The sequence below is a fragment of the Mycobacterium sp. NTMscope_Eco_3 genome (assembly GCF_976985685.1).
In genome coordinates, this window is sequence record NZ_CDRJYZ010000001.1 from 1834745 (window position 1) to 1891828 (window position 57084).

The 57084-nt window shown below is 69.5% G+C and carries 53 protein-coding genes and 1 pseudogene (2 of these 54 only partly in view); 31 read left to right on the forward strand and 23 right to left on the reverse strand.

Features of this window, described 5'->3' with window-relative positions; all coding sequences use genetic code 11:
- The 4 genes in view from glnA (AC0KTM_RS08500) to AC0KTM_RS08515 are tightly spaced (at most 50 nt apart) and all read left to right on the forward strand, a layout consistent with a single transcriptional unit that may run on beyond the window.
- A protein-coding gene (gene glnA / locus AC0KTM_RS08500; protein ID WP_225330047.1) for a type I glutamate--ammonia ligase crosses the window boundary here: on the forward strand, positions 1-659 show its 3' end. The gene continues 682 nt to the left of window position 1, outside the view; the window shows 659 of its 1341 coding nt (coding positions 683-1341); its start codon lies beyond the left edge, outside the window; it ends in the stop codon at positions 657-659.
- Between the two features lie 50 nt (positions 660-709).
- Positions 710-3694 (forward strand): bifunctional [glutamine synthetase] adenylyltransferase/[glutamine synthetase]-adenylyl-L-tyrosine phosphorylase, encoded by a 2985-nt coding sequence (locus tag AC0KTM_RS08505; RefSeq protein ID WP_472415434.1) that lies wholly within the window; start codon positions 710-712, stop codon positions 3692-3694.
- Complete coding sequence (locus tag AC0KTM_RS08510; RefSeq protein WP_225330045.1) at positions 3691-4335, forward strand: PaaI family thioesterase; 645 nt, start codon at positions 3691-3693, stop codon at positions 4333-4335. The genes AC0KTM_RS08505 and AC0KTM_RS08510 overlap by 4 nt, the downstream gene beginning before the upstream one ends.
- On the forward strand, positions 4332-5192 hold the full coding sequence (locus AC0KTM_RS08515) for a TIGR03619 family F420-dependent LLM class oxidoreductase (protein ID WP_238957858.1): 861 nt from the start codon (positions 4332-4334) through the stop codon (positions 5190-5192). Before AC0KTM_RS08510 ends, AC0KTM_RS08515 begins: the two co-directional genes overlap by 4 nt.
- A gap of 14 nt (positions 5193-5206) precedes the next feature.
- Here AC0KTM_RS08515 and AC0KTM_RS08520 read toward each other — a convergent pair whose 3' ends face one another.
- Positions 5207-5650 carry a MarR family winged helix-turn-helix transcriptional regulator gene (locus tag AC0KTM_RS08520; RefSeq protein WP_238958038.1) on the reverse strand — a complete coding sequence of 148 codons (444 nt, stop codon included), beginning with the start codon at positions 5648-5650 and terminating at the stop codon, positions 5207-5209.
- Between the two features lie 344 nt (positions 5651-5994).
- Between AC0KTM_RS08520 and AC0KTM_RS08525 the strand changes: the two genes are divergently transcribed.
- Positions 5995-6627, forward strand: coding sequence for an NAD(P)-dependent oxidoreductase (locus AC0KTM_RS08525; RefSeq protein ID WP_238957859.1), 633 nt, complete (start codon positions 5995-5997; stop codon positions 6625-6627).
- Between the two features lie 108 nt (positions 6628-6735).
- Here AC0KTM_RS08525 and glnA (AC0KTM_RS08530) read toward each other — a convergent pair whose 3' ends face one another.
- Positions 6736-8172 carry a type I glutamate--ammonia ligase gene (glnA, locus tag AC0KTM_RS08530; RefSeq protein ID WP_008256020.1) on the reverse strand — a complete coding sequence of 479 codons (1437 nt, stop codon included), beginning with the start codon at positions 8170-8172 and terminating at the stop codon, positions 6736-6738.
- A gap of 243 nt (positions 8173-8415) precedes the next feature.
- Between glnA (AC0KTM_RS08530) and AC0KTM_RS08535 the strand changes: the two genes are divergently transcribed.
- A complete protein-coding gene (locus AC0KTM_RS08535) occupies positions 8416-8838 on the forward strand; it encodes an RDD family protein (RefSeq protein ID WP_238957861.1) in 423 nt (140 codons plus the stop codon).
- A gap of 12 nt (positions 8839-8850) precedes the next feature.
- Here the strand turns inward: AC0KTM_RS08535 and AC0KTM_RS08540 are convergent, their stop codons facing one another.
- The 5 genes from AC0KTM_RS08540 to sucB are packed head-to-tail and all read right to left on the reverse strand — an operon-like array spanning position 8851 to position 14058.
- Complete coding sequence (locus AC0KTM_RS08540) at positions 8851-9603, reverse strand: DUF4191 domain-containing protein (protein WP_225330041.1); 753 nt, start codon at positions 9601-9603, stop codon at positions 8851-8853.
- A gap of 38 nt (positions 9604-9641) precedes the next feature.
- Positions 9642-10583, reverse strand: a complete 942-nt coding sequence (lipA, locus tag AC0KTM_RS08545) for a lipoyl synthase (protein ID WP_225330040.1) — start codon at positions 10581-10583, stop codon at positions 9642-9644.
- Positions 10580-11281, reverse strand: coding sequence for a lipoyl(octanoyl) transferase LipB (lipB, locus tag AC0KTM_RS08550; RefSeq protein WP_472415435.1), 702 nt, complete (start codon positions 11279-11281; stop codon positions 10580-10582). Before lipB ends, lipA begins: the two co-directional genes overlap by 4 nt.
- A 49-nt stretch (positions 11282-11330) precedes the next feature.
- Positions 11331-12248, reverse strand: a complete 918-nt coding sequence (locus AC0KTM_RS08555; RefSeq protein WP_472415436.1) for a TIGR01777 family oxidoreductase — start codon at positions 12246-12248, stop codon at positions 11331-11333.
- A gap of 13 nt (positions 12249-12261) precedes the next feature.
- On the reverse strand, positions 12262-14058 hold the full coding sequence (gene sucB, locus AC0KTM_RS08560; protein WP_472415437.1) for a 2-oxoglutarate dehydrogenase, E2 component, dihydrolipoamide succinyltransferase: 1797 nt from the start codon (positions 14056-14058) through the stop codon (positions 12262-12264).
- 196 nt (positions 14059-14254) lie between these two features.
- Between sucB and AC0KTM_RS08565 the strand changes: the two genes are divergently transcribed.
- Entirely contained in the window at positions 14255-16033 is a 1779-nt protein-coding gene (locus tag AC0KTM_RS08565; RefSeq protein ID WP_472415438.1) for an SDR family oxidoreductase, read from the forward strand.
- 5 nt (positions 16034-16038) lie between these two features.
- Here the strand turns inward: AC0KTM_RS08565 and AC0KTM_RS08570 are convergent, their stop codons facing one another.
- Positions 16039-16380, reverse strand: a complete 342-nt coding sequence (locus tag AC0KTM_RS08570; protein WP_472415439.1) for an aminopeptidase — start codon at positions 16378-16380, stop codon at positions 16039-16041.
- Positions 16381-16524: 144 nt separating this feature from the next.
- Here AC0KTM_RS08570 and AC0KTM_RS08575 point away from each other — a divergent pair, with 144 nt between their 5' ends.
- Both AC0KTM_RS08575 and AC0KTM_RS08580 read left to right on the forward strand, forming a co-directional pair.
- Complete coding sequence (locus AC0KTM_RS08575) at positions 16525-16974, forward strand: SRPBCC family protein (RefSeq protein ID WP_225330034.1); 450 nt, start codon at positions 16525-16527, stop codon at positions 16972-16974.
- Positions 16971-18566, forward strand: coding sequence for a phytoene desaturase family protein (locus tag AC0KTM_RS08580; RefSeq protein ID WP_472415440.1), 1596 nt, complete (start codon positions 16971-16973; stop codon positions 18564-18566). The genes AC0KTM_RS08575 and AC0KTM_RS08580 overlap by 4 nt, the downstream gene beginning before the upstream one ends.
- Positions 18567-18579: 13 nt before the next feature.
- Here the strand turns inward: AC0KTM_RS08580 and AC0KTM_RS08585 are convergent, their stop codons facing one another.
- Positions 18580-20139, reverse strand: coding sequence for a leucyl aminopeptidase (locus AC0KTM_RS08585; RefSeq protein ID WP_472415441.1), 1560 nt, complete (start codon positions 20137-20139; stop codon positions 18580-18582).
- Between the two features lie 50 nt (positions 20140-20189).
- Between AC0KTM_RS08585 and gcvT the strand changes: the two genes are divergently transcribed.
- Positions 20190-21293, forward strand: a complete 1104-nt coding sequence (gene gcvT / locus AC0KTM_RS08590) for a glycine cleavage system aminomethyltransferase GcvT (RefSeq protein WP_472415442.1) — start codon at positions 20190-20192, stop codon at positions 21291-21293.
- 55 nt (positions 21294-21348) lie between these two features.
- Positions 21349-22455, forward strand: a complete 1107-nt coding sequence (locus AC0KTM_RS08595; RefSeq protein ID WP_472415443.1) for a branched-chain amino acid aminotransferase — start codon at positions 21349-21351, stop codon at positions 22453-22455.
- Positions 22456-22529: 74 nt separating this feature from the next.
- On the opposite strand, the gene AC0KTM_RS08600 is transcribed toward AC0KTM_RS08595, so the two are convergent.
- From AC0KTM_RS08600 to AC0KTM_RS08615, 4 genes are read right to left on the reverse strand one after another with little or no spacing between them, the layout of a single operon-like run.
- Positions 22530-23291 (reverse strand): adenosylcobinamide-GDP ribazoletransferase, encoded by a 762-nt coding sequence (locus AC0KTM_RS08600; RefSeq protein ID WP_472415444.1) that lies wholly within the window; start codon positions 23289-23291, stop codon positions 22530-22532.
- A complete protein-coding gene (gene cobT / locus AC0KTM_RS08605; protein WP_472417426.1) occupies positions 23288-24352 on the reverse strand; it encodes a nicotinate-nucleotide--dimethylbenzimidazole phosphoribosyltransferase in 1065 nt (354 codons plus the stop codon). The genes AC0KTM_RS08600 and cobT overlap by 4 nt, the downstream gene beginning before the upstream one ends.
- Entirely contained in the window at positions 24349-24885 is a 537-nt protein-coding gene (locus AC0KTM_RS08610) for a bifunctional adenosylcobinamide kinase/adenosylcobinamide-phosphate guanylyltransferase (RefSeq protein ID WP_472415445.1), read from the reverse strand. Before AC0KTM_RS08610 ends, cobT begins: the two co-directional genes overlap by 4 nt.
- Positions 24886-24912: 27 nt before the next feature.
- A complete protein-coding gene (locus tag AC0KTM_RS08615; protein WP_225330286.1) occupies positions 24913-25536 on the reverse strand; it encodes a DUF3043 domain-containing protein in 624 nt (207 codons plus the stop codon).
- 251 nt (positions 25537-25787) lie between these two features.
- On the opposite strand from AC0KTM_RS08615, the gene AC0KTM_RS08620 reads away from it, so the two are divergent.
- Together AC0KTM_RS08620 and AC0KTM_RS08625 are read left to right on the forward strand one after the other, a co-directional pair.
- A complete protein-coding gene (locus AC0KTM_RS08620; protein ID WP_225330287.1) occupies positions 25788-26864 on the forward strand; it encodes a glycerate kinase family protein in 1077 nt (358 codons plus the stop codon).
- A gap of 96 nt (positions 26865-26960) precedes the next feature.
- Positions 26961-27317 carry a HesB/IscA family protein gene (locus AC0KTM_RS08625; protein WP_225330273.1) on the forward strand — a complete coding sequence of 119 codons (357 nt, stop codon included), beginning with the start codon at positions 26961-26963 and terminating at the stop codon, positions 27315-27317.
- Positions 27318-27396: 79 nt separating this feature from the next.
- Here AC0KTM_RS08625 and AC0KTM_RS08630 read toward each other — a convergent pair whose 3' ends face one another.
- Positions 27397-28089 carry an Rv0361 family membrane protein gene (locus AC0KTM_RS08630; RefSeq protein ID WP_238957872.1) on the reverse strand — a complete coding sequence of 231 codons (693 nt, stop codon included), beginning with the start codon at positions 28087-28089 and terminating at the stop codon, positions 27397-27399.
- A gap of 183 nt (positions 28090-28272) precedes the next feature.
- Between AC0KTM_RS08630 and AC0KTM_RS08635 the strand changes: the two genes are divergently transcribed.
- Positions 28273-29247 (forward strand): carbohydrate kinase family protein, encoded by a 975-nt coding sequence (locus tag AC0KTM_RS08635; protein WP_225330275.1) that lies wholly within the window; start codon positions 28273-28275, stop codon positions 29245-29247.
- Positions 29248-29388: 141 nt separating this feature from the next.
- Here AC0KTM_RS08635 and asnB read toward each other — a convergent pair whose 3' ends face one another.
- Entirely contained in the window at positions 29389-31356 is a 1968-nt protein-coding gene (gene asnB / locus AC0KTM_RS08640; RefSeq protein ID WP_225330276.1) for an asparagine synthase (glutamine-hydrolyzing), read from the reverse strand.
- A 145-nt stretch (positions 31357-31501) separates the two neighbouring features.
- Here asnB and ctaC point away from each other — a divergent pair, with 145 nt between their 5' ends.
- The 4 genes from ctaC to AC0KTM_RS08660 all read left to right on the forward strand — a co-directional run bounded on the left by ctaC (position 31502) and on the right by AC0KTM_RS08660 (position 34792).
- Positions 31502-32596 carry an aa3-type cytochrome oxidase subunit II gene (gene ctaC / locus AC0KTM_RS08645; RefSeq protein WP_225330277.1) on the forward strand — a complete coding sequence of 365 codons (1095 nt, stop codon included), beginning with the start codon at positions 31502-31504 and terminating at the stop codon, positions 32594-32596.
- A gap of 13 nt (positions 32597-32609) precedes the next feature.
- Complete coding sequence (locus AC0KTM_RS08650; protein ID WP_067172677.1) at positions 32610-33029, forward strand: cytochrome c oxidase subunit 4; 420 nt, start codon at positions 32610-32612, stop codon at positions 33027-33029.
- Between the two features lie 189 nt (positions 33030-33218).
- A complete protein-coding gene (locus AC0KTM_RS08655; RefSeq protein WP_225330278.1) occupies positions 33219-34148 on the forward strand; it encodes an MmpS family transport accessory protein in 930 nt (309 codons plus the stop codon).
- Entirely contained in the window at positions 34148-34792 is a 645-nt protein-coding gene (locus tag AC0KTM_RS08660; RefSeq protein WP_225330279.1) for a DUF2561 family protein, read from the forward strand. Before AC0KTM_RS08655 ends, AC0KTM_RS08660 begins: the two co-directional genes overlap by 1 nt.
- A gap of 290 nt (positions 34793-35082) precedes the next feature.
- Here AC0KTM_RS08660 and qcrB read toward each other — a convergent pair whose 3' ends face one another.
- The 4 genes from qcrB to ctaE are packed head-to-tail and all read right to left on the reverse strand — an operon-like array spanning position 35083 to position 39492.
- Entirely contained in the window at positions 35083-36771 is a 1689-nt protein-coding gene (gene qcrB, locus AC0KTM_RS08665) for a cytochrome bc1 complex cytochrome b subunit (RefSeq protein WP_238957874.1), read from the reverse strand.
- Positions 36768-37991 carry a cytochrome bc1 complex Rieske iron-sulfur subunit gene (gene qcrA / locus AC0KTM_RS08670; RefSeq protein ID WP_472415446.1) on the reverse strand — a complete coding sequence of 408 codons (1224 nt, stop codon included), beginning with the start codon at positions 37989-37991 and terminating at the stop codon, positions 36768-36770. The genes qcrB and qcrA overlap by 4 nt, the downstream gene beginning before the upstream one ends.
- A complete protein-coding gene (gene qcrC, locus AC0KTM_RS08675) occupies positions 37988-38851 on the reverse strand; it encodes a cytochrome bc1 complex diheme cytochrome c subunit (protein WP_225330282.1) in 864 nt (287 codons plus the stop codon). Before qcrC ends, qcrA begins: the two co-directional genes overlap by 4 nt.
- Before the next feature lie 29 nt (positions 38852-38880).
- Positions 38881-39492 carry an aa3-type cytochrome oxidase subunit III gene (gene ctaE / locus AC0KTM_RS08680; RefSeq protein ID WP_225330283.1) on the reverse strand — a complete coding sequence of 204 codons (612 nt, stop codon included), beginning with the start codon at positions 39490-39492 and terminating at the stop codon, positions 38881-38883.
- Between the two features lie 140 nt (positions 39493-39632).
- On the opposite strand from ctaE, the gene trpD reads away from it, so the two are divergent.
- Positions 39633-40715 carry an anthranilate phosphoribosyltransferase gene (gene trpD, locus AC0KTM_RS08685; RefSeq protein WP_472415447.1) on the forward strand — a complete coding sequence of 361 codons (1083 nt, stop codon included), beginning with the start codon at positions 39633-39635 and terminating at the stop codon, positions 40713-40715.
- On the opposite strand, the pseudogene AC0KTM_RS08690 reads toward trpD, so the two are convergent.
- A pseudogene (locus AC0KTM_RS08690) lies at positions 40653-42533 on the reverse strand (DEDD exonuclease domain-containing protein); the annotation flags it as partial. The gene trpD and the pseudogene AC0KTM_RS08690 overlap by 63 nt on opposite strands.
- A gap of 109 nt (positions 42534-42642) precedes the next feature.
- On the opposite strand from AC0KTM_RS08690, the gene AC0KTM_RS08695 reads away from it, so the two are divergent.
- The 4 genes from AC0KTM_RS08695 to pimB all read left to right on the forward strand — a co-directional run bounded on the left by AC0KTM_RS08695 (position 42643) and on the right by pimB (position 46288).
- Positions 42643-42897, forward strand: a complete 255-nt coding sequence (locus AC0KTM_RS08695) for a hypothetical protein (RefSeq protein ID WP_225330657.1) — start codon at positions 42643-42645, stop codon at positions 42895-42897.
- 180 nt (positions 42898-43077) lie between these two features.
- The gene (gene ripC / locus AC0KTM_RS08700) at positions 43078-44220 is read left to right on the forward strand and encodes a peptidoglycan hydrolase RipC (RefSeq protein WP_472415448.1); all 1143 of its coding nucleotides are present in this window, start codon (positions 43078-43080) and stop codon (positions 44218-44220) included.
- Positions 44221-44278: 58 nt separating this feature from the next.
- On the forward strand, positions 44279-45094 hold the full coding sequence (locus tag AC0KTM_RS08705) for a hypothetical protein (protein WP_472417428.1): 816 nt from the start codon (positions 44279-44281) through the stop codon (positions 45092-45094).
- A 63-nt stretch (positions 45095-45157) separates the two neighbouring features.
- Positions 45158-46288 (forward strand): GDP-mannose-dependent alpha-(1-6)-phosphatidylinositol monomannoside mannosyltransferase, encoded by a 1131-nt coding sequence (gene pimB / locus AC0KTM_RS08710; RefSeq protein ID WP_472415449.1) that lies wholly within the window; start codon positions 45158-45160, stop codon positions 46286-46288.
- Between the two features lie 8 nt (positions 46289-46296).
- Here the strand turns inward: pimB and AC0KTM_RS08715 are convergent, their stop codons facing one another.
- On the reverse strand, positions 46297-48099 hold the full coding sequence (locus AC0KTM_RS08715) for an AMP-dependent synthetase/ligase (RefSeq protein ID WP_238957879.1): 1803 nt from the start codon (positions 48097-48099) through the stop codon (positions 46297-46299).
- A gap of 177 nt (positions 48100-48276) precedes the next feature.
- Between AC0KTM_RS08715 and AC0KTM_RS08720 the strand changes: the two genes are divergently transcribed.
- The 5 genes from AC0KTM_RS08720 to AC0KTM_RS08740 all read left to right on the forward strand — a co-directional run bounded on the left by AC0KTM_RS08720 (position 48277) and on the right by AC0KTM_RS08740 (position 51677).
- The gene (locus AC0KTM_RS08720; RefSeq protein WP_225329799.1) at positions 48277-48666 is read left to right on the forward strand and encodes a polyketide cyclase / dehydrase and lipid transport; all 390 of its coding nucleotides are present in this window, start codon (positions 48277-48279) and stop codon (positions 48664-48666) included.
- A gap of 116 nt (positions 48667-48782) precedes the next feature.
- Entirely contained in the window at positions 48783-49220 is a 438-nt protein-coding gene (locus AC0KTM_RS08725; RefSeq protein WP_225329775.1) for an SRPBCC family protein, read from the forward strand.
- The gene (locus AC0KTM_RS08730) at positions 49213-50472 is read left to right on the forward strand and encodes an ArsA family ATPase (protein ID WP_238958041.1); all 1260 of its coding nucleotides are present in this window, start codon (positions 49213-49215) and stop codon (positions 50470-50472) included. The genes AC0KTM_RS08725 and AC0KTM_RS08730 overlap by 8 nt, the downstream gene beginning before the upstream one ends.
- Entirely contained in the window at positions 50469-50861 is a 393-nt protein-coding gene (locus tag AC0KTM_RS08735; protein ID WP_225329776.1) for a hypothetical protein, read from the forward strand. Before AC0KTM_RS08730 ends, AC0KTM_RS08735 begins: the two co-directional genes overlap by 4 nt.
- Before the next feature lie 87 nt (positions 50862-50948).
- Positions 50949-51677, forward strand: a complete 729-nt coding sequence (locus tag AC0KTM_RS08740; RefSeq protein ID WP_238957880.1) for a lysophospholipid acyltransferase family protein — start codon at positions 50949-50951, stop codon at positions 51675-51677.
- On the opposite strand, the gene AC0KTM_RS08745 is transcribed toward AC0KTM_RS08740, so the two are convergent.
- The gene (locus AC0KTM_RS08745; protein WP_238957881.1) at positions 51674-52966 is read right to left on the reverse strand and encodes a glycosyltransferase 87 family protein; all 1293 of its coding nucleotides are present in this window, start codon (positions 52964-52966) and stop codon (positions 51674-51676) included. The genes AC0KTM_RS08740 and AC0KTM_RS08745 overlap by 4 nt on opposite strands.
- A 93-nt stretch (positions 52967-53059) precedes the next feature.
- Between AC0KTM_RS08745 and AC0KTM_RS08750 the strand changes: the two genes are divergently transcribed.
- The 3 genes from AC0KTM_RS08750 to AC0KTM_RS08760 all read left to right on the forward strand — a co-directional run bounded on the left by AC0KTM_RS08750 (position 53060) and on the right by AC0KTM_RS08760 (position 55904).
- A complete protein-coding gene (locus tag AC0KTM_RS08750; protein WP_238957882.1) occupies positions 53060-53944 on the forward strand; it encodes a hypothetical protein in 885 nt (294 codons plus the stop codon).
- Positions 53945-53953: 9 nt separating this feature from the next.
- Complete coding sequence (locus tag AC0KTM_RS08755) at positions 53954-54436, forward strand: polyadenylate-specific 3'-exoribonuclease AS (RefSeq protein ID WP_225329780.1); 483 nt, start codon at positions 53954-53956, stop codon at positions 54434-54436.
- Between the two features lie 79 nt (positions 54437-54515).
- Entirely contained in the window at positions 54516-55904 is a 1389-nt protein-coding gene (locus tag AC0KTM_RS08760; protein WP_225329781.1) for a class II 3-deoxy-7-phosphoheptulonate synthase, read from the forward strand.
- Between the two features lie 12 nt (positions 55905-55916).
- Here the strand turns inward: AC0KTM_RS08760 and AC0KTM_RS08765 are convergent, their stop codons facing one another.
- Positions 55917-57084 carry the 3' portion of a protein kinase domain-containing protein gene (locus tag AC0KTM_RS08765; RefSeq protein ID WP_225329782.1) on the reverse strand. The gene runs 134 nt beyond the window's last position, so only the last 1168 of its 1302 coding nucleotides appear in the window; the start codon falls outside the window, past its right edge — the gene reads right to left on this strand; its stop codon occupies positions 55917-55919.

The window sequence follows — 57084 nt, forward strand, 5'->3', positions numbered from 1 at the left end:
GCGCGTCTTTCATGCCCAAGCCGTTCGGGCAGCACCCCGGCTCCGCGATGCACACCCACATGAGCCTGTTCGAGGGCGACGTCAACGCGTTCCACAGCCCGGACGACCCGCTGCAGCTCTCCGATGTGGGCAAGTCCTTCATCGCCGGGATCCTCGAGCACGCCTCGGAGATCAGCGCCGTCACCAACCAATGGGTCAACTCCTACAAGCGTCTGGTGGGGGGCGGCGAGGCGCCGACCGCCGCGTCCTGGGGCGCGGCCAACCGCTCCGCGCTGGTGCGGGTGCCCATGTACACCCCGCACAAGACGTCGTCGCGGCGCGTCGAGGTCCGCAGCCCCGACTCGGCCTGCAACCCGTACCTGACGTTCGCCGTGCTGCTGGCCGCCGGGCTGCGCGGGGTGGAGAAGGGTTACGTGCTGGGGCCGCAGGCCGAGGACAACGTGTGGGACCTGACCCCCGCGGAGCGCCAGGCGATGGGATACCGCGAGCTGCCCACCAGCCTGGACAGCGCGCTTCGCGCCATGGAGTCCTCCGAGCTGGTCGCGGAAACGTTGGGGGAGCATGTGTTTGACTTCTTCCTGCGCAACAAGCGCACCGAGTGGGCGAACTACCGCAGCCACGTCACCCCGTACGAACTGAATACCTACCTGTCGCTGTAGCGGTTTCATGCGCCGCCCGTGCCTGAAGATCGGCCGGTTGCGATACGGTCGTGGTCGTGACCAAACCCGCGACGCAGCGCCCCAGGCTGCCCAGCGTCGGCCGGCTCGGGTTGGTCGATCCGCAAGCGGCCGAACGCATAGCGCAGCTGGGCTGGCATGACCATGACGACCAGGCCCACGTCGACCTGCTCTGGTCGCTGTCGCGCGCCGCGGACCCCGACGCCGCCCTGCTCGCCCTGGTTCGGTTGGCCGAGAACCCCGACGCCGGGTGGAGCGAGCTCAACGCCACCCTGCTCGCCGAACGCCCCCTGCGCGGCCGGCTGTTCGGTGTGCTCGGCGCGTCGCTGGCCCTCGGGGATCACCTGATCGCCCAGCCGCAGTCCTGGAAACTCTTGCGCGGCAACGTCACACTGCCCACCCACGACCAGCTGTCCGCGAATTTCACCGCGTGCGTCGAGGAGGCGCTGGCCGACCCCGGTTCGGCGATGGTGCGGCTGCGCACCCTGTACCGCGATCAGCTGCTGGTGTTGGCCGGGCTCGACCTGGCCGCCACGGTCGAGGACGAACCGGTGGTGCCGTTCACCGTGGTGGCCGCCCACCTGTCGGACCTGGCCGACGCCGCGCTGGCCGCCGCGTTGCGGGTGGCCGAGAGCACCGTGTGCGGCGACAAGTCGCCGCCGCGGCTGGCGGTCATCGCGATGGGCAAATGCGGTGCCCGCGAACTGAACTACGTCAGCGACGTCGACGTCATCTTCGTCGCCGAGCACGCCGACGCCCTCACCACCCGGGTGGCCGGCGAGATGATGCGGCTGGCCTCCGAGGCGTTCTTTCAGGTCGACGCCGGGCTGCGACCGGAGGGCCGCAGCGGCGAGCTGGTCCGCACCGTCGAGTCGCACATCGCCTATTACCAGCGGTGGGCGAAAACCTGGGAGTTCCAGGCGCTGCTGAAGGCGCGCGCGGCGGTGGGCGACGCGGAGCTGGGGCAGCGGTACCTGGCCGCGCTGATGCCGATGGTCTGGGTCGCCTGCGAGCGTGAGGACTTCGTGGTCGAAGTGCAGGCGATGCGGCGCCGCGTCGAGCAGCTGGTGCCCGCCGACGTGCGCGGCCGCGAGATCAAGCTCGGCAGCGGCGGGTTGCGCGACGTCGAATTCGCCGTGCAGCTCCTGCAGTTGGTGCACGGGCGCAGCGACGAGTCGCTGCACGTGGCGTCGACGGTGGACGCGCTGGCCGCGCTGGGCCACGGCGGCTACATCGGACGCGAGGACGCGGCGAACCTCACCGCCTCCTACGAGTTCCTCCGGCTGCTCGAGCACCGGCTGCAGCTGCAGCGGCTCAAGCGCACCCACCTGCTGCCCGAGCCCGACGACGAGGAGGCGGTGCGCTGGCTGGCGCGGGCCGCCCATATCCGGCCCGACGGCCGCCACGACGCGGCGGGGGTGCTGCGCGAGGAGCTGCGGCACCAGAACCTGCGGGTGTCGCAGCTGCACGCCAAGCTGTTCTACCAACCGCTGCTGGAATCGATCGGCCCGGCCGGCCTGGAGATCGCGCACGGCATGACCTCCGAGGCCGCCGAGCGCCAGCTGGCCGCCCTGGGATACGAGGGCCCGCAGTCCGCGCTTAAGCACATGTCGGCGCTGGTCAACCTCAGCGGCCGGCGGGGCCGGGTGCAGTCGGTGCTGCTGCCCAGGCTGCTGAACTGGATGTCGTACACGCCCGACCCCGACGGCGGGCTGCTGGCCTACCGGCGACTGTCCGAGGCGCTGTCCGGGGAGAGCTGGTATCTGGCCACGCTGCGCGATCAGCCCGCCGTCGCGCGGCGGCTCATGCACGTGCTGGGCACCTCGGCGTACGTGCCGGACCTGTTGATGCGCGCGCCCCGGGTCATCCAGGACTACGGCGACGGGGCGACCGGGCCGCGACTCCTGGAGACCGACCCGGCCTCGGTGGCCCGCGCGCTGGTCGCCTCGGCCTGCCGCTACTCCGACCCGGTGCGGGCGATCGCCGGCGCGCGCACCCTGCGGCGTCGCGAGCTGGCCCGGGTGGCGTCGGCGGACCTGCTCGGCATGCTCGAGGTCGTCGACGTGTGCAAGGCGCTGACGTCGGTGTGGGTGGCGGTGCTGCAGGCCGCGCTGGACGCGATGATCCGGACCAACCTTCCCGAAAACGGCAAGGCGCCGGCGGCCATCGCCGTCATCGGCATGGGCAGGCTGGGCGGCGCCGAACTGGGCTACGGGTCCGACGCCGACGTGATGTTCGTGTGCGAATCCGCGCCCGGTGTCGAGGATTCCGTGGCCGTGCGCTGGGCGACCACGGTCGCCGAACAGGTCCGGACCCTGCTGGGGACCCCCAGCGTCGACCCGCCGCTGGAGGTCGACGCCAACCTGCGGCCCGAGGGCCGCAACGGCCCGCTGGTGCGCACCCTGGCCTCCTACGCCGCCTACTACGGGCAGTGGGCGCAGCCGTGGGAGGTCCAGGCGCTGCTGCGCGCGCACGCGGTCGCCGGCGACGAGGAGCTGGGGCAGCGGTTCCTGCTGATGGCCGACAAGACGCGCTATCCACCCAACGAGATGTCGCCGGAGGCGATGCGCGAGATCCGCCGCATCAAGGCCCGCGTCGACGCCGAGCGGCTGCCGCGCGGCGCCGACCCCAACACGCACACCAAGCTGGGTCGCGGGGGACTGGCCGACATCGAATGGACCGTGCAGCTGCTGCAGCTGCGGCACGCCCACGAGATCCCCGCGCTGCACACCACGTCGACGCTGGAGTGCCTGGATGCGATCGCCGCGGCCGAGCTGGTTCCCGCCGACGAGGTGGAGCTGCTGCGGCAGGCCTGGCTGACCGCCACCCGGGCCCGCAACGCGCTGGTGCTCGTCCGCGGTAAGCCCACCGACCAGCTGCCGGGCCACGGACGCCAGCTGAACGCGGTCGCCGTGGCCGCCGGCTGGCCGACCGACGAGGGCGGCGAGTTCTTGGACAACTATTTACGGGTGACGCGGCGCGCAAAAGCCGTCGTGCGCAAGGTGTTTGGAAGTTGAGTCAGGAGGCCGGCGCGTTGGACGCCACATTCGAGGTGCTCAGCGCGACGGAAGCCGATCGCGTGACCGCGCTGTATGCCCCATTGGCCGATGCGGTCCGCGAGCTCGTCGACGCGACCATCCGGACCGAGGTCGGCGACGACGTCGTCGCCGACGCGCGATCGGCGATCGAGGCCGTCACCGCGTCGTTGCGGCAACGCACCCGCGCGATGGGCGTGAGCTACCGCGTCAACGGCCGCCCGCTGCCGTTGGGCAACGCCGCGATCGGGGTGTGCAACCCCATCGCCCCGCCGATCGTGGTGAACCACGAGGGCGACGGGCGCTGCTGGAGCGAGTTCGTCCTGGGCTCGGCCTACGAGGGACCGCCGAAACTGGTGCACGGCGGCGTCAGCGCCCTGGTGCTCGACCACATGCTCGGCGAGGCGGCCAGCGAGGGCTTGTCCAAGGCGCGGTTCACCGGGACCATCACCGTCAAGTATCTGCGCGGCACCCCGCTCGGCCCGCTTCGTTGCGATGCGTGGGTCGACGGCAAACAGGGCCGCAAAGTCTTTGCACGCGGCACCATTTCGGACGCCGCGGGCGTCACCGTCGAGGCCGACGGCGTCTTCATCGAGCCGGCCTGGGCGCAGGAGGCGCAGTGAAGTTCTACATCAGCAGCGCCTTCCTGAACACCCGCGAGATCATCGAGCTCGCCAAGGCGGCCGACGAACTCGGCTACGACGGGATCGGCATCCCCGACCACGTCGTCAACCTGGAGACGCTGGACACGCCGTACCCGTACACCAAGGACGGCCAGCGGCGCTGGCAGCCCTTCACCGACTGGCCGGACCCCTGGGTGCTCGTCGGTGCGCTCGCCCAGGTCACCACGCGGCTGCGGTTCGTCAACACCGTCTACATCCCCGCGATGCGCAACCCGTATTCGGCGGCGAAAGCCATTGGTACCGCGGCGGTTCTGGCGTCGGGCCGGGTGGAGCTGGGTATCGGCGTGGGCTGGTGTCGCGAGGAATTCGCGTTGATGGGTGAGCGATTCGAGGCCCGCGGCAAGCGCACCGATGAAATCATCGAGCTGATGCGGGCGCTGTGGTCGCCGGGCTGGACGGAGTTCGAGGGCGAGTTCTATTCCGCGCCGCGGCTGGAGATGCAGCCCACCCCGCCGCCCATTCCCGTGTATGTCGGGGGGCTCAGCGAGATCGCGCTGCGCCGCGCCGCCCGCAACGACGGCTGGATCGGGGACTTGATCAACACCGAGCGGGCCCTCGACGCCATCGGCCGGCTGCGGGAGATGCGGGCCGAAAACGGTTTGTCCATGGACGATTTCACCGTTCTCACCCCGCTCACCGACGCGTTCACGACCGCCGACTATCAGCGCGCGGAGGCCGGCGGCATCACCGGGATCATCACGATGCCGTGGATGTTCTACGCCGGGCCCGACGCCGGCCTGGACGACAAGATCGACGGCATGCAGCGCTTTCGCAAGGACCTGTCACTCGACGGGTAGGAGACACGGCGGCTTTACCGCGCGTAGGGGTCGGTGATCTCGCGGAGCTGATCCAAGATCTGTTGCAGCAGTGTGAAGTTGCGGGTACCCAGGTAGGCCTTCCACTCCGCGTGGATCTTGTCGAGTGTTGCCGTGACTACCTCGATCGCGCGCCGGCCACGTCGCTCGATCACGATCAACCGGGCGCGGCCATCCGCGGGGTCGGGGACCCGGCGGACATAGCCTAAACGTTCGAGTTGATCGACCAGCACGCCCGCGCTCTGCTTGCTCATTTGCGCCTGTTCGGCGAGGTCTGTGAGGCGCGAACCGTCCGGGGCGATGCGTTGAAACACGCGGCACTGGGCCAGGGTCCAGTCGTCGAATCCGGCATCCTGGAGCGCCCGGAAAATCCGGTCTTCGGTGTGCCGGTACGGGATGAACAACGACACCCCTAGGTCAATCCGCTGCTCGTCGTTCATGCCGCCCTCGGCTCCATCGCCCACGTGGTCCAACGAAATTCACACCTTACGTCCACCGCTACTGCGTCCCGGCACCCTGCGTCCCGTGGGTGACTTCGCACCCGCTGCTGATGCACGCACGGCCTCCGACGAACCATCAGTTTAGTAAACATCAATGACCAGCATAGACGTCGGTGGGGGCCAACACTGTTATGAACACTTGACATTAGTCAGAAACACGGATCATGATAGTCAATGTTCCTGACGATATAGCGAGCGATGGACGGGTGGTTACCGCTATGCGGGCCCCGCTCACCATCACGCCCGTTCATCCGTTTCACCCGTTCTAGAGAAAGCGAATTATTGTGAAGTTTCTTGTCCTTGGAGCAACCGGCCGCACTGGCCGCCTCTTCGTCAAAAAGGCGCTCGACCAGGGTCACCAGGTCACCGCCCTGGTTCGGCGGGCCGACGCCACCGTTGACCCGCGCGCCCACATCGTCGGCGGCGACGTCACCGACGCCGCCGACATCGCCACGGCAGCCCGAGGGCACGACGCGGTCATCAGCGCACTCGGCGTCAAGAACGTCCGCAAAACGCCGACGCTGATCACGGACACCGTCCGCGCCGTCATCGCCTCCGCCAAAACATCGGGTGTTGACCGGTTCGTGATCGTGTCGGCCTTCGGAGTCGGCGACTCCCTCGCCAAGGCATCGTTTCTCGCCGGCCTGATATTTCGCACGGCGCTGCGCAAGAAGTACGAAGACAAAGCGGCGTCCGAAGTGCTCTTGAAAGCCAGCGGCCTGAAATGGACCCTCGAATACCCCGGGGCCTTGAACGACGGGGTCGGCGGCCGCTACACCGCGATGGCGCTCGACGACGTCACGACGTTGCCGATCCTCCCCTCAACCTCTCGGGAAAACGTCGCCGACTTTCTCCTCCACGCCGCCGTGGAAGACACGTTCATCCGTCAGGTCGTCGTCGTCACCGACACCAAATAGGTCACTCCAGCGGAACGCGCCCAAGGGGCAGGTTCCGGCGGCTGAACGCGAAACCACCCGCGAGGCGAGCGCCGCGCGGGTGGTTTCGTCAAGCCGACTCAGGCGTCCTTAAACGTCGTAGTACAGCGCGAATTCGTAGGGGTGCGGCCGGATCTGGACCGGCAGGATCTCGTTCTCGCGCTTGAAGTTGATCCACGTTTCGATGAGGTCGGGCGTGAAAACGCCGCCCTCGGTGAGGTATTCGTGGTCTTCTTCCAGCCGGTCGATCACCGCGGACAGCTGCGTGGGCGCCTGCGGGATGTTGGCGGCCTCTTCGGGCGGCAGCTCGTAGAGGTCCTTGTCGACCGGTGCCTGCGGCTCGATCTTGTTCTTGATGCCGTCCAGGCCGGCCATCAGCATGGCCGAGAACGCCAGGTACGGGTTGCCCGACGAGTCGGGGCAACGGAACTCGAGCCGCTTGGCCTTGGGGTTGGTGCCGGTGATCGGGATCCGGACACAGGCCGAGCGGTTGCGCTGGCTGTAGACCAGGTTGATCGGGGCCTCGTAGCCGGGCACCAGACGCTTGTAGGAGTTCACCGTGGGGTTGGTGAACGCCAGCAGCGACGGCGCGTGGTGCAGCAGGCCGCCGATGTAGTGGCGGGCGGTGTCCGAGAGGCCGGCGTACCCGGTCTCGTCGTACATCAGCGGGCTGCCGTCCTTCCACAGCGACTGGTGGGTGTGCATGCCGGAGCCGTTGTCACCGAACAGCGGCTTGGGCATGAACGTGACGGTCTTGCCGTGCTGCCAGGCCGTGTTCTTGACGATGTACTTGTAGAGCATCATGTCGTCGGCCGCGTGCAGCAGCGTGTTGAACTTGTAGTTGATCTCGGCCTGGCCGCCGGTGCCCACCTCGTGGTGGCCCTTTTCCAGGCTGAAGCCGGCCGTGATCAGGTTCGACAGCATCTTGTCGCGCAGGTCGACGTAGTGGTCGACGGGGGCGACCGGGAAGTAGCCACCCTTGGGGCGGACCTTGTAGCCGCGGTTGGGGCTGCCGTCGAGCTCGTTGGGCGAGCCGGTGTTCCACCAACCAGAGATCGCGTCGATCTCGTAGAACGAGCCGTTGGTGCGCGAATCGAAGCTCACCGAGTCGAAGATGTAGAACTCGGCCTCGGCGCCGAAGTACGCGGTGTCGGCGACGCCGGTGCTGATCAGGTAGTTCTCGGCCTTACGGGCGATGTTGCGCGGGTCGCGCGAGTACGGCTCGAGGGTGAAGGGGTCGTGCACGAAGAAGTTCAGGTTCAGCGTCTTGGCTTCGCGGAACAGGTCGATCTGCGCCGTCGCCGGGTCGGGCAGGAGCAGCATGTCGGATTCGTGAATGGACTGGAATCCGCGAATCGACGAGCCGTCGAATGCCAAGCCGTCCTCAAAAACGCTCTCGTCGAAAAACGAAATCGGAATGGTGAAGTGCTGCATGATGCCGGGCAAATCACAGAACCGCACGTCGACAAACTCGACGTTCTCGTCCTTCGCGAGTTTGAAGACGTCGTCGGGCGTCTTTTCCGTCACAGAGTGCTCCTTTACTTGGTGAGATCCGCGGCCTGACGCTAGGGAGCAGATGTTGCCCGTCAGTCAACCCGATGTTGCGCGCACGTTACGTGACCATGCCACACGCAAAAAGTGGCCGCTTTGGCGGCGGTTCTATTGTGGGGCCATGGATCGCAAGATCGTATCTTTTCTGGTGACGGAGCGCACCGTCCGCCCGCCGTATCGGACCTGGCCGTCGATTTATTCGGACCCCGGTCCGCGGCGATGATGCCGGAATCGCGATCCGCATACCCCGGTGAAAAGCTGGGATTGCCCCAGAGCGGGCCGGGCTCGCTGGCGCGGATGGGGCGACGGCTGGGCGCGCTGACGATCGACTGGCTGATCGCTTTGGGTCTGGCGGCGCTGGCCATGCGGTTCGGGTGGTTCCCCGAAGGGGCGCTGGCCACCGCCGAGCTGGTCATCTGGTTTGTGCTGGGCGTGGTCTCGGTGCGACTGTTCGGCTTCACGCCCGGCCAGCTGGCGCTGGGTCTGCAGGTGGTGGCGGTGGACGGGCGCGGGATGGTCGGCGTCGGCCGCGCGGTGGTGCGCGGCCTCCTGGTCGGCACGGTGGTCCCGGCGTTGTTCACCGACTGGGACGGCCGCGGGCTGCAGGACCGGTTGACCGCGACGGCCGTGGTTCGCCGCTGAGTCCGATGGCGGCTATTTGCGGCGCACCGTGCGCTGCACGCCGCGCATCTTGCCGGCGTTGGGCAGCGGCCCCTTCGGCATGACGGCGGCCCCGGCCCGCGTCCCCAAGGCGGCCAACCGGGACTCCAGCGTGTCCATCTGCTTGGCGGTGATGTTGGCCGGCAACCGGGTGAGATGGCGCTCCAGCTTGGCCAGGGGCACCTCGTCCTCGCCGTTGCCGACGATGATGTCGTAGATCGGCACCTCCCCGATCAGGCGGGCGGTGCGCTTCTTCTCCTGCGCCAGCAGCGGGCGCACGCGGGTCGCCGACCCCTCGCCGACCAGGATCACGCCGGGCCGGCCGATGACCCGGTGCACGGCGTCGAAGTGTCCGGTCGCGGCGACGCCCGGCGTCACCCGCCACTTGCCGCGCAGGTTGTCCAATGCCCATGCCGCCGCCCCGGTTTGGCCCTCGGCCTTGCGGTAGACGGACTTCTGGGCGCGGCGTCCGAAGACGATGAACGCAACCAGCCCGCCCAGCACCACGCCGAGCGGGATCAAGGTGATCATCGTCAGCCCGCCGGCCCAGAGCCCGACGCCCACCGAGGCGCCCACGATCAGCACGAAGGCGCCGATCATGTACGGCAGCAGGCGCTTGTCCTCCTGGCGCTGCAGATTGAACGCCTGCCACAACTGGGTGCGGCGCTCCCGCGCGGCGGCCTTGCGGGCAGCCTGCGCCTGCGCTCGGGCGGCCTTGTTCTCAGCGGCAGTGCGGGATTTAGCCATAGTCAAAGGATACGTAGGGCCGCGCCAGGCAAATTCGGCTACCGTGCCGCCGCGTCCGAGGCGCGGGCCCCGGCGGCTTGCTGATAGAGCCGGCCCGCGCGATACGACGAGCGCACCAGCGGTCCGGCCAGCACCCCGGAGAAGCCGAGTTGCTCGGCGTGCTGCGCGAACTCGACGAACTCCTCCGGCTTCACCCAGCGCGCGACGGGGTGGTGACGCGCCGAGGGCCGCAGGTACTGGGTGATGGTGATGATGTCGCAGCCGGCGTGACGCAGGTCGGCCAGCGCGGTGCGCACCTCGTCGGGGGTTTCACCCAGGCCGAGGATGAGGTTGCTCTTGGTGACCAGCCCGAAGTCACGCGCCGCGGTGAGCACGTCGAGGCTGCGCTGGTAGGTGAACGCGGGCCGGATGCGCTTGAAGATGCGCGGCACCGTTTCGACGTTGTGCGCCAACACTTCCGGGTGTGACTCGAACACCTCGGCAAGCCGGCCGGGTTCGCCGTTGAAGTCGGGGATCAACAGCTCGACCCCGGTCGACGGGTTGAGTTCCTTGATGGCGCGCACCGTCTCGGCGTAGAGCCACGCGCCGCCGTCGGGCAGGTCATCGCGGGCCACCCCGGTGACCGTGGCGTAGCGCAGCCCCATCGTGCGCACGCTGTCGGCCACCCGCCGCGGCTCGTCGCGGTCCAGCTCGGCCGGCTTCCCGGTGTCGATCTGGCAGAAGTCGCAGCGACGGGTGCACTGGTCACCGCCGATCAGGAAGGTCGCCTCGCGGTCCTCCCAGCATTCGAAGATGTTGGGGCAGCCGGCCTCTTCGCAGACCGTGTGCAGGCCCTCGCGCCGGACCAGGCTCTTGAGCTGGGTGTATTCCGGGCCCATCTTGGCCCGCACCCTGATCCACGGCGGTTTGCGCTCGATCGGGGTTTCGGCGTTGCGCACTTCCAGGCGCAGCAGTTTGCGTCCCTCGGGTGCGACAGTCACATCGCTGATGCTACGCGCGCGGCGCCGTCGTGCTCGCGCACCGGCAGCACCCCGTCCAGGGCGTCGCAGACGGCGTCGGCGACGCTCGTGCGGATGTCGTCGACGCTGACCGGGCGGCGCAGCTCGGCGGACAACGACGTCACCCCGGCGTCGCTGATGCCGCACGGCACGATGGCGCTGAAGGCGCCCAGGTCGCAGTCGCAGTTGAGCGCGAACCCGTGCAGGGTGGTGGCGCGCGACACCCGCACGCCGATCGCGGCGACCTTGCGGTCGGGCCGGCCGTCAGTGCCCGGCACCCACACCCCGGACCGGGCCTGGACGCGGACCGTGTCCAGGCCCAGGTCGGCGCACACTTTGATCAACGCCTCCTCGAGCCGCCGCACGTAGTTGACCACGTCGAGCGGTTCGGCCAGGCCGATGATCGGATACCCGACCAACTGGCCGGGTCCGTGCCAGGTAATCTTGCCGCCGCGGTCGGTGTCGACGACGGGGGTGCCGTCCGTGGGCCGCTCGTGCGGCTCGGTGCGCCGTCCCGCGGTGTAGACGGCCGGGTGCTCGAGCAACAGCAGGGTGTCGCTGCCGCCCGCCACCCGGGCGTCGGCCAGCTCGCGCTGCTGCTGCCAGGCCACGCGGTAGTCGACGGTTCCGAGCTGTCGGACGTCGATGAGGGACCGGCTGGACCGGATGGAATCGATCACATTCGCGACGGTACTCGGCCCGCGCGCCCCGAGGTGACGCGCGGTGGCACTAGTCGTGGTCGCGCCGGGCGGTCGCGTAGCCGAGCGCCTCGCCAATGGTGTTGTGGTGGAACGCAAAACCGGCGCGCTCCAGCGCCGACGGGATGGCCCGCTGCCCCGCCAACAGGCCTTCGTCGGCGAACTCTCCCAGCGCGGCCCGGACGGCGAAACCGGGCAGCATCAACGGCGTCGGGCGGTTGACCGCCCGCCCGAACGCGGTGGTGAATTCGGCGTTGGTGACCGGCGCGGGCCCCGTCATGTTCACCGGCCCAGACAGCGCGGTGTTCGAAATCGCGAACAGCAGCGCTCGCACTTCGTCTTCCAGCGTGATCCACGACATGTATTGCCGCCCGCTGCCCAGCCGGGCCCCCAACCCCGTCCGGAACAACGGCCGCAACCGCCCCAGCGCGCCACCGGCGGGGGAGAACACCAGCCCGGTGCGCGCCAGCACCACCCGGGCGCCGCCGTATTGCGCCGTCAGCGTGGCGGCCTCCCAGTCTTCGCACAGCCGGGCCAGGAAACCGCTTCCGGCACGGTCGTTTTCGTCGACGACGCGGTCCTTGGTGTTTCCATAGAAGCCCACCGCGCTGGCGTTGATCAGGGTTGCGACCCCGGCGTCGGCGACGGCGTGCGCCAGGACCTCGGTCGGGCCGATGCGGCTGTCCCGCAGGCTTTGCTTGAAGGCGCCCGACCATCGGCGTTTGCCGATGTTGACGCCGCACAGGTTGACGACGGCGTCGACGCCGCTCAGCGTGTCGGGATCGAGGTCGCCGCTCTCGGGGTTCCAGTGCACCTCGTCGCCGTTCGCCGGTGCGCGGCGCACGATGCGCAGCACCCGGTGGTCGGCGGCCCGCAGGGCCGCGGCGAGGGCGGAGCCGATCAGGCCGGACGAACCCGCGATCGCAACGACGGACTTCTGACCAGCCACCTTCGCCGCCCCCTCAGAGTCCGAGGTCGGCCTCGAACGCTCCCTCTTCGAGCCGGTGCTTGATGGTGGTCAGGAAGCGCCCGGCGTCCGCGCCGTCGATGAGCCGGTGGTCATAGGTCAGCGGCAGGTAGCAGATCGAGCGGACCCCGATCGATTCGTTGCCGAACTCGTCGACGATCACGCGGGGGCGCTTGACGATGGCGCCGGTGCCCAGCATGGCGGCCTGCGGCGGAACCAGGATCGGGGTGTCGAACAGCGCGCCCTGGCTGCCGATGTTGGTGATCGTGAAGGTGCCGCCGGACAGCTCGTCGGGCTTCAGGTTGCCCGACCGGGCGCGCGCGGCGATGTCGGCGATCGCCCTGGCCAGCCCGGCCAGCGACAGGTCGCCCGCGTTGTGCACGACGGGGGAGAGCAGCCCCTGTTCGGTGTCGACCGCGAAGCCGAGGTGCTCGGCGTCGTAGTAGGTGATCTCCTTGGTTTCCTCGTTGTAGCTCGCGTTCACGTTCGGGTGGATCTTGAGCGCGTCGATCACCGCGCGGGCGATGAACGGCAAGAAGGTCAGGTTCACGCCTTCGCGTTCGGCGAACGCCGCCTTGGCCCTGGCCCGCAACCCGACCAGCCTGGTCATGTCGACCTCGTGGGTCTGGGTGAGTTGCGCTGTGGCCTGCAGGGATTCGCGCGTCTTGTTGGCCGTGATCTGGCGGATCCGGCTGGCCTTCTGGGTGGTGCCCCGCAGGTGCGCCAGCGCGGGCGCCGGCGCGGGAGCGGCCTTGCGGGCCTCGCCGGGGGCGGGGGCCGCGGGGGTCGGCGCCGCCGCGGGGGCCCGGTCGGCCTGCTGCTTGCGCTCGGCGGCGGCCAGCACGTCTTGCTTGCGGATGCGACCGCCCACCCCGGTGCCGGTGACCGACGTCAGGTCGATGTTGTTCTCGGCGGCCAGTTTTCGCACCAGCGGCGTGACATAGGGCGTGCCGTCGGTGCTGGAGTCCGGCGCCTGCGCCGGCGGCTGGGCCTGTGCCGGTTGGGCTTTCGGCTCGGGCTGAGCTTTCGGTTGCGGCGCGGGGGCCGGCGCGGCTTGCGGCTTCGGCTGCGCCTGGGGCTGGGGGGCGGGCTCGGGCTTGGGTTCGGCTTTGGGCGCGGGCGGCGGCTGCGGCGCGGCGGGGGCCGCGGGGGCGGCGGCGTCGGAACCGGTGCCGATGCGGGCCAGCTCGCCGCCGACGGGCACGGTGGCGTCTTCCTCGGCGGTGATGCTGATCAGCACGCCGGCCACCGGTGAGGGGATCTCGGTGTCCACCTTGTCGGTGGACACCTCGACGAGCGCGTCGTCGACCTGGACCGAATCGCCGACCTTCTTGAGCCAGCGGGTCACGGTGCCCTCGGCTACCGACTCACCGAGTTCGGGCATCAACACCGGGGTCGCGTCGCCACCGGAACTCTGCTGGGCCGGCTGGGGCTCCGGCTGGGCCTGAGCCTGGGGCTGCGGCTCGGGCTCGGGTTGCGCCTCGGGCTGGGCGGGGGGCGCCGATTGCGCCTGCGGCTCCGGCTGGCTCGGGGCCTGGGACCCGCCGCCCTCCGAACCGTCGCCGATCACGGCCAGCTCGCCGCCCACCTCGACGGTGTCGTCTTCCTGGGCGACGATCTTGGTCAGCACACCCGCGGCCGGCGACGGGATCTCGGTGTCCACCTTGTCGGTCGACACCTCGACGAGCGGCTCGTCGAGTTCAACCGTGTCGCCTTCCTGCTTGAGCCAGCGGGTGACCGTCCCCTCGGTGACGCTCTCACCGAGTGCCGGCATCTGGACGGAGAAGGCCATCTTTTTTGACTCCTCGATCGCTCGTGGGTCGGGGCGGGTCGTTCAGCTCGCGTGTGGAAGGCGAAGTCGCAATCCAAAACTATCCTGTCACTGCGGCTTCGTCGGCACACATCCAGGGCAGACACCGCGCGCTGGCCGGGTGACCCCGATCACGCTTGCTACGGTGTGGCCACTGCAGCCAGAGCGGGGAGGTCCGATGCCGCCATCACAACAACGACCCCAGCATTTCGTCGACAGCGCGGACGGCGCGCGCATCGCCGTCTACGAAGAGGGCAACCCCGAGGGCCCGACGGTGGTGCTGGTCCACGGCTTTCCCGACTCGCACGTGCTGTGGGACGGCGTGGTGCCGCTGCTGGCCGAAAGGTTCCGGATCATCCGCTACGACAACCGCGGCGTCGGGCTGTCCTCGGTGCCCAAGCCCGTGTCGGCCTACAGCATGGACCGCTTCGCCGACGACTTCGCCGCGGTGACCGGCGAGCTGAGCCCGGGCGGACCCGTGCACGTGCTGGCCCACGACTGGGGCTCGGTGGGGGTGTGGCACTACCTCAAGCGCCCCGGCGCCGACGACCGGGTCGCCACGTTCACGTCGGTCTCCGGACCCGCCCAGGACCAGCTGGTCGACTACATCTTCACCGGCCTGCGGGCGCCCTGGCGCCCCCGCACCTTCGTCCGGGCGATCAGCCAGGCGCTGCGGTTCACCTACATGCTGCTGTTCTCGATCCCGGTGCTGGCCCCGTTATTCCTGCGGCTGACCCTGTCGATCCCGGCGCTGCGGCGCAACGCGGTCGACAACATTCCCGTCGAGCAGATCCATCATTCCGACAAGCTCGCGCGAGACGCCGCCCAGTCGGTGAAAACGTATCCCGCCAACTACTTTCGCTCGTTCTCCGGCCGCAAGGAGGGCGTCGCTGTCATCGACGTGCCGGTGCAGCTGATCGTCAACACCAAGGACAAGTACGTGCGGCCGTACGGATACGACCACACCCCGCGCTTCGTGCCGCGGCTGTGGCGCCGCGACATCCGCGCCGGTCACTTCTCCCCGATGTCGCACCCGCAGGTGATGGCGGCGGTGGTGCACGACTTCGCCGACCTGACCGAGGGCAAGCAACCCAGCCGCGCGCTGCTGCGCGCGCAGGTGGGGCGCCCCCGCGGATCGTTCGGCGACACCCTCGTGTCGGTCACCGGCGCCGGCAGCGGGATCGGGCGCGAGACCGCGTTCGCGTTCGCCCGCGAGGGCGCCGAGCTGGTCATCAGCGATATCGACGAAGCCGCCGTCAAGGCCACCGCCGCCGAGATCGCCACCCGGGGCGGGGTCGCGCACGCCTACGTGCTCGACGTGTCCGACGCCCACGCGGTGGAGGCGTTCGCCGAGCGGGTCAGCGCCGAGCACGGCGTGCCCGACATCGTCGTCAACAACGCCGGCGTCGGGCAGGCGGGCGGATTCCTCGACACCCCGGCCGAGCAGTTCGACCGGGTGCTCGACGTCAACCTTGGCGGGGTGGTGAACGGCTGCCGCTCCTTCGGTCGGCGACTGGTGGAGCGCGGCACCGGCGGCTACATCGTCAACGTGTCGTCGATGGCCGCCTACGCGCCGCTGCAGTCGCTGAGCGCCTACTGCACGTCGAAGGCGGCCAGCTACATGTTTTCGGACTGCCTGCGCGCCGAACTCGACGCTGCCGGCGTCGGCCTGACCACGATCTGCCCCGGCGTCATCGACACGAACATCATCAAGACCACCCGGTTCGACGCGCCCGCGGGAAAGCTGGCCGAGGCGGTCGACGGGCGGCGCGGGCAGCTGGGCAAGATGTTCGCGCTGCGGCGCTACGGCCCCGACAAGGTCGCCGACGCGATCCTGTCGTCGGTCAAGAAGAAGAAGCCGATCCGCCCCGTCGCGCCGGAAGCCTATGCGCTGTACGGGCTTTCGCGTGTGGCGCCGCAGGGCTTGCGAAACGCCGCGCGGATGCGGGTGATCTGAAACGACTACGGGCCCGCGGTCGTCCCGCGGCGTCCGGTCAACAACGTCGCGCCGATCGCGATGACCCCGAGCACCGCCAGCGGTATGGACCACGCCCGGCGGCCACCCACCGACGACTGGCACTGCGCGACAAAGTCGGTGTGCGGGACGATCTGGTTGAGGATCGGGATGTTCGCCCCATTGCTGTTGTTCGCGCTGCGGGCCGCGGACAGATCGGTCGCCACGGCGTTCCCGCACCCCACCGAATGGCCGTTGCTGTCGGACACCGACACCGGCGCCAACAGCCCGATGATTCCGGCCAACAACAGCACGGCGCCCACACCGATGATCAACCGTCGCGCCGTCATAGTTCGCCTTTCGCCATTCTTGCCGGGGATTACGACCGCTAGGGAGATTAACCCTGGCGCACCGCCGGTAAACCCGGCGTCGCCGGATACAGCGCCCGGTTCGTGGGTATCCCGCCGCGGTAGCCGAGAGGGAAAGGACGTGTGGTGATCACTCCAACGCGAGAGGTGCCCGTCCCGCGCGAACGGGTGTGGGAGGTGCTTGCGCAAGGCTGGACCTACACCCAATGGGTGGTGGGCAACAGTCGCATGCGGGCCGTGGATCCCAACTGGCCGGAGGCCGGCTCCTCGATCAGGCATTCAATCGGAATCTGGCCCTTGGTGATCAACGACGCGACGATCGTGGAGGAGAGCGAACCGCCGCACAAGCTGGTGCTCTGTGCGCGCCTGGGGCCGATGGGTGCCGCGCGGATCACGATGCTGCTGCACGAGACGGCGCAGGGGTGCCGGGTCGAAATGATCGAGGTGCCCGTCGAAGGCCCGATGGCGCTCGTTCCCGATTCGGTCGCGTTGGCCGCGGCCTACCCGCGTAACAAGGAGTGCCTGTCGCGCCTGGCGGCATTGGCGGAACGTCTGGAGCCGAGCCAGGTGAAGTGATCGTGCGGGACACCGCCGACGCGGTCGTCATCGGGGCCGGGCACCACGGGCTGGTCGCCGCCTCGATGCTGGCCGACGCGGGGTGGGACGTGCTGGTGCTGGAGGCCCAGCCGGAACCCGGCGGCGCGGTGCGCAGCGCCGAGCTGACGCCGGGCTACATCACCGACCTGTTCAGCTCGTACTACCCGATGACGGTGGCCTCGCCCGCGATGGCCGCGCTGCAGCTCGAGGACCACGGCCTGCGGTGGTCACACGCGCCGGCGGTGGTGGGCCATCCCCGCAGCGGCGCCGACGACGACCCGCCCATCATCTACCGCGACCCGGCGCGCACCGCCGCGGAATTCGCACGCCGCGAGCCCGCCGACGGCGAAAACTGGTGGCGTGTCGTGAAATTGTGGGAGCGCATCAAGTCCCCACTGCTCGACGCCATGCTGGCGCCCTTCCCGCCCGTGCGGCCGCTGCTGCGGCTGCTGACCGAACTCGGCACGTCGGAAGCGATCCGGTTGGCGCGCCTGCTGGTGCAGCCCGCCAACACGATGGTGAGCGAGCTGTTCGCCGGCGAGGCGCCGCGAGACTTGTTGCTGGGCAACGCCATGCACGCCGACGTCCCACCCGACGCGCCCATCAGCGGCGCCATGGGATTCCTGATGACCATGCTCGCCCAGGACTGCGGCTGGCCCGTGCCCGTCGGGGGTTCCGGCGAGCTGACGGCCGCCCTGGTCAACCGTGCCCGCTTCGCGGGCGCGCGAATCGAGTGCAACGAGAACGTGTCTCGCATCGAGGTGCGGGGCGGGCGGGCGGTCGGGGTGACGACGGCCGGGGGGCGCACCGTGCGGGCGCGCCGGGCGGTCGTGGCCGACGTGACGGCACCGCGACTGTTCTGCGACATGCTGCCCGCCGACGCGGTGCCGCCCAAGGTGCGGCGCGACCTCGAGCACTTCGTGTGGGATCCGCCGGTGGTCAAGGTGAACTACGCGCTGCGCGAACCGGTTCCGTGGCGGGCGCAGCGCCTGCGCGGGGTGGGCACCGTCCACCTGGGGGCCGACGGCGACGGGCTGGTGCGCTGGACGGCCGACCTGAACACCAAGACGGTGCCCGAGCATCCGTTCATGTTGTTGGGCCAGACCACCACCGCCGACCCGACCCGGTCGCCGGCGGGCACCGAAAGCGTATGGGCCTACACGCATTTGCCGCGCAATGTCGCCGACGACGCGTCCGCCGAGCGGCTCGCCGTATCGGTGGACCGGGTCATCGAGGAGCATGCGCCCGGCTTCGGCGCGGCCGTGATCGACCGGTTCGTGCAACGCCCGTCGGACCTGGAGGCCAGCGACGCCAACCTGCATTTGGGCGCGCTCAACGGCGGCACCGCGCAGCTGCAGCAGATGCTGATCTTTCGTCCCGTCGCCGGGATGGGCCGGGCCGAAACCCCGGTCCAGGGGCTGTATCTGGGCAGCGCCTCGGCGACCCCGGGTGGTTCCGTGCACGGCGCCTGCGGGCGCAACGCCGCCAACGCAGCGCTGGCCGCCAGCGGGGTCACCGGGTGGCCGCGCCGCGCGGTGCGGCGGGCCGTCTTCTCATCGCTGACGAAGTAGCCTCAGCCGTTCGCTAGCCGTTTTCGCAGATGTCTTCGAGCACCGCGAACATGGTGCGGACCGGCACGCCGGTGGCGCCCTTGGGTGAATACCCCCATGGGCCGCCGGTGTTGTAGGCCGGGCCGGCCACGTCGATGTGCGCCCAGCCCACACCGTCGGCGACGAACTCGCGCAGGAACACCCCGGCGACCAGCATGCCGGCGAAGCGTTGCCCGCTGATGTTCGACAGGTCGGCGACCGTGGACTTCAGGTCTTCCTTGAGTTCGTCGGGCAGCGGCATCGGCCAACCGTTTTCGCCCACGCGCTGCGAGATCGCGGCGACCCGGTCGCGGAACTCGTCGCTGCCCATCACGCCCGGGATCCGGCTGCCCAGCGCCACCGTCTGCGCGCCGGTCAGCGTCGACGTCTCGATCAGGTAGTCCGGGTTGTCCTCGCATGCGCGCACGATGGCGTCGGCCAGGATCAGCCGGCCCTCGGCGTCGGTGTTCTGCACCTCGACGGTGATGCCGCCGTACTGCGTCAGCACGTCACCCGGGCGCTGCGCCGTCGCCGACGGCATGTTCTCGGCCATCGGGACGGTTGCGATCACGTCGATGGGCAGCTGCAGCTGCGCGGCCAGCGTGACGGTCGCGATGACCGCGGCGGCCCCGCCCATATCCGAGGTCATGTGGTGCATCCCGGCCGCCGGCTTGATCGAGATGCCGCCCGTGTCGAACGTCACGCCCTTGCCCACCAGGGCGACTCGCTTCGCCTGCTTGGATCTCTTGGCCAGCTTCGAACCTCGGTGGGTCAGCCGCACCAGCCGCGGCGGCCGAGACGAACCCTGGCCGACGCCGATGATCCCGCCGTAGCCGCCCTTCTGTAGGGCCTTGTCGTCGAGCACCTCGACCTCGAGGCCGGCCGATTCCCCCAAAGCCCTTGCGCGCTTGGCGAATTCGTCAGGAAACAGGTGACTCGGCGGGGTGTTGACGAAGTCGCGGGCGGTGGCGACTGCGGTCGCGACGGCCGCACCGTGCGCGGCGTCCCTCTTGGCGTCCTTGGCCCCTTTAGTTTCCGAGGCGAGCACCGTGATCTTGCCCAGCCCTTTGTCTTTGGGAGCGGTCTTGGGGCTGCGGAAGTCGGTGAACCGGTAGCTGCCCAGGATCAGGCCCTCGACGGCGGCCGAGGCGATGCCCTCGCCGGGCAGCTCGCCCAGCGTGGTGATGACGGCCGCGGTGGTGCCGAGTGACCGCGCGGCCACACCGGCGGCGCGGCGGATCGTGTCGGCCGGCCACTCGGGCCGCGGCTTGCCCAGACCGATCGTCAGCACGCTGGACACCGGCAGCGATCCCACCACCAGCCGGTGCACCTGGTCGGCGGCACCGGTGGCCTCCAGCGCGCGCAGCCCGGACTCGATCTCGGCGACCGCATCCGAGGACAGGAACGGCCCGGCCTCGGTGACGGCCGCGCCCGGCTTGTCGTCGTCGCCGGTCGAGACGACGGGCACGATCAGCACGGTCGACGCGGCGGCGCGCCGGGGCAGCGAGGAGGCGACAGTGACAGCGGGGGAGGCGTAACCGGGTTCTGTGCTCATCCGCATCACCCTAACGGGCCGCCCGTCGCGGCTGGTTAGGGTGAAGAGTCGTGAGCAACGAAGCCGACCTTCTGCACGGACCGTTAGAAGACCGTCACCGCGACCTGGGTGCCAGCTTCGCCGAATTCAGCGGCTGGCTGATGCCGGTGTCGTATGCGGGCACGGTCAGCGAGCACAACGCGACGCGCAACGCGGTCGGCCTCTTCGACGTCAGCCACCTGGGCAAGGCGTCGGTGCGCGGGCCGGGCGCCGCGCGGTTCGTCAACGCCGCGCTCACCAACGACCTCAACCGGATCGGGCCCGGCAAGGCTCAATACACCCTGTGCTGCACCGAATCCGGCGGAGTCGTCGACGATTTGATCGCCTACTACGTCGACGACGACGAGATCTTTCTGGTGCCCAACGCCGCCAACACCGCCGCCGTGGTCGAGGCGCTGCAGGCGGCCGCGCCACCCGAACTGACCATCACCAACCTGCATCGCTCCTATGCGGTGCTGGCGGTGCAGGGGCCGCGATCGGCCGACGTGCTCGGCGAGCTGGGCCTGCCCACCGACATGGATTACATGGCCTACGCCGACACCGAGTTTTCAGGCGTGCCGGTGCGGGTCTGCCGCACCGGCTACACCGGCGAGCACGGCTACGAGCTGCTGCCGCCGTGGGAGTCCGCCGGGGTGGTGTTCGACGCCCTGGCCGCCGCGGTCCGCGCGGCCGGCGGCGAGCCGGCCGGCCTGGGTGCCCGCGACACGCTGCGCACCGAGATGGGCTACCCGTTGCACGGGCACGAACTGTCGCTCGACATTTCCCCGCTGCAGGCCCGCTGCGGCTGGGCGATCGGCTGGAAGAAGGACGCGTTCTTCGGCCGCGACGCCCTGCTGGCCGAGAAGGAGGCCGGGCCGCGGCGGCTGCTGCGCGGGCTGCGGATGGTCGGCCGTGGCGTGCTGCGCGCCGGGCAGACGGTGCTGGCCGGCGACACCCCCGTCGGGGTGACGACCTCGGGCACCTTCTCCCCGACGCTGCAGGCCGGCATCGCGCTGGCGCTCATCGACACCGACGCCGGGGTCGAGGACGGCCAGGAGATCACCGTCGACGTCCGCGGCCGTCCCGCCGCCTGCGAGGTGGTGCGCCCGCCGTTCGTCGCGGTGAAAACCCGCTAGCCGCGCCGCCTGCGCGGGCGAAATCCGATTCGGCAGGCGGATATACAATCAGCGGATGACCAGTGGCTCCCTCGAGTTCACGGTTTCGCGCTCGACACGTCCGGCGACCGACACCGAACGCGAAACCATCCTGGCCGAGCCGGGTTTCGGCAAATACTTCACCGACCACATGGTGTCGATCGAGTACGACGACGGCCGGGGCTGGCACGACGCGCGTGTCGTCCCCTACGGCCCGATCGAATTGGACCCGTCGTCGATCGTGCTGCACTACGCGCAGGAAATATTCGAGGGCCTCAAGGCGTATCGCTGGGCGGACGGCTCGATCGTCTCGTTTCGCGCCGAGGCCAACGCCGCCCGCCTGCAGTCGTCGGCGCGGCGGCTGGCGATTCCCGAACTGCCCCAAGAGCTGTTCATGGAATCGCTGCGCCAGCTCATCGCCGTCGACAACGCCTGGGTCCCGGCCGCCGGCGGGGAAGAGGCGCTGTATCTGCGGCCGTTCGTCATCGCCACCGAGCCCGGGCTCGGTGTGCGGCCGTCCCGGCAATACCGCTACCTGTTGATCGCGTCGCCGGCGGGTGCCTACTTCAAGGGCGGCATCAGCCCCGTCACGGTCTGGGTGTCGACCGAGTACGTGCGGGCCAGCCCCGGCGGCACCGGCGCGGCCAAGTTCGGCGGTAACTACGCCGCCTCGCTGTCCGCCCAGGCCGAGGCCGCGGCCAACGACTGCGACCAGGTGGTGTGGCTGGACGCCGTCGAGCGACGCTTCGTGGAAGAGATGGGCGGGATGAACATCTTCTTCGTGTTCGGCAGCGGCGGGTCGGCGCGGCTGGTCACCCCGGAGCTGTCCGGCTCGCTGCTGCCCGGGATCACGCGGAACTCGTTGCTGCAGTTGGCCATTGACGCCGGATTCTCCGTCGAGGAACGCAAGATCGATATCGACGAATGGCAGAAGGAGGCGGCCGCCGGCGAGATCACTGAGGTGTTCGCCTGCGGCACCGCCGCGGTCATCACACCTGTCGCGCACGTGAAGTACGGCGACGCCGAGTTCACCATCGCCGACGGCCAGCCCGGTGAGGTGACGATGGCGTTGCGCGACACGCTGACCGGGATTCAGCGGGGCACCTTCGCCGACACCCACGGCTGGATGGCCCGGCTCGGGTAGGCGGCCCGACGCCAACGTGACTGCACAGTCACGGTCGGCGCCGAACGTGACCGCACAGTCACGTTCGCGGCGCGCTACAACCGGACCAGGCCCGCCAGCGCCACCGCGCACACCGTCGTCGTCAGTTCGATCGCGGCGCCCAGCACGTCGCCGGTGATGCCGCCGAAGCGGCGCGCGCAGTGCCGCACCAGCACCGCGCCGCAGCCCAGTCCCAGCAGCACGGCCACCGGCCCCTGCCACGGCCGCGGCCCGGCCGCCAGCGAAATCGCAAGCAGCACCGCGACCCAGGCCGTCACCACCACCGTCAGCTGACTCCCGGCGACCGCGGCGCCCAGCGCGCTGCCCTCGGCTGCCGGCATCGAGCGGTGACCGGCCAGCACCGCGGCGACCCGGCCCGCGACAACCGCCACGACAATCGCGACGGCGCCGTGCACCGCGTCGCGCGCTCCCAGCGCCGAGAACGCCAGCCCCTGCAGCAGCACCACCACGACGACGGCGGCCACCCCGAACGGCCCGGTCGATCCCTCGCGCATCACGGCCAGCGCGCGCTGCGGCGGCCCGTAGCAGCCCAGGCCGTCGGCGGTGTCGGCGACGCCGTCGATGTGCAGGCCGCGGGTGATCAGCAGCAGTGCGGCGACCGCGAGCAGTCCGGGCAGCGGGCTGGACCGGCCGAAGGCCAGCTCCCCACCCCAGGTGACGGCGGCGGCCAGCGCCCCCAGCGCCGCGCCCACCACCGGCAGCGCCGTCATGGCTCCGCGGCCCATCGGCGCGGCCCGGGCGCCGGGGACGGGCAGCACCGTTCCGAACGCGAAAGCCGTTGCCAGCGAACGGATCACGGCGGGGGAGGGGGCGTCTCGGGGCGGTTGGACACGCCGGCCTCGGTGAACGTCGCCATCGATGACAGGGCGGCCACCGCGGCACGCAGGACCGGCAGCGCCAGCGCGGCGCCGGTTCCCTCGCCCAGCCGCATGCGCAGGTCGAGGATCGGCTCCAAATCCAGGGCCGTCAGCGCCAACGCGTGACCCGGCTCGGTGGACCGGTGACCGGCCTGCCACCACATGCGAGCGCCGGGAGCCAGGTGCTCGGCCACCAGCGCCGCCGCCGTCACCGCCATGCCGTCGAGCAGCAGCGGCGTGCGCCGGACCGCGGCCTGTGCGCAAAAGCCCGCCATCGCGGCCAGATCCGCGCCGCCCGTGCAGCGCAGCAGCGCGACCGGATCCGGCAGCACCTGGCGCGCGCGGAACAGGGCGTCACGCACCGCGGCGGTCTTGCGTCCCCACCCCGCGTCGTCGATCCCCGTGCCGAAGCCCACCACCACCACGGGCTCGGCGTTGGTCAACGCGGCCACCAAAACCGCTGCGGCCGTGGTGTTTCCGATGCCCATGTCGCCGGCGATCAGCAGGTCCGCTCCCGCGTCGACCTCCTCGTCGGCGATGGCCGCGCCGGCCGCGAGCGCCCGCGCGGTCTCGTCGTCGCTCAACGCGTCCTGCACGGTGATGTCGCCGCTGCCGCGGCGCACCTTGTGGGCGCCGATTTGCGGGCTCAGCGGGTCGGCGTCGACCGCCAGATCCGCGACACGCACGCTGGCCCCGGCGATGCCGGTCAGCGCATTGATCGCGGCCCCGCCGGCATCGATGTTGGCGACCATCTGGGCGGTCACCTCCGGCGGGTACGCCGACACCCCCGACCGGGCGACACCGTGGTCACCGGCGAACACCACCACCCGGGCGCGCTCGAATTGCCTTGGCGGGCATTGCCCCTGGCACGACGCGATCCACACCGACAGGTCCTCGAGGCGGCCCAGCGCGCCGCGGGGCTTGGTGAGGGTGTCCTGGCGGGCGCGGGCGGCGGCGGCGACGCCCGCGTCGGGCGGCGACACGGGGGCGAATTCCATCAGGCCCCCGACGGCTTGATCGGCACCGGCTGCCCGGCCACCACCAGCACCACCCGATCGCACACCCGGGCCAGGCACTGGTTGAGGCTGCCGAGCTCGTCGGCGAATCGGCGCCCGGACGCGGTGGCCGGCACGACGGTCAGCCCGACTTCGGGGCTGACCAGCACCAGGGTCGAGGCGAAGGCGCCGACCGCGCACAGCACGTCATCCACCGACGCCGCCACCGAGCCGCCCTCCCATGCGTTGTCGCGGTCCATCGCGGCGGTCAGCCAGGTGCCGAGGTCGTCGACCAGGGTGGGCGTGTGCGGGGATTCGCGCAATTGCGTTGCGATGTCCTGGGTTTCGATCGTCGACCAATGCGCGGGGCGGCGGGCGCGGTGCCGGGCGATCCGCTGTGCCCAGGCCGTGTCGTCGTCACCGGCGGGCCCCGGGGCCAGGTAATGAACCGGCCGGCCGGGCGGCAATCCCGCGGCGATGGCCTCCTCCGCCCACCGTGATTTGCCCGACCTGATCCCGCCGAGCACCAGGGTGCGCACCGGCGTCAGCCGGCCTTCAGGCGAGGGTCAGTCGACACTGGCGCCATGCTTGACTTGCGGCCGCGGCGCCCGCAGCCGGCGCATCTGGGAGGCGCGGCCGGCGGCGTAAAGGCCCAGCTTCCAACGGCTTTCGGTGTTGTTGGGGAACTTCGTGTCGACCAGCTTGCTGACTTTGCGGCCCAGGATCAGGCCGTCGACGCTCATCACCGCCATCAGCGCCAGCATCGCCGGAGACACCCAGAGCTGCAGCTGGGGGACGCCGAACATGGCGAACATCAAGAACAGGGTCGACGGCATGAACAGGCCCAACAGGTTGCGCCGGGAATCCACCACATCACGCACGTAGCGCCGGATCGGGCCCTGGTCGCGCGGCAGCAGGTAGCCCTCTTCGCCGGCCATCATGCGATTGCGGCGCTCCGACATGCGCGCGCGGTTCGCGGTCTTGTCGGCGCGGCGCTCCTCGCGGCTGAGCTTGGGACCGGCCAGCGATTTGCGCCGGGCCCGCGCCTCCGCTGAGGTCATGGGTGCGGGCGCGACGGGGCCCTTCTTCGCGTTGCGCCGGGCCTCGTTGCGTTTGGGCGTGGGGCGCCCCTTGGGCCCGGTCCGGCGGGGTGTGTCATCCGCGGCGCCAGCAACGTCGGAGGCGGCCAACGCGGCGACGCTGTCGTCGAGGTCGGTGTCCTGGCCCTTCTTGCGGCCCAAAAGCTTCACAGGGGCCAGGTTACTTCGCGGACGCCGCGCGCCGGAATTCGCCTGGAATGCCTTGCTATTAGACCTGCGTTAGTGCCTCACTTGGCCCTAGTCTTACACGTGATGAACGGCTGCCTTTGATGGACGACGGGTCGATGGCCTCGGATGATGCTGCCCCCGGCCTGGCCCCCGGCCGTCTTCAGCTACCCGCGATGCAAGTCCTGGTGGCCCCGGACTGTTACGCCGACAGCATGTCGGCCCTGGAAGCCTCCGCCGCCATCGCGACCGGCTGGACCCGATCGCGTCCGGGCGACCGGTTCATCGTCGCGCCGCAGTCCGACGGCGGGCCGGGCTTCGTCGAGGTGCTGGCCAGCAGGCTGGGGGAGATGCGCCGGTTGCGGGTGTCGGGGCCGCTAAAAGCCATGGTGGAGGCCGAATGGGTCTTCGATCCCGGGTCGGCGACCGCCTACCTGGAGTGCGCCCAGGCCTGCGGCCTGACGCTGATCGGCGGGCGGCCCACCCCGGAGACCGCCATGGCCGCCCACAGCAAAGGCGTGGGCCAACTGATCGCCGAGGCGCTGCGGGTGGGGGCGACGCGGATCGTCGTCGGATTGGGCGGCAGCGCGTGCACCGACGGCGGCCAGGGCATGATCGCCGAGCTGGGCGGCCTGGACACCGCGCGCCGCCAGCTGGGCAACGTGGAGCTGATCGCCGCCTCCGACACCGAGTACCCCCTGCTGGGCCCGTGGGGAGCGGCGCGGGTGTTCGGGCCGCAGAAGGGCGCCGACACGGCCACCGTCGCGGCGCTGGAAGTGCGGCTGCAGGCGTGGGCGCTCATCTTGGAAGCGGTGGCCGGACGCGACGTGAGCGCCGAGCCGGGCGCGGGGGCCGCCGGCGGCATCGGCGCCGGGCTGCTCGCCCTGGGCGGGCGGTGTGAGTCCGGGGCCGCCATCATCGCCGAACACACCCGGCTGTCCGACGACCTCGACACGGCGGAGTTGATCGTCACCGGCGAGGGCCGCTTCGACGAGCAGTCCCTGCACGGGAAGGTGGTGGGCTTTCTGGCCGACGCGGCCCGGCCGCGGGGGATCCCGGTGGTGGTGCTGGCCGGCCAGGTCGATCTGGACAACGCGACGGTGCGCTCGTCGGGCATCATGGCCGCGTTGTCCATCGCCGAACACGCCGGATCGGTGCGACTGGCGCAGGCCGACGCGGCCAATCAGCTCATGGGTCTGGCCTCCGTTGTGGCGGCGCGACTCGGGAATAGCGGTCCTGCAAGGTACCGTTGATGGTGTGGACTTTCCGGCAGTCCGGGTCGCTCGGCGCAAGTCGGCGGTGCCGGGCATGATCGGTCCCACTCAACAATGAGGCATGTAGGAGAAGCAATGACGGTGCAAAACGAGGCGAACGCCAAGACCCACGGCGTGATCTTGACTGAGGCCGCCGCCACCAAGGCCAAGTCGCTGCTGGACCAGGAGGGTCGCGACGACCTGGCGCTGCGCATCGCGGTCCAGCCGGGCGGGTGCGCTGGGCTGCGCTACAACCTCTTCTTCGACGACCGGTCGCTGGATGGCGACCTGATCGCGGAGTTCGGTGGTGTGACCCTGACGGTGGACCGGATGAGCGCGCCCTACGTCGACGGCGCGTCCATCGACTTCGTGGACACCATCGAAAAGCAGGGGTTCACCATCGACAACCCCAACGCCGGCGGATCCTGCGCCTGCGGCGACTCGTTCAACTGACCTCACCGCGAGACTGCAACTGGCGACGCATTCCCCGAGTAGGGCTTGTCGGCCATTGCAGGCTCGCGGCGAGCGAAACTCAGTACGAGCCCCCGGTGCGCAGCACGTACGAGCACACCATGATCTGGCCGCGCTGGAAAAGCAGCTGCGCGATGCCCTGCACCGGCCCGCGCATGGGGCCGCCGCTCACCGGCGAGACCCGCATGGTGAACAACGCCTGAGCCTGGTACTGCGACAGGTACACGATCTTGTCGATCGAGGTGATCTCCACCTCGGAGAACTGCTTGCGGAACGCGTCGCTGCTGAGCTTGGCCAGCGCCTGATCGGATCGCTTGTCCTGGACGGCGTCGTAGAGGCCGCACAGCGCGTTGCGGGCGATCTCGTTGACGTCGCGGTGCTCGAGCGCGTCCAGGTACCCCTGAATCGCCGTCTTCGCCGTGGCCTCGGAGAACGTGGTGCCGGTGTTGGCCCCGTTGGTGCGCACCCCGTACACGATGGCCAGGGTCAGTACCGCGACGAGCGCGATGGCCAGCGCCACGCCGACGATCAGCCGCCGCTTGGAGCGTGGCGGCGGGTACGGCGCCGGTCCGGTTGGCGGCCCGGCATAATTGGCCGACGGCGGTCCTGCTTGCGGAGCCGGGGCGAAGCCCGGGCCGGCGGCGTTGGGGTCATCGGGGAACTCGAGTGGCTGGGATTCGCCGGGGCGCTCATGTCCGCTCGGTCCGCCGCTGCCGCCGCCGACAGGGTGGTTCGGCGAGTGCGGGCCTGCCATCGTGGTTCTCCTACGGTGGTAGACGGGACTGCAAGCGGGTTGCGGCCCAAGCATTGTGATCCCGGCGACTTGAGTGAGTTCCCTAGGGAGGCTAGCGCAGACCTTGCGGCGACCGTGCACGCGACGACGGTCCTGGGCGCGTGAGTAAGCTAGATAACCTTACTAACGAAGGGTGGAGATTTCGTGACGATCGCGGTGACAGGTTCGATTGCGACCGACAATCTGATGCGGTTCCCCGGCCGGTTTTCCGAGCACCTGCTGGCCGAGCACCTCCAGAAGGTGTCCCTGAGCTTCCTGGTCGACGACTTGGTGATTCACCGCGGCGGCGTGGCGGGCAACATCGCCTTCGCCATCGGTGTGCTGGGTGGCGACGTGGCGCTGGTCGGCGCGGCCGGTGACGATTTCGGCGAGTACCGCGACTGGCTGCAGAGCCACGGCGTCAACTGCGACCACGTGCTGATCTCGAAGACCGCGCACACCGCGCGCTTCGTGTGCACCACCGACGAGGACATGGCCCAGATCGCGTCGTTCTATCCCGGCGCCATGTCCGAGGCCCGCAACATCAAGCTCGCCGACGTCGCATCGTCCGTGGGCAAACCCGACCTGGTGATCATCGGCGCCAACGACCCGGACGCGATGGTGGTGCACACCGAGGAGTGCCGCAAGCTCGGCCTGCCGTTCGCCGCCGACCCGTCCCAGCAGCTGCCCCGCCTGTCCGGCGAAGAGATCGACAAGCTGATCGACGGCGCGGCCTACCTGTTCACCAACGACTATGAGTGGGAGCTGCTGCTCTCCAAGACCGGCTGGTCAGAGGCCGACGTCCAGAAGAAGGTGGACCTGCGGGTGACGACACTCGGCGCCAAGGGCGTCGACATCGTCGAGCGCGACGGGACCACCACCCACGTCGGCGTGGTCCCCGAGACCAGCCAGACCGACCCCACCGGCGTCGGCGACGCGTTCCGGGCCGGCTTCCTCACCGGGCGTAGCGCCGGGCTGAACCTCGAACGGTCGGCGCAGCTGGGCTCGCTGGTGGCCGTGCTGGTGCTGGAGTCGACCGGAACCCAGGAGTGGGCGTGGGACCGCGAGGCCGCCAAGACGCGGTTGGCCGACGCCTACGGCGACGAGGCGGCCGCCGAGATCGCCGGAGTGCTGGGCTGACGCCATTTCTCGCCCGGGCCGCCTCGAGTGTGAACTCACGGCGTCGCGTGTGAGCTGACGGCGGCGACACGCCGACAAGCCGCGCCCAGGGTTCACGATGAAAGCCCAGGATTCACACTCGAAGCCCAGGCCGGGCCGGGCCTAGAGCTGCACCGGATACAGCGGCTCGCTGATCTGCGGCACCACGCTGTGCTCGACGAAGATCGCGTGCCAGAGCATGAAGATCAGCAGCGTCCACAGCCTGCGGCTGTGATCGCCGGCGCCGCTGCGGTGCTCGTCGAGCATCCGGCGCACGGCGTCCAGGTCGACAAACTCGACGACCGAACTGGCCTGCGACGACGCCACCAACTCGTAGGCCCACTCCAGCAGCTCGCCCGCGCGCAGCCAGTGCCGGATCGGCACCGGGAACCCCAGCTTGGGCCGGTGCAGCACATGCGCGGGGACGATCGGCTCCAGCGCGCGGCGCAGCGCGTACTTGGTGGTCGTGCGGGTGATCTTGGCCTCCACGGGCAACCGGGACGCCACGGCGAACACCTCGGGATCCAGGAACGGCACCCGAAGCTCCAGCGAGTTGGCCATGGTCATCTTGTCGGCCTTGACCAGGATGTCGCCGCGCAGCCAGGTGAACAGGTCGATGTGCTGCATGCGGGCCACCGGGTCCCAGCCCGCCGATTCGGCGTACAGTGGCGCGGTCACGTCGGTGTGGGTCCACTCCGGGCGGAAGCCGGCCAGCACGTCGCGCAGCTGCGCGTCGGAGAAGCTGCGGGCGTTGCCGTAGTAACGCTCCTCGAGCGTCAGCGAGCCGCGGTGCAGCAGGCTCTTGCCCCGCATGCCCTCCGGCAGCGGCCGCGACACCTTGCCCATCGACCGCCGCAGCGGCCGGGGCAGATAGTCGAAGGGCTTCAGCGACAACGGCTCCCGGTAAATCGTGTAGCCGCCGAACAACTCGTCGGCGCCCTCGCCGGACAGCACCACCTTGACGTGCTTGCGGGCCTCGCGGGCCACGAAGAACAGCGGCACCAGCGCCGGGTCGGCGACCGGCTCGTCGAGGTACCAGACGATCTCGGGCAGGGCGGCGACGAACTCGTCCGGCGTGACCACCTTGGCGATGTGGCGCGCGCCGATCGCCTCCGCCGAGGCCACCGCGACGTCGATCTCGGAGAATCCCTCCCGCTCGAAGCCGGTGGTGAAGGTGATCAGCCGCGGGTTGTGCCGGATGGCCAGCGCCGCGATGGCCGTGGAGTCGATCCCCCCGGAGAGGAATGACCCGACGGTGACGTCGGCGCGCATGTGCTTGGCCACCGAGTCCTCGAGCACCGCGGTGATCTCGTCGTACCGGGCCCGCTCGCTGCCGCGGACGATCGGGGTGGCGGCGAACCGCGGCGCGAAGTACCGGGTGACCTCCGGTTGCAGGCGGTCGGGACGAATCCTCGCGTAGCAGCCCGATTCCAGCCGGCGCACCCCGCGGTGCAACGTCTCGGGCTCGGGCACGTACTGCAAGACGGTGTAGTGCTGCACCGCCCGGTCATCGATGCCCGTGTCGAAGCCGACCAACCCGGCCAGATCCAGCAGACACTTTTTCTCGCTGGCCACGGCGGTGCCGCCGGCGCCGGTCGCCATGAACAGTGGCTTGATGCCGAAAGGGTCCCGGGCGCAAAACAATTCGCGGGTGGTGGTGTCCCACAGCGCGAAGGCGAACATGCCGCGTAACCGGGTCAAGACATCGGTGCCCCAGTAGTGGTAGCCGGCGACGACGGCCTCGCCGTCGCCGTCGGTGGCGAAGACGGCGCCATGCTGGGTGGCCAGTTCGTCGCGCAGCTCCAGGTAGTTGTAGATCTCGCCGTTGAACACCAGCACGTAGCGGTCGGGCGCCTCCGGCGGCCCCCAGCGCAGCGGCTGGTGCGAATGCGCGATGTCGATGATGGACAGCCGGTTGAAGCCGAACACGACCGAGCCGTCGGTGTCCGGGTCCACCCAGGTGCCCGGCTCGTCGGGCCCGCGGTGGCGCATCGAATGCGACGCGCGCGCGATCGCATCGTCGGCGCGGGCCGCGGCCGCCTCCTTGTCCCCGTCCTCGGGGGCGGCAACGAACGCCAGCAGACCACACACGGCGCCCCAGTATGCCGCACTTCGCGACCGCTCGTGGACGTCGGACCCGGCACGTCGCGTGACTGGCGGGCCGGGGTTTCGTCGCCCGGCTCAGGCGCGTGGTCTACGCTGCGTAGTATTCGATATCCGAGCAGGAGGCGCCAACGTGACCCCTCGCGAGCAGGACCGTTCGCAACCTTTGTCGCAGGGTAGGTTTCAGCGCCGTCCTGGAGGCTCTGCCACGGGTCTTTCCCGCCGTCTGCGGCCGCTGGCGCTGGCCGTGACGCTGGGTGTGCTCGCGATGTTCCTGAGCGGATGCAGCAGCTGGGCCGACGCGCTGGCCCTGGGCTGGCCGAGGGGCATCACGCCGCAGGCGCACCTGAACCGGGAGCTGTGGATCGGCGCGGTGATCGCCTCGCTGGTCGTCGGCGTCATCGTCTACGGCCTGATCTTCTGGTCCTCGGCGTTCCATCGCAAAAAGGCGACCGACACCGAGCTGCCCCGCCAATTCGGCTACAACATGCCCTTGGAGCTGGCGCTCACGGTGACGCCGTTCCTCATCATCTCGGTGCTGTTCTACTTCACCGTCGTGGTGCAGGAAAAGATGCTGCACATCGCCAAGGATCCCGAAGTGGTGATCGACGTCACGGCCTTCCAGTGGAACTGGAAGTTCGGGTATCAGCGCGTCGCGTTCAAAGACGGCACGCTGACCTACGACGGTGCGGACCCGGCCCGGAAGAAGGCGATGGTGTCCAAGCCGGAAGGCAAGGACGCACACGGCGAAGAGCTGGTCGGCCCCGTCCGCGGCCTCAACACCTCGGACCGTACCTACCTGAACTTCGACAAGGTCGAGACGCTGGGAACCAGCGACGAGATCCCGGTGCTGGTGCTGCCGACCGGCAAGCGCATCGAATTCGATCTGGCGTCCGCCGACGTCGTCCACACCTTCTGGGTTCCGGAGTTCTTGTTCAAACGCGACGTCATCCCGAACGCCGACGCGAACAACTCCGTGCACGTCTTCCAGGTCGAAGAGATCAACACCCCGGGGGCGTTCGTGGGCCACTGCGCCGAGTTCTGTGGCACCTATCACTCGATGATGAACTTCGAGGTTCGCGTGGTGTCGCCCAACGACTTCAAGGCCTATCTACAGCAGCGGATGGACGGCAAGAGCAACGCCGCGGCGCTGCAGGCGATCGGACAACCTCCGGCCGCGGTTACCACGCACCCGTTCGACAGCCGCCGTGGCCAGCTGAGCCAGTAGGTTAGGAAACCAAATGCATATCGAAGCCAGGCTATTCGAGTTCATCGCCGGGTTCTTCTTTGTGGTTGCGGTGCTCTACGGGGTTTTGACCGCGCTGTTCGCCACCGGAGGGGAGGAGTGGGCGGGCACCACCGCGCTGGCGCTGACCGGCGGCCTGGCGCTGATCGTGGCCACCTTCTTCCGGTTCGTGGCGCGGCGGCTCGACACCCGGCCCGAGGACTACGAAGGCGCCGAGATCAGCGACGGAGCAGGGGAATTGGGCTTCTTCAGCCCGCACAGCTGGTGGCCGATCCTGATCGCGCTGTCGGGCTCGGTGGTGGCGGTGGGCATTGGGCTGTGGCTGCCGTGGCTGATCTTCGCCGGGGTGATGTTCGTCCTGACGTCGGTGGCCGGACTGGTCTTCGAGTACTACCTGGGTCCTGAGAAGCACTGATTCGCGGCATAAAGGTCACAATCCGATCACGTGATCGCTTGCGCTGTTCGCCACGGCGGCTCTGCCCGTTTTCGGTTCGGTAGTGTTTCGCCCAGGCAATGAGAAGTTTCCCAGCGCGCCCGGCAACGAGGTGACCGCGGAGTTTTACGCGCAGGTGATGCAGTCGAACAGGGTAGGCAAAGGGCAGAAATGAGCGGGTCGAAACCCCCGGGATGGGAACCTGACGAACCCGATCCTGTCGACCCGATCAGCCACCACCCCGACGCCGGTGACGAGCCCGCTGACGCCGGGGAGCCCGGCGCGGACCACGACGTCGAGGGCGCGGCAGAACCCTTCGAGGACAGCGCCGAACTGCCCGCCGCCGACCAGACCGACGCATATTCGCGTGCTTACTCGGCTCCGGAGTCCGAGCACTTCACCAGCGGCCCCTACCTGCCCGCCGATCTGGGGCTCTACGACTACGAGGACTACGAAGAAGCCGAGGACGACGACGAACGCAGCACCGCGCGCTGGCCATGGGTGGTGGGGATCGCCGCGATCGTGGCCGCGATCGCACTCGTCGTGTCGGTGTCGTTGTTGTTCGCCCGCACCGACACCACCAAGCTGGCCAACCCGAACACCACCACCGCCCCGTCCACGCCGCCGATGCAGGACGAGATCACGACCACCAAACCGCCCCCGCCGCCGCCCCCACCCACGACCGAACCGCCACCGCCCCCGACAGCAACGGAGACCCAGACTGTGACGGTGACGCCTTCTCCGGCACCGGCGCCCCCGCCCGCACCCGCCCCGGCGCCGCCGGCGACCTCCACGGCGGCAGCGCCTCCGCCGCCCACGACACCCACCGGGCCGCGGCAAGTCACCTACTCGGTGACCGGCACCAAGGCCCCGGGCGACATCATCTCGGTGACCTACGTCGACGCGTCCGGGCGGCGGCGCACCCAGCACAACGTGTACATCCCCTGGTCGATGACCGTCACCCCGATCTCGCAATCGGACGTGGGCTCGGTGGAGGCCTCCAGCCTGTTCCGGGTCAGCAGGCTCAACTGCTCGATCACGACCAGCGACGGAACCGTGCTGTCGTCGAACAGCAACGACTCGCCGCAGACGAGCTGCTGATGGTCAGCAAGTATTCGGCGTATCGCCGCGGGATGGGCGACGACACCATCGCGCCCGAGGTGATCGACCGCATCCTGCTCGGCGCCTGCGCCGCCGTCTACCTGGTGTTGCTGGGCGTCAGCGTGGCGGCGGCCGTCGCACTCACCGACCTGGGCAGGGGCTTTCACAAATCGGCCAGCAGCCCCCACACGACCTGGGTGTTGTACGCGGTCATCATCGTTTCCGCGCTGATCATCGCGGGCGCGATCCCAATACTGTTGCGGGCCCGGCGGATGTCTCAGTCCGAGCCGGCCGCCCGGGCCATGACCGCGCCGAACCGGCCGCCGGTGCGCCTGATGTCTCAGGCGCCGCGCACGTCGGCCGAGCGGGCGCGGCAGGCCACGGTGCAGGCGACGCCGCAGAAAACGGACGCGGAGTGGTCAGGCGAGACGGTCGACCGAGTCTGGTTGCGCGGCACGGTCATACTGACCGGCACCATGGGTGCGGCGCTGATCGCGGTCGCGACGGCGACCTACCTGATGGCGGTCGGCCACGACGGCGCGTCCTGGGTGTCGTATGTGTTCGCCGGCGCCATCACCGCCGCGATGCCGGCGGTCGAGTGGCTGCATATCCGGCAGCTGCGCCGCGTGATCGCCGAGCGCTGACGCGTATCGCCGCCTAGCGCAGAGGGTTTCGTCGGCATCGGGCTTCGCACGCTCCTAAGCGATATCTCGCGGGGGAGCGCAGGCGCGGCGGGTCCGCGCGCGGCCACTCAACTCGACGACTCGATACCGCCGCCGACACGTAGATCATCGGCACATAAAGCAATGCGACGACACGCCGTGCGTCGTCGCAATGCCTGATGTCTCGCGCGCTTGTGGCCGATTGCGGGGTGCTGGATTGCCCGGCTCCCGCGTCGGCCACAGGGGCCGATGGGGAGCCGGGCTTGGCCGCGCTAGTGCTTGCCGGACTCGCCGTTCGTCGAACCCGCGATGCTGTCCTGGTGTTCGCGCAGTGCCGTCAGGGCGCGCTGCTCAGAGCTGTGCGCCGCCTCCCGCAATGCCGCGTCCTCGGACGCCGGGTCGGCGAACATGAAGCTGCCGCTGCCCGGCGAACCGGCCGAGCCCAGCTTGTTCATCTTCTTGGGCAGCGCCGCGCCCTGGTACTCGAGCGGCAGCGGGTGGCCGTGGTCGTCGACCGGGCCGAGTGGCTGATGCAGCTCGATGTAGGCGCCGTGCGGCAACCGCTTGATGATGCCGGTCTCGATGCCGTGCTCGAGCACCGCGCGGTCGCTGCGCTGCAGGCCGATGCACCACCGATAGGTGACGAAGTAGACGATCGGCGGAACGATCACCATGCCGATGCGGCCGATCCACGTCGTCGCGTTCAGCGAGATGTCGAACTTGAACGCGATGATGTCGTTCATCGCGCTCAGCGTGAGCACCATGTAGAACGCGATCGCCATCGCGCCGATCGACGTGCGCACCGGCACGTCGCGCGGACGCTGCAACAGGTTGTGGTGCGCGTAGTCACCGCTGAACCGCTTCTCCAGGAACGGGTAGATGATCAGCAGGACGAAAACGCCGCCCATGATCAGCGCCACCCACACCACCGCCGGAATGGTGTGGTGCCAGAAGTAGAACTCCCACGGCGGCCAGATGCGGGCCAAGCCTTCGGTCCACATCATGTAGAAGTCCGGCTGCGAGCCCGCCGAGACGTGAGATGGCTTGTAGGGCCCCAGGTTCCAGATCGGGTTGATCTGCAGCAGACCACCCAGCAGCCCCAGCACGCCGACGATCGCGGCGAAGAACGCGCCGGATTTGACCGCGAACACGGGCATCACGCGCACGCCGACCACGTTGTGCTCGGTGCGGCCCGGCCCGGGGAACTGGGTGTGCTTCTGGAACCACACCATGGCCAGGTGCAGCCCGATCAGCGCGAGGATGATGCCGGGCAGCAGCAGGATGTGCAGGGCGTACATGCGGGGGATGATGTAACCCGCTGTGGCGCATTCGTTTCCGACGCCGCCGCAGGGGAAGTCACCGCCGAACAGGGCCCAGTGCAGCCAGGTGCCGATCACCGGCATGCCCAGCGTGATCGAGGACAGGGCGGCGCGCAACCCGATGCCCGACAACAGGTCGTCGGGCAGCGAGTAGCCGAAGTAGCCCTCGAACATGGCCAGGATCAGCAGCAGCGAACCGATGACCCAGTTGGCCTCACGCGGCCGGCGGAACGCGCCGGTGAAGAAGATGCGGGCCAGGTGCACCATGATCGACGCCGAGAAGATGAGCGCGGCCCAGTGGTGGACCTGACGGACGAACAAGCCGCCGCGCACCTCGAAGGAGATGTCGAGCGTCGATGCGAAAGCCTTCGACATGTCCACGCCGCGCAGCGGCTGGTAGGCGCCGTTGTAGGTGACCTCGCCCATGGACGGGTCGAAGAACAACGTCAGGTACACCCCGGTGAGCAGCAACACGATGAAGCTGTACATCGCGATCTCGCCCAGCAGGAACGACCAGTGGGTGGGGAAGACCTTGTTGAGCTGTCTGCGTACGGCCGCCGAGGGGTGGTAGCGCGTGTCGATGTCCTCGCCTTGACGGGCCAGGACGTCGCCGATCTTCGGGGGACTCAGTTTGGGACTCATGTTGTCGTCCTCTCCCAGAATGCCGGTCCGACGGGCTCGATGAAGTCACCGTTGGCGACCAAATACCCGTTGGTGTCGATGGTGATCGGCAGTTGCGCCAACGCCCGCGCCGCCGGCCCGAAGATCGGCTTGGCGAAGTGCAGCGCGTCGAACTGCGACTGGTGGCAAGGGCACAAGATGCGGTAGGACTGCTCCTCGTACAGCGACGCGGGGCAACCCAGATGCGAGCAGACCTTCGTGTAGGCGAACAGCTCACCGAAGTTGAAGCTCTCCTGGCCCTGCCGCTTGACCACGCGGTGCATGTCGGTGGGGCGAACTCGGATGAGCATCACGGGGTTTCGCACACCCTGGTTGATCGCGCGCAGCTTCTCCTGCGACTCCGGGGTGGTGCCGTCACCGTCGGACTCCCGCCACGGGAAGACGGTTTCCATGCCGCCGGCGTCGATGTCCTCGGGCCGCATCTTGACGAACGGCGACCCGGCGAAGCTGCCGGTGGCGCGCGCCAGGTAGATGGTCTCGCCGTGGTAGCGCGGGGTCCAGTCGGAGGTGAACAGCACCGCCTTCTTGCCGTTGGCGGTCTGCACCACAGGCTTCCACGGGTTCTTGATCAGGCCGCCGGCAAACGCCACCAGGGTGGACAGGCCGAACGCGCCCAGGCCCACGCCCAGCGACAGCCCGACCAGCTTGCGCCGCCCGATGGTGGAGCCGCCGTAGGCGTCGGCCAGGTTGGCCACCACCGTCTTGCGGTCGACGTCGCGCGAGGCGCCGTCGTGCCGGTCCTGAATCGAAATCTCTTCGGGGATAAAGCGTTTCTGGTACAGGATGGTGCCGATCCCGATCGACAGGATCGACATCCCGAAGGTCAGGCCGTACAGCGGAGTGGTCAGCGTGTAGAGCCAGCTGCCCGGGTCCTCCTTGGGCTTGTACTCCCACGGCCAGAACAGGAAGATCAGCAGCAGCGCCAGCCCGAACCCGCCGCCCAGCAAAAGCCAGAGGGCGACGCCACGCTCGGCGCGCTTCTCGGCTTTGGTGCCCTCGACCGGCCAACGGTTTTCCTTGAACACGGTTTCGACGCCGTCGAGCCTGCCGCCCAGCGCCACCAGTTCCTGCTGCGACATCGCGGCCAGCGCCGCGTCGTCGGGCTCCTTCGCGCCGGCGCCCTGGGGGTTCCCGCCGGTGTCGGAGCCGCGAACGTTTCCCTGATTAGCGGTGTCGCTCATGCGCGTGCCCCAATCCACAGTGCCAGCCCGATCGCGGCGACCATCCCGATGATCCAGGCGGCCATGCCCTCGGGTGCGGGCCCGAATCCGCCCAGGCCGTAGCCGCCGGGCTGACGCTCTTCGGTCACCGCCTTGATGTAGCCGATGATGTCCTTCTTGGCTTCGAAAGACAGCTGGCGGTCGGAGAACTTCGGCATGTTCTGCGGACCGGTCCGCATGGCCGCCAGGATCTGCTGCTCGTTGGCGGGCTCCAGGTCCGGCGCGTACTTGCCGGACGACAGCGCCCCGCCCTTGCCGGTGAAGTTGTGGCACGACGAGCAGTTGAGCCGGAACAGGTCACCGCCGCGGCCGAGGTCCTCGCCGCGCAGCGAGTGCATCGCCAGGCTGCCGTCGGGGTTGCGCACGGTCGTGGGGCCGCCGCCGTTGGCCTGCACGTAGGCGCCCAGCGCGTCGATCTGCCCCTCGTCGAAGATCGGCTCCTTGCGGGGCGCCTGCGCCTCGCCGGTCATCGCCGGCATCCGGCCGGTCGACACCTGGAAGTAGACGGCTTCCTCGCCGACGCCGATCAAGCTGGGGCCGCGGTCGGGCACGCCCTGCAGGTTGGCGCCGTGGCAGGACACGCACGACGTGTCGAAGAGCTGCTTGCCGGTCCGCAGCAGCGCCGAGTTCGATTCGTCGGCGACGGCCACCTGCGGACGCGGGGTCAGGACGGCGGCCAGACCACCGGCGACGGTCAGCGCGATGAGCAGCAGCAACCCGCCCGACAAGCGGCGGCGCAGCCGCCGTCGCGAGCGGTCACGCTGCGCTTGTTGCGGCTGACCGCTCCGCGAACCGGATCGGGTAGACCCCAGCTTCTTCAACCGAGCACTCCTGTTCGTCCAGCGCCTGCTCATCGGATGAAATAGATCACGGTGAACAGCGCGATCCACACGATGTCGACGAAATGCCAGTAGTACGAGACGACGATGCTGGCCGTAGCCTGCGCCGGGGTGAACTTGCTCATCGCGGTGCGGGCCAGCAAGAAGATGAAGGCGATGAGACCGCCGGTCACGTGGAGACCGTGGAACCCGGTGGCCAGGTAGAACACGCTGCCGTAGGCGCTGCCGGGGATCGTGGTCCCGTGACCCATCAGGTGGTAGTACTCGTAGCCCTGCCCGAGGACGAAGAACAGCCCCATCAGGAAGGTGATCACGTACCAGCGGCGCAGCCCGAACACGTCGCCGCGCTCGGCCGCGAACACCCCCATCTGGCAGGTGAACGACGACGCGATCAGCACCAAGGTCACCGGGACGGCCTGGTACAGGTTCAGCTCGGTCGGTGGCGGCGGCCACTTTCCGCCCGATTGGGCACGCGCGGTGAAGTACATCGCGAACAGGCCGGCAAAGAACATCAGCTCGCTGGAAAGCCAGACGATGGTGCCGACACTGACCATGTTGGGTCGATTCAGCGAATGAACGCGCGACGTGATGGCAGTACCTGAGGTCCCGACAGCGCTGGTCACATCCGCAAGTATGACGCTTTGTAGTTGTTGATCTCCACCCGGGGCGCAATTTGATGTCTGGCGCGTCGCGCGCGCGTGTGTGCGGGGCCGCTCGGGGCCGACGGTTGGGGCTGATGTGGTCAGCGTGGGACCATCGGCGCGTGGCTTTGTCATCTGAGGTTTCGCCGTCCGGCGCGTCCGCAACCTCGTGGCCGCGCGTCCTGGCTCGGCTGACGGGCGGTCAGGACCTGACGCGCGGGCAGGCCGCCTGGGCCATGGACCAGATCATGACCGGCGAGGCGACCGCCGCCCAGATCGCGGCCTTCGCGGTCGCGATGCAGGTGAAGGTGCCCACCTCGGCGGAGGTGATCGAGCTGGCCGAGGTCATGCTCGATCACGCGCTGCCGATGCCCGAGGGCGGGATGCCCGAGGACACCGTCGACATCGTCGGAACCGGTGGCGACGGCGTCAACAGCGTGAACCTGTCCACGATGGCGGCGATCGTGACGGCCGCCGCGGGCGTGCCGGTGGTCAAACACGGCAACCGGGCGGCGTCGTCGTTGTCCGGGGGCGCCGACACGCTCGAGGCGCTCGACATTCGCATCGACCTCGGTCCCGAGGACGTGGCCCGCAGCCTCGCCGAGCTCGGCATCGGGTTCTGCTTCGCGCCGTTGTTCCATCCGTCGTACCGGCACACCTCCGCGGTGCGCCGGGAGATCGGCGTACCGACGGTATTCAATCTCCTTGGGCCGCTTACCAATCCGGCCCGGCCGCGCGCCGGTTTGATCGGCTGCGCGTTCGCCGAGTTGGCCGAGGTGATGGCGGGGGTGTTCGCGGCCCGCCGGTCCAGCGTCCTGGTGGTGCACGGCGACGACGGGCTCGACGAGTTGACGACCACGACCACCAGCACGATCTGGCGGGTGCAGGCCGGCACCGTGGACAGGCTGACGTTCGACCCGGCCGGCTTCGGGTTCCCCCGGGCCGACCTCGACGACCTGTTGGGCGGCGACGCGCAGGCCAACGCGGCGGAGGTGCGGGCGGTGCTGGCCGGTGGCAAGGGCCCGGTGCGCGACGCCGTCGTGCTCAACGCCGCCGGCGCGATCGTGGCCCACGCCGGGTTATCCAGTCGCGCCGAATGGTTGCCGGCGTGGGAGGACGGGTTGGCCCGCGCCGCCAAAGCCATCGATTCCGGCGCGGCCGAACAACTGCTCGCGCGATGGGTGCGGTTCGGCCAGCACGTCTGAAACGCGCAGGGCCTGCTCGGCCGCGAGCCGCGCCGAGCGCGCCGCCTCCGCCCAGGCCGCCCAGGCGCCGGCGGATCGCAGCGGCGACGCCCACCCCGCGCCGTCCCCCGTTCCCTCGACCCGAACGATGCGCACGCCGCGGCCGTCGAGCCAGCGTGCGATCAGCGCGGTCTCCTCGACCAGCGCGCCGCCCAGTGGGGCCGGCGCGGGCAGAATCGCTTGTGCGCCAGCGGTAATCGCGGCGACGACGGGCATCGGTGGCACCCCCCGCCGGGCGTTGCCGGCGGCGGCGAGCTGGCCGTGGCGGATGACGGCGAGGTGGTAGCCGCCCTGGCCGTCGGGCGCGGCGGCGACCAGCTCGGGCAGCGCGGCCAGGGCGCGCAACCGCTGACCGCGCCACAGCGTCGCGACCGCGGCGGCGGTGCGGTCGCGCAGCCGCGCGGCGCTCTCGAAGTGACGCCGCTCGGCGAGGGCGGCGACGTGGCGCACGGCGGCGGTGAGCGCGGTGTTGTCCGCGCCGTCGACCAACGCCGCCATGCGCGCGACGGCCGCGGCGTACTGCGTGGCGGTCACCTCGCGGGCGGCCGGGCACGGCGACACCTCCGCTTCGGCGCACAGCGGTCCGTGTAATGCCGAGCGGCCCAAGCGGTTCGTGCAGGTTCGCAGCCCGGTGAAGCGGGCCAGCAGGGCGGCGGTGTCGGCGGCGTCGGCGCGGGCCCGAAACGGGCCGACGGCGCGGTCGTGGCGCGGTGCGCGCACCACCGCCAGGCGGGGGAAGGCCTCATCGGTCAGCGCCACCCACCACCAGCGCTGCGGGAACCGGGATCGGCGGTTGTAGGGCGGGGCATGCGCGGCCAGCAGCCGCAACTCGCGCACGCCGGCCTCCAGCGCGTGGGCGCACTCGACGTGGTCGACCGCGCCGGCCAGCGCGACCATCTCCTTCATGCGGCCGCGCGGATCGGCGCCGGTGAAGTACTGACCGACCCGCCGCCGCAGGTCGACGGCGGTGCCGATGTAGAGCACTCCCCAGCTACGCGGGGGCCCCGCGCCGGCCGGTCCGCGAAACAGGTACACCCCCGGCCGGTGCGGAAGCCCCTCGGCGAGAACCCGTTTGCGCCGCTGCGCCGGTGTCACGTCGGGCAGATACGCGCGCAGGTCGGCGTAGGTGTGCACGCCCTGGTTGCCCACCCGCTCGATGAGGGCGTGCAACACGTCGACGGTGGCGCGGGCGTCGTCGAGGGCGCGGTGGGTGGGCTGGGTGGTGACGGCGAACAGCCGCGCCAGGGAGGCCAGCCGCACGCTGGGGGCCTCCTCGCGGCTGAGGACCCGGCGGGCCAGCCGGACGGTGCACAGCACCTGCGGCCGCGGCCAGGCGATGTCGCACCGCTGGGCGGCGGCGCGCAGGAAGCCGATGTCGAAGCCGGCGTTGTGCGCGACCAGCACCGCGTTGCGGGAGAACTCCAGAAACATCGGCAGCACGGCGTCGATGGTCGGCGCGTCGGACACCATCGCCGTGGTGATGCCGGTCAGCTGCACGATCTGGGGCGGGATGCTGCGCTGCGGATCGATCAAGGTGGCGAACTCGCCGAGCACCACGCCGCCGCGCACCTTGACCGCCCCGATCTCGGTGATGGCGTCCGGCACCGTCCCGGCCGTGCTTTTGGTGCGTCCGCCGGTGGTCTCGAGGTCCACCACGACGAAGGTGGTGTCGCGCAACGACAGCTCGTCGGGCGTGAAGGGCGACCCCACGTCGGCGAAGCTCAGCTGAGTCGCGCCACGTGCAGCCACGGGGGTGACGTTAAGCACGACGACCGACATCCGCGGCGATCCCACGCCGCGGCCGCGGGGGAGATGTCGGTGCCCGCGGTTAGCGTTCGGGCTGACCGGCGTGATGTTCGTCGGAGCAAGACCGAGAGGACGGATCCCGATGGCACCGAGTAATGGACCCACCAACGTCGCGTTGCCGCCGCCAGAGCCGGGCGCGCCGGTGGTGATCGACTGTGACGACTGCGCGGTGCGCGGACCCGGATGCCGCGACTGTGTGGTCAGCGTGATACTCGGGGTCCCGGATACTTTATTGCAGGACGAACAAGCGGCATTGGAAGTTCTCGCCGAGGTCGGCCTGGCGCCGCGGCTTCGCCTCGTCCCGATTCGTCGGGACCGCGGATCTGGTGTAGCCTAAATTCCTTGTCCGCCAAAGGCCCTCGGGTCAGGCGGACTGGATCACATGAAAATGACAGAATTCTTTCTAATTTCTTAACCGCCCGCTTTGGACAAACGCCGATATCGTTTCGTAACCTGTTTGAGACCTAAACCCGCTCGACGACCTGGATTCGTCGATGGCCGTTTAAGGAAGCAAATCTTGAGGCTTGACTCTAGGTGTCTGGTTGCGCGTGTCCTGACACGTTCGGCCCTAGGGACGCTAGCTGGCTTCGCGATTCTGTTCAGCGTGGTGACCGCCCCCTCATGGGCGGACCCGGCCCAAGACGCCATGGCAAAACTCAACGAGCTGTCCCGCCAGGCCGAGCAGACCACCGAGGCGATGCACAGCGCCCAGCTCGACCTGAACGACAAGCTGGCCGCCCAGCGCGCGGCCGACAAGAAGCACAACGACGACCAGGCCGCCGTCGACGCGGCGAAGACCCATCTGGCGTCGTACCAGAACTCCGTCAACAACCTGGCCGCCGCGGCCTACATGGGTGGCCGCGTCGACGGCATGCAGGCCATCCTGACCGCCGGCTCGCCGCAGGGGCTGATCGACAAGCTCGCGGTGCAGCGGGTGATGGCCACGCAGATGGCCAACCAGATGAAGAGCTACCGGATCGCCGGCGAGCAGGCCGCCAAGGCCGAGCGGGAGTCCGCGAAATCCGCCGCCGACGCCAAGAGCGCGGCCGAGCAGGCCGCCGCGGTGCGAGCGAGCTTGCAGTCCAAGCAAAGTCAGCTGCAGGTGCAGATCGCGGTGGTCAAGTCGCAATACATGTCCTTGACCGCCGACCAGCGCACCGCGCTCGCCAATCCCGCACCGGCCGTCCCCGCGGCGGCGCCGGCCCCCGGCGCCCCGGCGCCGGAAGCGGCACCCCCGGGCGTCGGGCAGGCGCCCGGCGAGGCTCCGCCTCCCGGCGGCATGCCCGGTATGGCCCCCGGTGGGGTCGGCGGCGGTGACCGCGCCACCGTCGTGCAGGCCGCGCTGACCCAGGTGGGTTCGTCCTACGTATGGGGCGGCGCCGCGCCCGGCGGGTTCGACTGCTCCGGGCTGGTGATGTGGGCGTTCCAGCAAGCCGGCATCTCGTTGCCGCACTCCAGCCAGGCGATGGCCCACGGCGGCCAGCCGGTGTCGCTGTCGGACCTGCAGCCCGGTGACGTGCTCACCTTCTACTCTGATGCCTCACACGCCGGCCTCTACATCGGTGACGGCATGATGATCCATTCCTCCACCTACGGTGTGCCGGTACAGGTCGTGCCGATGAACTCCTCGGGCCCGATCTACGACGCCCGCCGTTACTAGACATCCCGCGCTGCGGCGGCGGCTTCCGATACTGCTGGCCTGGGTCTTCGTCGTCGAGCTGATCGTGGCCGCGGCCGTGCCGTTCGGCGCCGAACGCAACAGCCGGATCCGGCCTCCACAGCTGATCACGCCCGCGCGCAGCCAGGTCAGTGCCACGACGAAGTCGATCGTCGTCGGCGACCGCATCGTCCGGCTGCTGGGGCTCGGCGGCCCGTCGAGCGAGCGCTTGTTGTCGCGCGTGGCCTCCGACATGGGCAACGCGATCACCGCCGTGGAGGCGTTCTGGGGCGTCGACTGGGCGCGCGAAATCTCGGTGGTCGCCGCGGGCACGGACGAGGAATTTCGCGCCGCCGCCGGCGGGGGACCGCCCGCCCAGTGGGCCGACATCGCCGCCGCCACCGTCTCCGACCGGGTCGATCCCGTTCACCGGGTCGCCCTCGGCCAGCGGATCGTGTTCGCGCCGGGCGCCGCCCACATGAGTGCGGCGTCCCTGCGAATCGTGTTGGCCCACGAGCTTTTTCACTACGCCGCACGCGCGGACACCGTCGCCGACGCACCCCGCTGGCTCACCGAAGGCGTCGCCGACTTCGTCGGCCGGCCCCCGACGCCGGTACCCACCGAGGGGATGCTGCCCATGACGCTGCCGTCGGACAGCGAGCTGGATGTGCCGGGCGCGCCGCGCTCGCTGGCCTATGACCGCGCCTGGTTGTTCGCCCGGTTCGTGGCCGAGGCCTATGGGGCGCCGAAGCTGCACGATCTCTACCTGGCGACCTGCGGCATCCGGCGCGCCGACATGGCGACCGCCGCCCACGACGTGCTGGACACCAGCGAGGCGGGCCTGCTCACCGCCTGGCGCCAGTGGCTGACGCACTAGCGCGCGCCGCCCGGCTCGGGCCGTGTGCGCGGGCCGCAGCGCCGCCACGCTAGCCTGTCGCAGGTGAGTCGGGTCCTGCTGGTAACCAACGACTTTCCGCCCCGCCGGGGCGGCATCCAGTCATACCTCGGTGAGTTCGTCGGTCGACTCGTCGAGGCCGGGTCGCATTCGGTGACGGTGTACGCGCCGGAATGGACGGGCGCCGAGGCATACGACGAGGCGGCCGGCTACCGCGTGGTGCGCCATCCGGGCACCCTGATGCTGCCCGGCCCGGCGGTCGACGCCCGGATGCGGCGGCTGATCGCCGACCACGGGATCGAAACCGTCTGGTTCGGGGCGGCCGCGCCGTTGGCGCTGCTGGCCCGGCGAGCTCGTGGGGCCGGGGCGAATCGGGTGCTGGCCAGCACGCACGGCCACGAGGTCGGCTGGTCGATGCTGCCGGTCGCGCGGTCCGTGCTGCGCCGCATCGGCGACGACACCGACATCGTCACGTTCGTCAGCTGCTACACGCGGTCGCGGTTCGCGCCGGCCTTCGGGCCGAAAGCGTCGCTGGAATACCTGCCCTCCGGGGTGGCCACCGACAAGTTTCGGCCCGATCCGGCGGCCCGTGCCGAGTTGCGTCAGCGCTACCAGCTGGGCGAGCGGCCCACCGTGGTGTGCGTGTCCCGGCTGGTGCCGCGCAAAGGCCAGGACATGCTCATCAAGGCCCTGCCCTCGATCCGGCGACGCGTCGACGGGGCCGCCCTGGTCATCGTCGGCGGCGGACCCTACCTGGAATCGCTGCAGACGCTGGCCCGCGACTGCGGGGTGGCCGACGAGGTGATCTTCACCGGCGGCGTACCGGCCGCCGAACTGCCCGCGCATCACGCGCTGGCCGACGTGTTCGCGATGCCCTGCCGCACCCGCGGCGCGGGGTTGGACGTCGAGGGACTGGGCATCGTGTTCCTGGAGGCCTCGGCGAGCGGCGTGCCCGTCGTCGCCGGAAAGTCCGGGGGAGCCCCGGAAACCGTGCGGCACAACGAAACCGGGCTCGTCGTCGACGGTTGCTCGGTGACCGAAATCGCCGACGCCGTCGCCGAGTTGCTGACGGATCGGGACCGGGCCGCCGCGATGGGGGCGGCCGGACGCGAATGGGTGACGGCCCAGTGGCGCTGGGACACCCTGGCGGCACGGCTGGGCGAGCTGCTCGGATAGCGGCGCGGTCAGTCCGCTTGGTAGATGGCCTCGATGTCGGAGGCGAACTTCTCGGCCACCACGTTGCGCTTGACCTTCATCGTCGGAGTCAGCTCACCGGTGTCCTCGGTGAAATCGACGGGCAGGATGCGGAACTTGCGGATGGACTCGGCGTGTGACACCGCCAGATTGGCGTCCTTGATGGCCGCGTCCACCTCGGCGACGAGGTCGGGATCGGTGGCCAGATCGGCCACCGACGTGCCGGATCCCTTCTGGTTGCGCTGTTTCCAGCCGTCGAACGCCTCGGGATCGATGGTGATCAGCGCGCCGATGAACGGCTTGGCGTCGCCGACCACCATCGCCTGACTGATCAGCGGATGCGACCGCAGCCGGTCCTCGAGTACGGCGGGGGCGACGTTCTTGCCGCCCGCGGTGACGATGATCTCCTTCTTGCGCCCGGTGATCTTCAAAAAGCCGTCGTCGTCGAGCACGCCCAGATCGCCGGTCTTGAACCAGCCGTCGGTGAACGCGTCGGCGGTGGCCTGCTCGTTGCGCCAGTAGCCGCTGAACACCACGCCGCCGCGCACCAGCAGCTCGCCGTCATCGGCGATGCGCATGCTGTTGCCGGGCAACAACGTTCCGACGGTGCCGATCTTGACATTGCCGACCTGGTTGACCGTGATCGCGGAGCTGGTCTCGGTCAGCCCGTAGCCCTCGTGGATGGTCAGACCCACCCCGCGGTAGAAGTGCCCCAGTCGCGACCCCAGCGGCGCGCCGCCCGACACGGACGCGTGGCAGTCGCCGCCCAGCGCCCCGCGCAGCTTGCGATACACCAGCCGGTCGAACAACGCATGCTTGGCGCGCAGCACCGGCCCCCGCCGTCCGCGGTCGGAGGCCTCGCTCCAGTCGACGGCGGTTTGCACGGCCATGGCGAAGATCCGCCCCTTGCCGTCGTTGGCGGCGTTTTGCTCGGCCGTGTTGTACACCTTCTCGAACACCCGCGGAACCGACACCACCACGGTCGGTTTGAACACCGCGAACATCGGCAGCAGGTTCTTGATGTCGCTGGTGAATCCGACGGTCACCTTGTTGGCGAACGCGGACAAGGTCAGCGAGCGCGCGAGCACGTGCGCCAGCGGCAAGAAGATCAGCAGCCGCTGGCCCTCATCCAGCAGCGTCGGCAGGCTCTCCTTGGCGCCGCGGGTCTCATACAGCAGGTTGGAGTGCGTCAGCTGGCAGCCCTTGGGCCGCCCGGTGGTGCCCGAGGTATAGATGAGCGTCGCGGGATCCGCGGCCCGCAGGGCCTCCTGGCGCGCGGTCAGCTCGGCCGGTTCCACCGACTCGCCGGCCTCGACGAGCTGGTCGAGCGCCTTGGGGCCCGAACCGTCGATGTGCAGCACCCGGCGCAGGGCGGGCAGTTCGGCGGTCAGCTCGGTGACCATCGCCGCGTGTTCGTCCGTCTCGGCGAACGCCAGCACCGCCTCGGAGTCCTGCAGCACCCAGCGCACCTGCTCGGCCGAGGACGTCTCGTAGATCGGCACCGTGACCCCACCGACCGCCAGGATCGCCAGGTCGAGGATCGCCCACTCGTAGCGGGTGGCCGAGAAGATCGACACGCGGTCGCCGGCCTGCACTCCCAGGCCAATCAAACCCAGTGCGGCAGAGCGGATCTGATCGGCCGCCTCGGTGCAGGTGACGTCGGTCCACTCGCCGTCGAGCTGACGTTGGTAGATGACAAAGTCCGGATCGTCGCGCTCGTGTTCGAACACCATCGCCGCGATGTTGTCGTCATCGTCGACCGGAAAGCGGGCGGGGACGCTGTACTCACGCACTCTTATGACCTCAATTGACCTCGTGACGTTTCCCGGCAGCCGGGTTGCTGTCGCCCAGCCTAATCCGAGCAACGAGCCAGCATGGCCACGGTCGGTGCGGTCGGGACCGCGATTGCCTGCCGCGACGCCTGGCCGCCCTCGGCGGGCCGGCGCGGCCCGGTGTGTGAAGCTGTGGGCATGAACAGCATCCAGATCGCGGATGAGACGTTTGTCGCCGCCGACGGCGCACGGGTGGGCGCCGCGGTCGCAGATCGGGCGAGTTGGCGCCGCTGGTGGCCCGACCTGCGGCTGCAGGTCGTCGAGGATCGCGGCGACAAGGGCATCCGGTGGTCGGTCACCGGCGCGTTGACGGGGACCATGGAGGTCTGGCTGGAACCGTCGCTGGACGGGGTCGTGCTGCACTACTTTCTGCACGCCGAGCCCAGCGGGGTGGCGGCCTGGCAGCTGGCCAAGCTGAACCTGGCGAAAATGACCCACCGCCGCCGAGTGGCGGGCAAAAAAATGGCCTTTGAGGTCAAGACGACACTGGAACGGTCACGTCCGGTCGGAGTTTCTCCGGTAGTTTAGCCGGGTCAGGTCCGCGCAGAGAGTACCGTTTCGGACCGAGACCCACGGGGGTCCCCGCACGGCAGGTTCGGAGCGGCCGGGGCAGATCGGCTTGCGGGAGAGAGGGCAGCAACCAGGTGGCGGAGAAGACGACACAAACCATCTACATCGAAGCCGACCCGGGCACCGTGATGAAGGTGATCGCGGATATCGACTCCTACCCGCAGTGGATCTCGGAGTACAAGGAAGCCGAGGTCCAGGAGAAGGACGCCGACGGCTACCCGAAGGTGGCGCGGATCGTCATGGACGCCACCGTCCTCAAAGACACCATGGTCATGTCCTATCAATGGCCCAAAGATCGCCAATCCGTCAGCTGGACGCTGGTGTCGAGCTCGCTGCTGCGCTCGCTTGAGGGCTCATATCGGTTGGCGCCCAAGGGATCTGGCACCGAAGTCACGTACGAACTCTCCGTTGACCTGGCCATGCCGATGATCGGCCTGCTCAAGCGCAAGGCCGAGCGGCGTTTGACCGACACCGCGTTGAAGGATCTGAAGAAACGAGTCGAGGCTGAGTGAGACGGCTGAGCCCGCCCCGGCCCGCATCAGCCTCTTCGTTGGCAAAGGCGGGGTAGGCAAATCCACCCTGGCGTGCGCCACCGCGGTCAGTTCTGCGAGCGCGGGACAGCGGGTGCTGGTGGTGTCCACCGACCAGGCGCACTCCCTGGGTGATGTGCTGGGCACCCCCGTCCCGCCCAGCCAAGACGAACTCGTGCGGGTGCTCGCCGACGACGCGGAGGCCGGCGGCGGGTTCCTCGATGCGCTGGCGTTGGACAGCCTCGCCCTGCTCGAGGTCCGCTGGCGTGACGTCGTCGCCACCTTGGACCGGCGGTTCCCCGAGTCCGAATTGAGCACCATTGCGCCCGAAGAGCTTTCGGCGCTGCCCGGTGTTCAGGAGGTGCTCGGCCTGTACGCCGTCGGCGAGCTGGCCGGCTCGGGGCGATGGGATCGCGTGGTGGTCGATTGCGCATCCACCGCGGACGCGCTGCGGATGTTGACGCTGCCCGCCACCTTCGGGCTGTACGTCGAGCGGGCGTGGCCGCGGCATCGCCGCCTGTCCGTCACGGCCGACGACGCCCGGTCGGCGGCGGTGGTCGAGCTGCTCGAGCGCATCAGCTCTAGCGTGGAGACGCTCGGCGCGCTGCTCACCGACGGCGAGCTGGTCAGCGCGCACCTGGTGTTGACCCCCGAGCGGGTGGTCGCCGCGGAGGCGGCCCGGACGCTGGGGTCGCTGGCCTTGATGGGCGTGCGCGTCGAAGAGCTGATCGTGAACCAGGTTCTGCTGCAAGACGACTCGTACGAGTACCGCAACCTGCCCGAGCACCCGGCCTTCTACTGGTACACCGAACGCATCGCCGAGCAGCAGGGTGTGCTCGACGAACTCGACGCCACCATCGGCGAGGTGGCCCTCGTGATGACCCCGCACCTGTCCGGGGAGCCGATTGGCGCCAAGGCGCTGGGCGCGCTGCTCGATGCCGCCCGCCGCCGGGGGGGCACCGCGCCGCCGGGCCCGTTGCGGCCCACCGTCGACCTCGAATCCGGGACGGGACTTGGGTCCGTCTACCGGTTGCGGCTAGCGTTGCCGCAACTCGATCCGTCGGCGCTGACCCTGGGGCGCGTCGATGACGACCTGATCATCAGCGCCGGCGGATTGCGGCGCAGGGTGAAGTTGGCGTCCGTGCTCCGGCGCTGCACGGTGCTCGACGCACGCGTGCGCGGTAGTGAGTTGACGGTGCGTTTTCGACCAGATCCGGAGGTGTGGCCTAAGTGAGTGGGGCTCATCCCGAAATCGGTCCGGAGCTACGCAGGCTCGCCCAGTCGATCCTGGACGGAATCGACCCCGCCGTGCGCGCGGCGGCGGCGCTGACGGCGGGCGCCGGACCCGGCACCGGCAAGTGCCAGCAGGTGTGGTGCCCGGTGTGCGCGCTGGCCGCGTTGGCGACCGGCGACCAGCACCCCTTGCTCACCGCGATCGCCGACCACAGCGTCGCCTTGCTTCAGGTGATCCGCGACATCGTCAGTGATGCCAGTGACATCGACCGGGCGTCCACACCGACACCGGAGCCCCCGCCCGACGGTCCGCCCGGCGGCGCGACCGACACCGGCGACACCGCCCCGCGGACCCGTTATCAGCCCATCCCGGTCACGCTCGACGAGTGAGGAGCCTGCGTCGCAGGTGGTCCCTTCGTGTGGGGATAGGTACAGTTGGCGCAGAACATCAGCGGGGCGTAGCCGAGAGGGAGGGCCATGTGGTACTGGCTGTTCAAGTACGTGCTCCTCGGCCCGTTGCTGACTCTGCTGGGCCGGCCGAAAGTTGAAGGCTTAGAACACGTTCCGAGTTCCGGACCGGTGATACTGGCAAGTAATCACCTGGCCGTGATGGACAGTTTCTATCTTCCGCTGGTGGTGCGGCGCCGAATCACCTTCCTGGCGAAGTCGGAATACTTCACCGGCACCGGGTTGAAGGGATGGTTCCAGCGGTGGTTCTTCACCGCCGTCGGGCAGGTGCCGATCGACCGGACCGATGCCGACAGCGCCCGCGCCGCGCTGACCACCGCCCAACAGGTGCTGGGCCAGGGCAAGCTGCTGGGCATGTATCCCGAAGGCACCCGGTCCCCGGACGGCCGGCTGTACAAGGGCAAGACCGGGCTGGCGCGGCTGGCCCTGCAGACCGGGGTGCCGGTGATCCCGGTCGCGATGATCGGCACCAACGTCGTCAACCCGCCCGGGACCAACATGTTGCGGTTCGGCCGGGTCACCGTTCGCTTCGGCGAGCCGATGGACTTCTCGCGCTTCGACGGGCTGGCCGGCAACCGGTTCATCGAGAGGGCCGTCACCGACGAAGTGATCTACGAGCTGATGGGGCTGTCCGGCCAGGAGTACGTCGACATTTACGCGGCCAGCCTGAAAAAGGGCGGCGGCGGTGACGCGGCCGACGGCGAGGCCGAGCGGATTCCCGAGACCGCTGCCGGTTAGCCGACGGCGGTAGCCGGCGCCAGCGGCTGCGGGGCGCTCTCCCGCGAAACCCCGCGGGCGGTGACGGTGCAGCCGGCCGCCACGATGACCGCCAGCGCCCACCACACATAGGACATCCCGGCGAGTTGGCGCCACCAGACCGCGCTCGCCTCGTGATGCTTGGGCAGCAGGTCGATCGGCGTCCACCTCATCAGCGCCACCCCGACGGCGCTGACGACCATCAGCAGCGCGTTGCGGCGCCGCCAGCCCAAGATCGCCGTCACCAGCAGCGCGGGCAGCACCCACACCCAGTGGTGTGACCACGACACCGGCGACACCACCAGCCCGAACAACGCGACGCAGACCAGCGCGAGCGTGGGCTCGCCGGCGCGCAGCACCCGCCGCATCGCCCACACCGTCAGCGCCAGCACCAGCAGCGACGCGGCCACCCACAGCAGGAAGCGTTCCTGTTGTCCCAGCCCCAGCCGGGCCAGGGCGCCGGCGATGTTCTGGTCGGTGTTCAGCGACGCGGAACCGATCCGGTCGGTGTGATGCACGGTGTGCGTCCAGTACTCCCACGAGTCGGTCCAGGCCAGGGCGAAACCCAGCAGCGTCGCCCCCACGAACGACGCCAGCGCGGTCAACGTCGCGCGGTGATCGCGGCGCAGCAGGAAATACAGGAGGAACACCGCCGGCGTCAGCTTCAGCGCCATGCCCAGCCCCAACAGCAGACCGCGCGGCCACGGCGTGCGGCGCGGCACGCAGTCGGCGATCACCAGCGTCATCAGCACGACGTTGATCTGACCGAAGGCGAAGTTCGAGTTGATCGGTTCCAGCCAGATCGTCGCGGCCGCGGCGGCGACGACGGCCAGCCACCACCGGCGCAGCCAGGGCGGGCCGGGCAGCACGGTGGAGTCGCTCCACACGTTGAGCCGGGTCAGCACGATCGCGGTCGACACGACCAGCAGCACCAATGTCAGGGCGGTGATCGCGACGCTGGCGGTCGGCATGTGCAGCCAGGCGAACGGGCAGAACACGATGGCGGCCAGCGGTGGATAGGTGAACGGCAGATCCACGATCGGTGTGTGGAACAACACGTCGCCGCGATACAGCGGGCGGCCGTCCATCCAGGCCTGGGCGCCCATCTGATAGACGTCGATGTCGATGCGATACGGGGTGTGCCCGAACAGCTGCCACGCCGCGTAACTCAGCCCCGCCGCGGCCGCCAGCCAAGCCAGGCCCCACACCAGCGCCCACCGGGGGCCACGCTTACCTGCAAAGCCCGCCCCGGGCGCCTGCCGTGTACTCATGTCGCACCACAGCGTAATGGGTGCGCGCGCCCGGACATGCCTGGTGCAGCGCGGCTCCCACGACTCCGGCGCGCGAAGGCGTAGGTTTCAAGAGTGCTCCACTCGTTCGTCGACGAGCTGTCCCGATGGTTCGAACATGACATTCACGACCGGGGCCACCTGCCACTGCTGTGCTGCCTGGTGGCCTTCATCCTGACGTTTTTCGTCACGCGGACGTTCGTGCGTTTGATCCGTCATCGCGTCGAGAACGGCCGGCCCACCAAGTGGTGGCACCCGCGCAACGTTCACATCGGGGGAGTGCACATCCACCACGTCACGTTCGGGGTGGTCCTTACGCTGCTCTCCGGGCTGACGCTGGTCACCCTGTCCATCGACGGGCACGAACCCCAGTTCATGGCTGCCGCCACCTTCTTCGGGATCGGGGCCGCCCTGGTCCTCGACGAGTACGCGCTGATCCTGCACCTGTCCGACGTCTACTGGTCCGAGGACGGCCGCACATCGGTCGATGCGGTCTTCGCCGCCGTGGCGGTGGCCGGGCTGTTGGTGATGGGCCTGCACCCGCTGATGTTCTTCCTGCCGATCTGGCACGACGCGAACTCCTGGCCGCTGCGGGCCGCGGTGGGCGGCGCCATGGCGTTGACGCTGCCGCTGGCCGTCGTGGTGGTGCTCAAGGGCAAGGTCTGGACCGGCCTGCTGGGCATGTTCCTGGTCATCTTGCTGGTGATCGGGGCGATCCGGCTGTCGCGCCCGCACGCGCCGTGGGCCCGCTGGCGGTACTCCACGCAGCCGGACAAGATGCGCCGCGCGTTGCAGCGCGAAAGGCGGCTGCGCCGCCCGGTGGTGCGGGCCAAGCTGTATTTGCAGTGCGCCATCGCCGGCACGCCCCGGTTTCCGGACCCACACGCGGTGGACGCCAGGTTGGACGACGAGATTCATCCCGCGCCGGCTCCCACCGGTCCCATCCTGATCGGCAGATAATCTCCCTAGGTGCGGTACTTCTACGACACCGAATTCATCGAGGACGGCCGCACCATCGAGCTCGTCTCGATCGGGGTGGCCGCCGAGGACGGCCGCGAGTACTACGCAGTGTCCACCGAATTCGATCCCGAGCGAGCCGGGCCGTGGGTGCGTGCCAACGTGCTGCCCAAGCTGCCGCCCCCGGCGTCGCAGTTGTGGCGCTCACGCAGGCGGATCCGCGAGGACCTGGAGGAGTTCTTCGGTGTCAGCGGCGGCGAGCCGATCGAACTGTGGGCGTGGGTGGCGGCCTACGACCACGTCGCCCTGTGCCAGTTGTGGGGCCCGATGCCCGATCTGCCGCGCGCCATCCCCCGTTTCACCCGGGAGCTGCGGCAGCTGTGGGAAGACCGCGGCAGCCCGCGGATGCCGCCGCGGTCGCCCGATGCGCACGACGCGCTGGTCGACGCCCGCGATCAGCTCCGCCGCTACCGGTTGATCACCGCGGGCGACTGAGACGGCCGAGCCCGGATCGACGGCGTTCACGCTGATCAACCGTGACCAGGGGCGCCCGCGCCGCGGTTACGATGGACCGATGAACTGGACCGTCGACATACCGATCGACCAGCTGCCGCCGCTGCCGCCGCTGCCGAGCGATCTGCGGGCGCGGTTGGACGCCGCCCTGGCCAAGCCGGCAGCCCAGCAGCCCAGCTGGCCCGCCGATCAGGCGTCGGCGATGCGCACGGTCCTCGAGAGCGTGCCGCCGGTGACGGTGCCGTCGGAAATCGTCCGCCTCCAGGAGCAGTTGGCCCAGGTGGCCAGGGGTGAGGCGTTCCTGCTGCAGGGCGGTGACTGCGCGGAGACGTTCACCGAGAACACCGAACCCCACATCCGGGGCAACGTGCGCACCCTGCTGCAGATGGCGGTGGTGCTGACCTACGGCTCGAGCATGCCGGTGGTCAAGGTGGCCCGCATCGCCGGGCAGTACGCCAAGCCGCGATCGGCCGACGTCGACGCGCTGGGGTTGAAGTCCTACCGCGGCGACATGATCAACGGCTTCGCCCCGGACGCCGCTGTGCGCGAGCATGATCCGTCGCGGTTGGTGCGCGCCTACGCCAACGCCAGCGCGGCGATGAATTTGGTTCGGGCGCTGACGTCCTCGGGATTGGCCTCGCTGCACGGCGTCCACGACTGGAACCGCGAATTCGTCCGAACCTCGCCGGCCGGCGCCCGCTACGAGGCGCTGGCCACCGAGATCGACCGCGGCCTGCGCTTCATGAGCGCCTGCGGGGTGGCCGACCGCAACCTGCAGACCGCCGAAATCTACGCCAGCCACGAGGCTTTGGTGCTCGACTACGAGCGTGCGATGCTGCGCCTGTCCGAAAACGACAGCGGCGAGCCTCAGCTGTATGACCTGTCGGCGCACACCGTGTGGATCGGCGAGCGGACCCGCCAGCTCGACGGCGCGCACGTCGCCTTCGCGGAGGTGATCGCCAACCCGATCGGCGTCAAGATCGGCCCGACGATCACCCCGGAGCTGGCCGTCGAATACGTCGAGCGGCTCGACCCGCACAACAAGCCCGGCCGGCTGACATTGGTGAGCAGGATGGGCAACAACAAGGTGCGCGACCTACTGCCACCGATCGTGGAGAAGGTCCAGGCCGCCGGTCACAAGGTGATCTGGCAGTGCGATCCCATGCACGGCAACACCCACGAGTCGTCCAACGGCTACAAGACCCGCCACTTCGACCGCATCGTCGACGAGGTGCAGGGCTTCTTCGAGGTCCACCGCGCGCTGGGCACCCATCCCGGCGGCATCCACGTCGAGATCACCGGTGAGAACGTCACCGAGTGCCTCGGTGGGGCGCAAGACATTTCGGACACCGACCTGGTCGGCCGCTACGAGACCGCCTGCGATCCGCGGCTGAACACCCAGCAGTCGCTGGAGTTGGCCTTCCTGGTCGCCGAGATGCTGCGCGACTGAGGCCGGCTCGCGCTAGAGCAGCCCGTTGAGGTTGCTTCCGATGGTCCACGCCGCGGTCGCGACGAGCCCGGTGAACGCCAGCACCAACGCCACCCACACCAGCACCATGCGCCGGTTGTGCTGGCGCGCCCACACGAATTCGCTGATCGGGATGCCCGCGAATTCTCCTGCGACGGGCTCATATTCGTAATCGTCGTCGTCATCGTCCGGGTCGTCGTCGCCGGCGGGCGCCGGCTGCTGCGCCCGCGGCCACTCCTCGGGGCCCCGGGTCAGTTGGCGGGTGGGCTGACGCACCGGGGCCGACGGGGGCGGCCCGGGTTGCTGCGCGATGGCCGGGCGCTGGTCCGTCCGGTCGTGGTGGAGCGCGGCCGACCGGTGCTGCGCGGAGTTACGTGGTGCCGGCACGGAGAAGTCCGGCAGCGCAAGCTCATCGGCGATCGCGTCGAGGTCGGCGCCCATCTCGGCCGCGTCGGCGTAGCGGTCGGCCGGGTCGCGGGCCGTCGCCCGTTCCACGAACTGGTCGAACTGCGCGGGCACGCCGTCGATCGACGCGCTGGGCGCCGGCACGTCGGTGTCCAGCCGCCGGTAGGCGATCGACAACGCCGAGTCGCCGGTGAAGGGGGTGCGCCCGGTCAACAGCTCATAGGCGAGGATGCCCGCGGAGTAGACGTCGCTGCGCGGGCTGGCGTCGCCGTCGCGCACCTGTTCGGGCGACAGATACGCCGCGGTGCCCAAAATCACACTGGTAGAAGTGATTCCGGCGGCGGCGACGGCACGGACCAACCCGAAGTCGGCGATCTTCACCTCGCCGTCGTCGGAGATCAACACGTTCTCCGGCTTGACGTCGCGATGCACCAGGCCGGCCCGGTGCGCGGCGGCCAACCCGCCGAGCACCGGACGAAGCACCGCCGCGACGGCGTACGGCGGCATGGGCCCGCGCTCGCCCAGCAGCTCGCGCAGGGTGCCGCCCTCGATGAGCTCCATCACCAAAAAAGGGTGCCGCCCGTCGGAGCCCTGGTCGTAGACCGCGACCAGCCCGGGATCCTTCAGCCGGGCCACGGTGCGGGCCTCGCGCTGGAAGCGGGTGAGGAATTGCTCGTCGCCGGCGTAGCGAGAGTCCATCACCTTCACGGCGACGGGACGGTCGAGCCGGGTGTCGAGACCGCGGTACACGGTCGAG

Excerpts from the sequence above, each read along its gene's own strand:
- AC0KTM_RS08595 (WP_472415443.1), top strand. The coding sequence starts at position 21,349 with ATGACCAGTGGCTCCCTCGAGTTCACGGTTTCGCGCTCGACACGTCCG.
- AC0KTM_RS08520 (WP_238958038.1), bottom strand. The coding sequence starts at position 5,650 with ATGAACGACGAGCAGCGGATTGACCTAGGGGTGTCGTTGTTCATCCCG.
- AC0KTM_RS08625 (WP_225330273.1), top strand. The coding sequence starts at position 26,961 with ATGACGGTGCAAAACGAGGCGAACGCCAAGACCCACGGCGTGATCTTG.
- AC0KTM_RS08565 (WP_472415438.1), top strand. The coding sequence starts at position 14,255 with ATGCCGCCATCACAACAACGACCCCAGCATTTCGTCGACAGCGCGGAC.
- AC0KTM_RS08540 (WP_225330041.1), bottom strand. The coding sequence starts at position 9,603 with ATGGCTAAATCCCGCACTGCCGCTGAGAACAAGGCCGCCCGAGCGCAG.
- AC0KTM_RS08760 (WP_225329781.1), top strand. The coding sequence starts at position 54,516 with ATGAACTGGACCGTCGACATACCGATCGACCAGCTGCCGCCGCTGCCG.
- AC0KTM_RS08535 (WP_238957861.1), top strand. The coding sequence starts at position 8,416 with ATGATGCCGGAATCGCGATCCGCATACCCCGGTGAAAAGCTGGGATTG.
- AC0KTM_RS08630 (WP_238957872.1), bottom strand. The coding sequence starts at position 28,089 with ATGGCAGGCCCGCACTCGCCGAACCACCCTGTCGGCGGCGGCAGCGGC.
- sucB (WP_472415437.1), bottom strand. The coding sequence starts at position 14,058 with ATGGCCTTCTCCGTCCAGATGCCGGCACTCGGTGAGAGCGTCACCGAG.
- AC0KTM_RS08620 (WP_225330287.1), top strand. The coding sequence starts at position 25,788 with ATGCAAGTCCTGGTGGCCCCGGACTGTTACGCCGACAGCATGTCGGCC.
- AC0KTM_RS08585 (WP_472415441.1), bottom strand. The coding sequence starts at position 20,139 with ATGAGCACAGAACCCGGTTACGCCTCCCCCGCTGTCACTGTCGCCTCC.
- AC0KTM_RS08740 (WP_238957880.1), top strand. The coding sequence starts at position 50,949 with ATGTGGTACTGGCTGTTCAAGTACGTGCTCCTCGGCCCGTTGCTGACT.
- AC0KTM_RS08720 (WP_225329799.1), top strand. The coding sequence starts at position 48,277 with ATGAACAGCATCCAGATCGCGGATGAGACGTTTGTCGCCGCCGACGGC.
- qcrB (WP_238957874.1), bottom strand. The coding sequence starts at position 36,771 with ATGAGTCCCAAACTGAGTCCCCCGAAGATCGGCGACGTCCTGGCCCGT.
- AC0KTM_RS08655 (WP_225330278.1), top strand. The coding sequence starts at position 33,219 with ATGAGCGGGTCGAAACCCCCGGGATGGGAACCTGACGAACCCGATCCT.
- AC0KTM_RS08695 (WP_225330657.1), top strand. The coding sequence starts at position 42,643 with ATGGCACCGAGTAATGGACCCACCAACGTCGCGTTGCCGCCGCCAGAG.
- AC0KTM_RS08650 (WP_067172677.1), top strand. The coding sequence starts at position 32,610 with ATGCATATCGAAGCCAGGCTATTCGAGTTCATCGCCGGGTTCTTCTTT.
- qcrA (WP_472415446.1), bottom strand. The coding sequence starts at position 37,991 with ATGAGCGACACCGCTAATCAGGGAAACGTTCGCGGCTCCGACACCGGC.
- AC0KTM_RS08660 (WP_225330279.1), top strand. The coding sequence starts at position 34,148 with ATGGTCAGCAAGTATTCGGCGTATCGCCGCGGGATGGGCGACGACACC.
- AC0KTM_RS08570 (WP_472415439.1), bottom strand. The coding sequence starts at position 16,380 with ATGACGGCGCGACGGTTGATCATCGGTGTGGGCGCCGTGCTGTTGTTG.
- AC0KTM_RS08745 (WP_238957881.1), bottom strand. The coding sequence starts at position 52,966 with ATGAGTACACGGCAGGCGCCCGGGGCGGGCTTTGCAGGTAAGCGTGGC.